Here is a 57671-nt window from a genome sequence, read left to right as displayed (position 1 = left end):
TCTAAAAAAGACTGTAAATTATGAAAGTTATACGCTTCTTTTAATTCTTCGACTGATTGATAAGGGATTGCAATATTGTTGCGTTGGGCAATTGCAAACATGAGTTCAGGCTCAAATGTCCCTTCAATATGCACATGTAGCTCTGCTTTTGGCAAAGCGCGAATCAGCTCAAGTTGATCCATCTCTTATCCTCATAAAAATAAAAAAGGGTGCAAACTGAGTTTACACCCTTTCGCTATTTGACAGTATTAACCGCCAAATGCAGCAAATTTCAATGCCCAAAGTACAGCAATAATCCAAACCATATACGGTACAGTTTTCGCTTTACCTGTCAGCAATTTAACCAATGCATAGCTAATGAAGCCCATTGCAATACCGTCTGCAATTGAATACGTAAACGGCATAAATACAATTGTTAAGAATGCTGGGACTGCTTCCGTAATATCATCCCACTCAATATGAACGATACCTTGAATCATCAACACACCAACAAACAATAATGCTGGCGCAGTTGCAAAACCTGGTACAGACTGAGCAAGTGGTGCTAAGAACAATGCCAAAATAAACAATACAGCAACTACAACTGCAGTTAACCCTGTACGACCACCGGCAGCAACACCTGCTGATGATTCAATATAAGGCGTAGTCGAAGACGTACCCAATGCCGCACCCGCAACAATTGCAGATGAGTCAGCAAATAATGCTTTCTTCAAACGTGGTAATTTACCGTCTTTTAATAAGCCTGCACGGTGTGATACACCGACCAATGTACCTGTAGAGTCAAATAAATCAACCAAGAAGAATACAAAGATTACGCCAATCAAACTTGCTGTGAATAGACCTTCGAAGTTCATTTGCATGAATGTTGGAGCGATTGAAGGAATAGCACCTACAACACCTTTAAATTCGTTGAAGCCCAGTAGGGTTGAAATTGCAGTAATCACCAAAATACTGATGATGATTGCACCACGTACTTTGAAGTGATGCATAACCACAACCATCAAGAAGCCAAGTAAAGCCAACAAGACAGACGGCTGTTTTAAATCACCCAGACTAACCAATGTTGCAGGGTTATCAACAATAATGCCGGCATTTTTCAAAGAAACCAGTGCAAGGAATAAACCAATACCGCCGCCGATCGCCAGTTTAAGCGACATTGGAATCGCATTGACAATCGCTTCACGGATTTTGAACATGCTGATAGCGATAAAAACAAGGCCAGAGACAAAAACAGCTGCTAAAGCAGTTTGCCATTCCACGCCCATACCCAAACATACAGAATAGGTAAAGTAAGCGTTTAAGCCCATACCGGGTGCTAAGGCAATTGGATAGTTAGCAACAAGCCCCATCACCAAACAGCCAATGGCTGCTGCTAGACAGGTTGCGACAAAAACAGCGCCATGATCCATACCCGTTTCGGACAAAATCATTGGATTGACAATAATGATGTAACACATTGTCAAGAAAGTAGTTACACCTGCAATGACTTCTGTTTTGAAACTGGTTTTGTTTTCGCTCAGTTTAAACAGACGTTCAAGCATGTTCTCGGAAGATGGATTAGGAGTCGTCATGACCTAGCCCCTATGAAGTAAACTTTATGCATATAAGCATTCCACAAAATTAATCATGTCATGTATTCATCATTAATTTTGTGTATGCCTAAGCAACGAATATGCCAATTCGGCAGATTGTAGGCTTTAAAAAATCCTATTTTCAACAACATACAACACGGTACAAATGTTGAAATTTGCAAACAAAAAAGCTGCATAAACCTATGCAGCTCCTCTATTTATGTCATTTAATTCGTATTTAATATCAATAAATACTGATCAAATTAATTTCGGCAAATTATAACACATTGATTTTTTAATGTTTCCACATTTTCATCGCTTTTCAATTTAGTAAATTTAAGACATTGTTTTCTTTATAAAGTTTCAAATTATTATATATAAAAATAAAATATCAATATTTAAACGAACACTTCAAGACCATGCTTGAGCTCAATGCAAAAGCAGCAAGATTGATTTTTTTTAGCGCATATAAGGTGATGCGCTCAAATCATCATTGAACACCTGATTAATTTCTTGCTGTCGCTTTAACTCTGCATTCTTATAAACACTAAACCCTAAAAACACAATGCTGAGTATAAAAATTGGTATCAGTATTTTTTTCATAACAAAATTTTATTCATGTTTAAATATTTAGCTATAATAACAAAAAACTTAAACAAAAAAGTGATGTATTTCACAATTTTATATCTTATTAAGTCATTTAATAAGCTATTTGTTCGATCAATGTTAACTTTGTAATATATTTTAGACTGATAGACAAGATAATAACTGAATGTTTTTTCGAAGCCTTTTCCGCAAAAAGCCTCAAATCATAGATCATTTCACCTGCGAAATTTAAAGCACGATCAATTTCACAGACCCACCATTACATCTCGAATGAAGAAGATAAAAAAAGCCGCTGAGTTCTAAGCAGCGGCTATTCATATTCTTTTCGGTCTAAGTTTTTCAATTTCGAAATTAAGCGGCTTGTTGTTCGTCTCGCTTAAAGACCAATTCGCCCTTTAAGCTACTCTCTGCATCGAAATAATAACCATCGGTATTGAACGACTTGATATCTTCAATACGTTCAATTTTATTTTCCAACAAATAACGCGCCATTAGGCCACGTGCTTTTTTGGCATAGAAGCTGATGACTTTATATTTGCCGTTCTTTTGATCCAGAAAAACAGGTTTGATGATTTCGGCTTTAATTTTTGATTCTTTGACCGACTTATAGTATTCATCTGAAGCGATGTTGACCAAAAGTTCAGAGCCGGCTTTTTCCAAATCGTCATTGATGAGATTGGTGATTGTATTATCCCAAAACTCGTACAAGTTATGTCCACGTGGGTTTTGCAACTTGGTCCCCATCTCTAAACGATATGGCATCATTAAATCCAGTGGACGCAATAAACCGTAGAGACCCGAGAGCATACGCAAATGGGTTTGTGCGTATTGAAGGTCAGTATTTGCAAGTTGATAAGCATCTAAACCGGTATACACGTCACCTTTAAAGGCAAAAATTGCTTGACGTGCATTGGCAAAATCAAAATCAGGCTGCCAATCTCGGAAGCGCTCAACATTTAAAGTCGCAATTTTCTCACTGACACTCATCAAGCTTGAAATTTCACTTGCCGACAATTTACGTGCGACTGAGATCAATTCTTCAGAATGATCTAATAGCCGTGGTTGAGTGAATTTTTCAGTCGGTAAAGCGGTTTCGTAATCTAAAGTTTTTGCTGGAGAAATTAAAGCGAGCATAAACATCCTGATTAATTTTTAATTAAACAAACTATAACAGTAGAGTATTTTTAAATCCAATCTGTGTTTTAGATAATATTAATCTGTAAACTATAGACTCTCCCGCTTTCACATTTTAGTCATTATGTCAGAACAAATGTTCATTCAAGGGCCGATGGGTCAACTTGAAATTTTTGTTGATTATCCACAGGGTGAAGTGAAAGGATTCGCGGTAGTTACACACCCTCACCCATTGCAAGGTGGTACACCACAGCACAAAGTCCCTGTGCTTTTAGCGCAAATGTTCTTAGAACGTGGCTATGTTGTTTACCGCCCAAGTTTCCGTGGTTCTGGCCAAAGTGCAGGAATACATGACGAAGGCAATGGTGAAACCAAAGACACTATGCAAGTCATTGAATTTGCTCGCAACCAACATCCGAACCTGCCATTTTATGCAGGCGGTTTTAGTTTTGGTGCAAATGTCATGACTAAATGCTATGCCCTATTGCCAGTAGAATTGCAGCCTGTACAAACTATTTTATGTGGCCTACCAACCACAACAGTTGCAGGTGTGCGTCACTATGTGACTCCGCATATTAAGGGTGATATTTTATTTATTCATGGTGAAGAAGATAATGTCACACTGTTATCTGACTTGATTCAGTGGGCCAAACCACAGCGCCATTTAATCACGGTTTTGCCAGGTGCAAACCACTTCTTTACAGGTTATCTAAAACAGCTTCGTATCGCGATTTCACGCTTTTTAGTATAAAAAATACAAAAAAATGAGTCAGCTTAACTGGCTCATTTTTTTTGCCTAGCGAACGCTCTATTCCCCCAATATTTCAGATAAACTGAACTACTCGCTTGTCGAGTTATCCATTTTTTGCATTAGTAATCACAATTCGTTCAACATGTAATGACTTAAGCCTATGCTCGTTTAATTTTGATTACGCCTCAATTTTTTATCTAAAAACCAATTATTTACTTGTTTAAATAATCAACTACAGAAATAATACCCAGAAAAATTAAGATAAAATTTAGAGGGAAAAATGAAATTTATTGTTGCTGTGATTTTAAGTCTAAGCATTGCAGCTTTGGTCTATTATTTTAATTCAACCCCATCCACAACGACAAATTTGCCAGCGTCTACGGTTGCTGCGAACGATGGTCCCAAAGCCTATTTGACTGCGTCATACAAGATGAATGTCGATGGTCGTGATTTTAGCTTAAAAATGGTCTACGACTTTCCCAACAGCCAAGTGTGTGAAGCCCAACTCAACAGCACTGACACCATGAATATGATTTCAACCTTTAAGCAACGCTGTTCGAGTGACTCGGTGTGTAAAGAAGCTGAAATTTCGTCTTGTTCATCTTTTACCGATCAAAAATATAAAGATATGCTCGATAAAAAATATCATGACACCCATTATATTTATTTAAGCGATAGTAAATTGACTGATCAACGTGGTGTGATCGTGTTTTGGGGACTCAATGAACAAGAGTCAGAAAAAATGTGTGACTATGTGAAAAAGAGCAATCGAACTATTAATCCTATCAATATTGAATGTCTATAACGTTGTAAATACATTCCGTTAAAAAACAAAAAAGCAGCGCTATGCTGCTTTTTTATGGATGATTTTTAATTCAATTTTTCAGATTACTTTGTCATTTGTTTCCATTGAAACTCACTATATGACTCTTCTTCTTTTAAACTGTTTTCAACCGCTTGAGCCAATTGGTTCAATAGACTTTGCTCGGTAATACGATCTAACCAATCTTGGTCTTCATCTGGATAAGAGGTAATTTCACAGACTAGACGACCGGATTCATCCTGCCCCTGACATGTCACTGAAAGTGGCAATTCATGCTGATCGACACTGACTGCAATCTGATCACCACTTTGCGATAATGTTTGAAAGCCATATTTCTCAAGCTTACTTGCTAAAAACTCAGCCACTTGAGTTTGAGTATCAGTACTGCTTTCAACTCGATTTGAATCGCTATGGGCGGTGAATTGTAGTTTTCTCATGTATCTATCCAAAGACATTCTTGTTGTATAGTTTTAGCATAAGCAATTAAAACCAAACAGCCAAGCATTTGCTTGGCTGTTGTTGAATAAATATACAAATTTAGTGAATTATTTATTCACTTACCGCAATCGTTAAACCGGCTTGAGTCGCTAGCTCTGTAAATGTTGGGAAACTTGTTGCAACAGTTTCTGTACCCACGATATTAATTTCACCCGAAGTACGTAAACCTGCCATTGAGAAGCTCATTGCAATACGGTGGTCATGATGTGATTCGATTTCACCACCTGTGAAGATTGCACCCCACTCACCCGCTTTGCCTTGACCTTCAATGATAATGCCGTCCTCGGTTGGCGTACAATCGATACCCATAATTTTTAGGCCATCTGCCATCACTTGAATACGATCCGACTCTTTCACTCGAAGTTCAGCTGCACCAGTCAAAATGGTTTGACCCTCTGCACATGCAGCAGCAATAAATAACGCTGGGAATTCATCAATCGCCAATGGCACTTGATCTTCTGGCATATGAATGCCTTTGAGTGTACGTGAACCACGAATACGAATATCTGCAATCGGCTCACCGCCAGCGATACGTTCATTTTCAACAGTCAGGTCAGCACCCATCTGTTTTAAAATTTCGATTACACCTGTACGTGTTGGATTAATGCCGACCGCTTCAAGTGTGACATCTGAACCTTCAGTAATCGCTGCACCCACCATAAAGAATGCTGCAGATGAAATGTCAGAGGGTACTTGAATGTCCGTACCGACTAACTTGCCGCCACCTTGAAGTGAAATGCGGTTGCCTTCTGTTTTCACGTCATAACCAAATGCGCGAAGCATACGTTCAGAATGGTCACGTGTCGGTTCTGGCTCAGTGACAACAGTTTCACCTTCCGCCCAAAGACCTGCCAACAAAATACCAGATTTTACTTGTGCAGATGCCATTGGTAAGTCGTAGTGAATACCTTTAAGGTTTTGACCTCCAGAAATAGATACGGGCGGCGTACCACGCTCACCTGTGGTTTGAATTTGCGCACCCATTTCACGTAATGGTTTTGCAATACGTTCCATTGGACGTTTTGATAATGACGCATCACCCGTCATCACCGAATCAAACTTCTGTGCCGACAACATGCCTGAAAGCAAGCGCATGGAAGTGCCTGAGTTACCCATATACAAAGCGCCAGCAGGTGCTTTTAAACCATGCATGCCTACACCATGAATGGTGACTTCGCCGTTTTTAGGGCCTTCAATACTCACCCCCATATCGCGGAATGCTTGGAGGGTTGCCAAGGCATCTTCACCTTCAAGGAAACCAGTGACATGCGTTGTGCCTTCTGCAATAGCACCAAACATGATAGAGCGATGTGACACAGATTTATCACCTGGCACAGTAAATTTACCTTGGAATTGCTTTGGACCCGGTAAAATTTTGAATTGCTGTGTCGTCACTTTATTTTTCTCCATCAGTGGTTTCTTTGCGAGCATGTGATTGAAATGTTGACGTGCCGCTTGTGCATGCCCCAACAGTCCCATCAACGCTTGTGAATTTTCATCTTCAATCAGTTTGCGAAGAATAGCCAATTGTTTTTCAAAGCCATCTACCGCATTTAAAATTGCCTTTTTATTGGCAAAAAAGATGTCATGCCACATATGTGGGTCGCTTGCAGCAATGCGTGAGAAATCACGAAAACCGCCAGCGGCATAACGGAAAATATCTAAATTGTCTTCTCGGTTCGCAAGTTGCTCAACCAAGTTAAATGCCATCAAATGCGGAAGATGACTGGTATGGGCCAACACTTCATCGTGTTTTTCCACATCCATGCAAATCACTTCCGCTTTGGCAGCTTGCCACAATTGAATCAGTTTCTCTACAGCCCAATCTGCACTGCTAGGTAATGGTGTCAAAATCACTTTGTGATTAGCAAATAAATCTACCTTACCGGCATGCACACCTGTTAGTTCAGCCCCCGCAATCGGATGCCCCGGTACAAAACCAGCAGGTAATTGCTCACCATAAACCGCTTTAGCTGCATCAACAACATTGCCTTTGGTACTTCCAACATCGGTAATAATCGTCTGTTCGGATAGATAAGGTTTGATCGCTTCAAGGACTTTTTGTGTCGCACGAACAGGTAAAGCCAAAACAACAAGATCTGCACCTTTGACCGCTTCAGCAGGATCGCTATAACCCTGCTGAATAAGCCCTAAAGCTTTTGCATCTTCTAAAGTTTTTTGTGAACGCGTAGACGCCACAATTTCCTTAGCCAAACCTTCAGCAATCATGACGCGAGCTAGGCTTGAGCCAATCAGACCAAGCCCAATAAAAGCAACTTTTTCAAATAGTGGCACAGACATGACTTAAGCTTTAGCCTCTAAGCCCAAAACTTTAGCTAATGCCGCCAAGAATTTAGCATTTTCAGCTTCAGTCCCAATTGATACACGTAAATGCTCAGGGATACCAACTGGACGAACAATCACACCTTCTTTTAATAAAGCATTAAAGGTCTGTGCAGGATCTGCTTTTACATTAACTAAAATGAAGTTCGCACGTGAAGGCACATATGCTAAACCTAGAGCATCAAATCCTGACTCAAGTTGCGCCATACCTGCTTTATTGACTACACGTGATTTTTCAATAAACGCTTCATCTTTGAGTGCAGCAACAGCAGCCACCATTGCAAGATGGTTTACGTTAAAGGGTTGACGAATACGATTAAGGAAATCCGTCACTTCAGCTGAAGCCAAAGCAAAACCTACACGTAGTGCAGCCAAGCCATAGCATTTTGACATGGTACGGCTCACAATTAAGTTTGCGTATTGATCTAAGAATTTCAAGCTGTTGAAGTTTTCTGGGAAATATTCCACATAAGCTTCATCTAAAACCACAATCACATTTGCAGGTACTTTTTGCATGAACGCTTCAAATTCAGCTTCTTCAAACCATGTACCTGTTGGATTATTTGGGTTCGCAATAAAAATCAATTTAGTATTGTCTTTAATTGCCGCAGCCATTGCATCTAGGTCATGTGAAAAACCTTTTGCAGGCACTTCAATCGCTTCAGCATTAATGGCTTGTGTCACCAGACCATACACAGCAAATGCGTGTTGGCTATACACCACAGAGTCTTGCTCTGAAACAAAAGCACGAGCGAAAATTTCTAGAAGATCGTTTGAACCATTACCCAACGTAATGCGGTCATGTGCAATACCAAATTGTTTTTCAACTTGGTCTTTCAAAATAAAACCGCCACCATCAGGATATCGACCAATTTCTGCAAGTTCAGCAGCAACCGCTTCTTTCACTTTGTCAGAACAACCCAATGGGTTTTCATTTGATGCGAGTTTTACGATATCTGTAATACCCAACTCACGCTCAAGTTCACTAATTGGTTTACCTGGTTGGTAAGGCTTTAGCTTTGCAATGCCTTCATTGGCTGGGACAAACGTCATTTTACACTTCCAGTTTTTTCAAATGATGAAGGTGATCAACTCCTGATGGAATTGATCACAGTTGTGATCTTAAAGAACAGCAATCGGATATGAACCCAATACACGAATTTCTTTTACTAACGGACGAATTTCTTCAATTGCCGCTTTCACGTTTTCTTGCTCAACATGACCTTCCAAGTCCACAAAGAATACATAAGCCCATTTTTCTGGTAATGCAGGACGTGTTTCGATACTTGTTAAGCTAATATTATGCTTGGCAAACGGTGCAAGAATTTCAAGTAAGGCCCCCGCACGGTCATGCGCAGAAATCAACAATGAAGTTTTATCATTGCCCGATTGCGGTACTTTCTCACGACCAATCACCAAGAAACGAGTAGTATTTTCAGGATTGTCTTCAATATTGCTATGCAAAATTTCAAGGTTGTAAATGTTCGCAGCGACTTCAGAAGCAATTGCTGCTGAGTGCCATTCATTGCGAATACGGCGTGCAGCTTCTGCATTTGAACTGAGTGCAACACGTTCTACACCTGGATAATGAGCATCTAACCAACCACGGCATTGCGCCAAAGTTTGTTGATGAGCATAAATTTGTTTAATGCTGTCTTTACGTGTGTTTTCAGACACTAGGAACTGGTGATGAATACGCAGCTCCACTTCACCAATAACATTCAGATGTGAAGATTTGAAGCAATCTAGGGTGTGGTTCACTACACCTTCAGATGAGTTCTCTACAGGCACAAGACCATAGTGCGCACTGCCTGCTTCTACTTCGCGGAATACTTCATCAATCGTTGGAAGAGGGCGAACAACAGCGTCTTGACCAAAGTGTTTCAACACCGCCGAATGTGTATATGTCCCAACTGGACCTAAGAACGCAATACTTTGCGGTGCTTCAAGGGCTAAACAAGCCGACATGATCTCACGGAATAAACGTGCCATTGTCACATCAGACAATGGGCCTTCGTTACGATCCATAACTTTACGTAAAACTTGTGCTTCACGTTCAGGACGATAAAACAGTGGATTCTCTTCAGCAGCAAATTTTGCTTTTGCAACTGCCTCAGCTAGTTTCGCACGACGATTGATAAGTTGTTGAATCTGCATATCAACAGAGTCGATATCTTCACGAATTTGAGCTAAGTCCAGAGAAGTCGGAGTGTTTTGATCATCGTTGATCATTGCTATGTCGCCCTTCAAAAAAATTTTGCAAACAGTATAACAATAGTTAGCTTTCAAATGTTGCGCAATACGACTTTGATGGTTTCAGCCTTAAAAACATACAGTTGATTAAAGCTTCATCAGCTTAACTTAAGAGCCAAAACAGCCAAACTGATAGGTAAAGCCATAATTAAGGCAAATCTTACCTTTTGACGGCTTTATTGATCATTCATCTTGAGCAGCACAATAAGTAGCCCTTCTCCTTTCTAGCTAATTTGAATAGATCCATCTCCTTGTATAAGCCCATCAATCAATTTGTTTCATTGGTCATTTCATTTTTAAATTTTGCTCTCAATACCTGCAGCAAAATAAAAAATTCAAAACTTGGCTTTCATGGCATAGAAATAATTTGAAACTTAAAGATGATCTGTATAAACACTTGGTCATTGATCGTTTTTTCAGTGACTTAATAGGCACTTTCATCTAGTGTTTACAGTCATTGACGCATTTATTACAAAAGACACAGGTAATTTTTATCATTGCTTTGTAGTCTAAATATCAGAAAAAAAATAACAGACCCATAGGTACAAGTATGCACAAGAAAATTGCAGTGTTAGTGACCTACGATTTTGAAGATATTGAGTATCTTGAGCCTGTAGAGGCATTTCGAGCCGCTCGGCACAGCATTATCAATATCGAAGATCAGGTTGGAAAAATCGTTCACGGCATTAAACGCCGTTCCCAGATCACCATTGACCAAAGTATCGACGACGCCTCTGTGAATGATTTTGATGCCTTGTTTATTCCCGGCGGTTATTCCCCAGAGAAACTCGCTTTAGATGACCGTTTTATCTATTTTGTACGTAATTTTGCAGATAGCCAAAAGCCGATCTTGAGCAGTTGCCATGGTCCACAGTTGTTATTAGAAGCTGGTGTCATACAAGGTCGCCATTTCGCCCAATCTGAAACGCTGAAATCTGCTTTACTAAACGCAGGTGTGGTGGTGTCGGATCAATCGGTCGTGAATGATAATAACCTGTATATATCGTCTCGCAGTACTTTAGATACCCCTGAATTTATTGAAGTCTGTCTGCAAGTTTTGGGGCAACCGTCATTATCATAGGTCTCAATATATTCACTTACACTCAACCGCACAATCTAATTCAAATAAGCAAATCTATAGAAATACATCGTCTCTATAGAAATACATCCTAAAAAAAATAGCGAAGTCTTCACTTCGCTATTTTAATTTCAGCCTGATAAATTGTTTATCGACCTAAAATACTTCGTGCCACGATTTCTTTCATAATTTCATTGGTGCCACCGTAGATTTGCTGAATACGTGCATCGACAAAAAAGCGTGAAATTGGATATTCGGTCATATAACCATAGCCACCAAATAATTGAAGTAGATTATGGGCCACTTTCATTTGCATATCGGTAGAGAAGGTCTTGAGGGCTGCTGCAGTTTCAACATCAAGTTTGCCTTGCATATAAAGCTCAACATTTTGATTATAAAATGCCGCTGTAGCCAATTCGTCAATCTTAGCCTGTGCCAAGACAAAACGAGTATTTTGGAACTGTCCGATCGCCTGTCCGAAGGCTTGTCGCTCTTTAACATACTGCGTTGCCACATCAATGGAACCACGAATCGCACCAATTGCAGTCGAGGCAATTGCGGTGCGTTCACGCGGTAACTCTTGCATCAAGTAAGCAAAGCCTTGTCCAGCTTGACCCAAAAGTTGCTCTTTTGGCACTTTGACGTTGTCATAAAACAACTCTGAAGTGTCTTGCGCATGCAGACCAATTTTGTCGAGGTTGGTACCTTTCTTAAATCCATCCAAATGTGTATCGACTAAAAGTAGTGACACACCTTTGGCACGTGCTTGCGGATCGGTTTTCGCCGCCAATACTACTAAGTCTGCATGTTGACCATTTGAGATAAAGGTTTTCGAACCATTGAGAAGATAATAATCACCCTGCAAAATTGCACTACTGCGCATAGACTGCAAGTCCGAACCTGCTCCCGGCTCTGTCATACCAATAGCACCGACCACTTCACCTGTGATCATTTTCGGTAACCAATATTGTTTTTGTTCTTCTGAACCAATGTGCAAAATATACGGTGCTGCAATTTCAGAATGGCATGAAATACCTGTCGATAATGCACTAAAACCTGCGCGCGCAGATTCTTCAACTAGCATCAGTGAATAATGCGTTGGGACGCCATAGCCGCCATATTCTTCAGGCACATCGACACATAAAAAGCCATTTTCACCCAAGGCATTCCATACTGAACGCGGCATAATGCCTTCACGTTCCCATTGCTCATAATGTGGTGCGACATGCTCTGCCATAAAACGGCGAAAGTTATCTCGAAATAATTCTAAGTCTGCATCATAAGCCAGCATGTGTTTCTTCCTTGGTTGAGTTTGTTGTTTTGTTGAACTCCATCCTATTGCAGTTTAGAACAGCCGTCATGCCTAAAAACTAAAGCGTTCAAATTTAGCTTTAGTCCTGCATAAAAAAAGGAAGCCGAAGCTTCCTTTTTAATTCACATCTTTTACATCACAGCATCAGCCTTAGGCATGATGTGCATTACCTTCTTCTTGCATCTGACGGTCAATTTCTTCAGGATTTGCCAAAGCAAAATCCAGTTTTTCTTTGTCTAATTGACCCACCCATTTCGCAACCACAATCGTTGCCAATGAGTTACCGACAAGGTTGGTTAATGCACGTGCTTCTGACATGAAACGGTCAATACCAAGAATCAATGCCAAACCAGCAACAGGAATATGCCCCACAGCAGACAATGTTGCAGCCATGACAATAAAGCCTGAACCCGTCACACCCGCAGCACCCTTAGATGAGATGAGTAGGACCAACAACAACGTGATCTGATGCGAAATATCAAGCGGTGTATTGGTCGCTTGTGCAATAAAGATCGCCGCCATAGTCAGGTAAATAGACGTACCATCTAGGTTAAATGAATAACCTGTTGGAATAACCAGACCCACTACAGATTTTTCTGCACCAGCAAGTTCGAGTTTTTTCAACATACGTGGTAGTACAGATTCAGAAGATGACGTACCCAGTACAATCAAGAGTTCTTCGCGAATCATACGAATCATTTTGAGGATACTGAAACCGCAAATACGTGCAATTGAGCCAAGCACAAGAAAAATAAACAGCAAACAGGTAATATAGAAGCAGATGATCAACTGACCCAATTGCGCCAAACTACCGATACCATATTTACCAATGGTATAAGCCATCGCACCGAAGGCACCAATTGGCGCAAGCTTCATGATCATGTTTACAATGTTAAAGAATACATGTGCAATTTGATCAATAAACTTCAATACAGGCTTACCTGCATCACCAAGTTTATGCAATGCAAAACCAAATAATAAGGCAAATAATAGAACTTGAAGAATCTCACCCTCAGCAAACGCACCAACAACGGTGTTTGGGATGATATTCATAAAGAAATCTTGGGTAGATTGTGCTGCACCAGATTCAACATATTTAGAAATACCTGAAGTATCTAAAGATGCTGGATCTACGTTCATGCCTACACCTGGTTTTGCAATATTAATTACTGCAAGACCAATGATGAGTGCGATGGTCGAAACAATTTCGAAGTATAGTAAAGCGACACCACCTGTTTTACCCACAGATTTCATGCTTTCCATACCTGCAATACCACTCACCACGGTACAGAAGATCACAGGTGCAATAATCATTTTAATCAGCTTGATGAAACCTTGTCCTAGTGGATAGAACAATTCACCCCAGCCTTTTACGTATTGCTCGGTACCATTGATAATTTGTGTGCCACTTGGTGAGAAATGCCCCACCAATACACCCGCAATAATGGCAACGATCACTTGAAAATATAGTGACTTATAAATTGGTTTTTTAGCCATGACATTACTTCACGATATATTTCTGCTTCAAAGAAATATTCAGTTTTTGTCTATTTTCAAAAAATAAACAGCCCAAAACCCCTTTGTCTTCGACAAAAGAGCACCAAAGGTATTTGACTTAGCCAAATACAGAAAAACGAAATATGTATGGTGATTAAATAATCACATCAGGACCTGATATAAAATCAGCGCATTGATCAGGAGATGAAACACATACTAAAGTAGGTTAAATTTTACCTGTTTTTTAATGGCTTGTTCTGCCACAAATGTTAATTTCGGTTAAATAATAGACCGAGATCATTAGACGATAGTCTAAAGACATCCTTTTTTAAACCTGTTATCAGGCTGAAAAATACCAACTATAGAAGTAAACTATCCTTAAGTCCTAATTTTAAGCCCAGTATTTGCATGAACAATAAACGAAATATTTACAAAGATTTTGAACATCCTTTTGCGCAATTTGTCCGTATCGTGGGTAAAGGTAAAAATGGCGCACGTTCTCTCACTTATGATGAAGCCTACCAAGCGTTCAGCATGATCTTAAAAGATGAGGTTTTAGACGTTCAATTGGGCGCTTTCTTGATGTTATTGCGTGTAAAAGAAGAATCTGTCGATGAACTGACAGGCTTTGTCCAAGCCACACGTGATCAGCTCAAGTTTAAAAAGCTTGATGTCGATTTAGATTGGTCATCTTATGCAGGTAAACGCAAACATTATCCTTGGTTTTTATTGGCCGCATTAACGCTGGCAAAACACGGCTACAATGTCGTAATGCATGGCGCTTCAGGTCATACCATTAACCGCCTTTATACAGAACAAGTATTAGAGTATTTGGGTTTTCCTATTTGCCAAAATGATACAGATGTGGAACAGCAGCTTATACAACGTCATTTTGCTTATATTCCGCTCGACGTCATTTCGCCAATACTCAGTGATCTAATTTCACTGCGCAATGTGATGGGTTTGCGTTCCCCAATTCACACCCTTGCCCGCCTAATAAATCCGTTTAATGCCAAAGCCACCATGCAAGCGATTTTCCACCCAGCCTATCGTGGATCACACCAACGTGCGGCATTCCAATTGGGTTATCAAAATAGTGCTGTCATTAAGGGTGAAGGTGGTGAATTCGAACGTAACCCCGATGCAAAAACCTTAATTTGTGGCATCAAGGATGGTGAAATGTATGAACATGAATTGCCTAAACTTACGGACAACCGCAGTCCCGTCGAAGAAGAACTCGATTTGGCCGTCTTTAAAGCCGTTTGGGACGGTCAACAGGTACATGAATATGGTGAAATCGCAGTCATCGAAACCATGGGAATTGCACTGTATACCATGGGTGCCGTCGCAAGTTTTGATGAAGCGATGCAAACTGCCAAAACCATGTGGGCAAATCGTCACGCTTAAATAAGCAGATATGAAGCAACAAATTTAGGCATGCATCAGCCAATAAAAAAGCCAGCATTAAGCTGGCTTTTTCAATCAGAAAGAAAACGGATTAAACGAAACGAATCGGCTTGAACTCAGGTTCTTCCACATGCGAGTCGCAATGCTCATCTTCTTCTTTGGTCCCACGGTCGATATAACCGCTACGCTCATCTTCTGGCAAATGTTTAATTTCCCATGCATACACCGCTTGCATACAAATTTGACGTTGTTCTTGAGTCAGCGCTACGCCATTTGGCCATTTACCAATTTCAATTGCCGTTTTTAATCGACCAACAATTTCAGGATCGAGTACGGCAAGCATCTGTTCAATATTCATAATTAATCCTGCTTTAATGAGTCAAAATCTTGGTTCCAGCCTAGCTTGGTACGACATGCCATATAGAAGTCATAACCAGGTGGATGTAATAAGTTGAGCTTAAATGGATGTTTGCGGATATGTAAACTATCGCCTACACCCAATGATACACTGTGTTGACCATCGGCACTGACCATTGGTAAAACACGGTTTTCACGAATCAAAATTTTAATTTCACTTTGTCCGCCCACGACAATCGGCCGTGACGACAAAGTATGTGGATGCATTGGCACTAAGGCAATCGCATCCATACTTGGGTGGACAATCGGCCCACCGCCAGATAATGCATAAGCTGTAGAGCCGGTTGGCGTGGAAACAATTAAACCGTCACTGTGTTGGCGGTACACATATTGGCCATCGATATTCAGTTCAAAGTCGATCATATGTACCGATTTACCTGAATGCAGCACAATATCATTTAAAGCCACGGCATCATAAATCGACTCACCTTTCGAGCGAATTTCCATTTCCAGCAAGAAACGTCGATCCAACTGAAACTCACCTTTGAGCACTTGATCTAACTTGAAAATCACTTCTGTCGGTTTGATATCGGTCAGGAAGCCCAAACGACCACGGTTCACCCCAATCACAGGGGTATTGTATTTCACCAAGGCACGTGCGGCATGAAGCAATGAACCATCACCGCCGACAACGATCACCAAATCGACAACTTCACCCAATAAATTACGGCTGACCGTCTGAGTATTATTGTAGGGAACCAGCTGCGCTGTTTGCGTATCAAATACAGGATGTAATCCCAAACTCAAAATATGATCGTGGATCAAACATAGGGTTTCGATCACTGATGATTTGTCTGGACGACCAATCAACCCAATGTTTCGAAATGATTTATGTGAAATTTGCACCTGCGCTTTTGCTCCGCTTCGCCTCATTGGTATCATATCACTAACAGAAATGATTTAAAAAAACTTTAAAGTTTCGACTTTAGTGAAGTAGCTTCCAATATTTTGCATACATATAACAGTTTAAATATTGCAAAATACTGAAAAGCTTCGCATGATTAGCAAAATTTCTCAGGGTTTTATCACTATTTATGAAGTCTGAACGTGGCATAGGCATAATTGCACTGATTTTTTCGCTGTTGATTATCGGCGGATTTCTCGTGTTCAGCATTTATCTTATTCGTCTAGATAATATTGTACGGGATAAATTCGAAGGTCAACGTTGGGATATTCCAGCCAAGGTATTTGCTCGTCCTTTAGAAATTTACACCAATGCGCCTGTAAGCCAAGCAGACCTCAACCAAGAACTGAAACTTTTGGGCTATAACGCTCAAGACAGCTATGCGAAAACGGGGAGTTACGTTACTTCTGGCAATGTAACCTATATCCATACGCGTGGTTTTGACTTTGGTGATAGTGTCGACCCTGAACAAGTCCTTAAAGTGACCTTTGGTGAAGATCAAATCACTGAAGTGAGTGCAACCAAGCCTTCAAGCAGTGGTATTGCCCGCTTAGAGCCGATGTTAATTGGTGGTATTTATCCTCAGCACAATGAAGACCGTGTGCTGATTAAACTTGATAAAGTGCCTAAGCCTTTAATCCAAGCTTTAATTGCTACCGAAGACCGTAATTTCTATCAGCATCATGGTATTTCGATTCGTGGTACAGCACGTGCCATTGTGAGTAATGTCACAGGTGGTAAACGTCAAGGTGGTTCGACCCTCACTCAGCAATTGGTGAAAAATTTTTATTTATCGCCTGAGAGAACCATTAAGCGTAAGGCCAACGAAGCCTTAATGGCCATGCTGATTGAACTTCACTATGACAAAGATGAAATTCTTGAAGCTTATTTAAACGAAGTGAACTTAGGTCAAAACGGTAACTATTCCATCAATGGTTATGGTTTAGCCTCACAATTCTATTTTGGTTTACCCCTACGTGAACTAAATATTGCTCAGCAGGCTTATTTAGTCGGTTTGGTACAAGGCCCGACCCTATTTAATCCGTGGAAAAACCCTGAAGGTGCGATTAAACGCCGTAATATTGTGTTAAACAATATGGTAGTGATGGGCTATTTAACTCAGGAACAATATGAAACTGAGTCAGCGCGTCCATTAAATGTCATTACTAAACCAACATTGGGCCCTTCTCGCTTCCCTGACTATATGGATATCGTGCGTCGTCAATTGCGTACCGAATACCAAGAAAGCGATTTGACCAATCAAGGTCTGCGTATTTTCACCGCGATGGACCCGATTGCTCAAACTCGTGTACAAACTGCATTTAAAGAATCTGTGGCACGTTTAAGTAATGCCAATCCAGCACGCTTGAAAGAATTACAAGGCGCGGTACTGGTGTCTCATCCTGAAAATGGTGAATTGGTTTCAGCAGTCGGTTCAACGCAGGACTTTACTGGCTTTAACCGTACAATGGATGCTAAACGTCAAGTCGGTTCATTGCTAAAACCTGTGATTTACCTCAGTGCGATAGAATCAAACCGTTATAACTGGGCGAGTCAAATCGAAGACAGTCCTATCAGCATTCAAAGTGATGGCAAAGCTTGGACACCGAAAAACTATAGTGGTGGTGCACATGGTGTCGTACCAATGGTCGATGCCCTATCAAACTCTTATAACCTCTCTGCGGTACGCTTAGGTCAAGAGTTCGGTATGTCGACTTTTATTAACCATCTGAAAAAGTTTGGTGTGACTTCTAATATTCCAAGCTACCCTTCGATTTACCTTGGTGCTATCGATATGTCACCGATGGAAGTGATGAGTGTGTATGGCAACTTTGCAACCGGTGGCTTCAAATATCCAGTGAAAGCTATTCGTTCAGTGGTCGATGCCAATGGTCGTTTATTAGATCGTTATAGCTTAACGGTACAACCGACTATTGCACCTGATGCAGCCTTTATCTTGAACTATGGTTTACAACAAGTCATGAGTTCAGGGACAGGCCGTTCTGCTTATGCATCATTACCAGCTTCACTCAAACTTGCAGGTAAATCAGGGACAACCAATGATACGCGTGACTCATGGTTTGCAGGTTATTCAGGTAATTATTTAAGTGTGGTTTGGTTAGGTTTAGACAACAACAAAGTTACAGGCTTAACTGGTTCGTCAGGAGCACTTCCGGTTTGGACCAATGTCATGAAGCAGTTACGTCAAAAGCCAGTTAATTTACGTCAACCAGACAGCGTACAGTGGCATTGGTTAGACCGTTATTCAGGTAATTTATCTGCACAGCATTGTACAGGTGCGATGTATATTCCTCTGTCGCGCAACTCTATTCCAAATCAAGCGACGGCATGTGGTTCGACACAATATGAAGTAGAACCTTACACAGTTGATACTGAAGAGACGCAGCCAACTCAGGAACAAAATGATAGTTTAGGTGACTACATTCGTGAAAGTGATGTCGATAATGATCAGGGTTCATCTGATCAACCTCGCATCATCTCAAGTGGAGAGTATACAAATTAAATTGCAAAACATTAAAGTTTTAAAAACGTTCAGTATTCTGAGCGTTTTGACGATCATTTTGGCTGGTTGCCAAACCATAGTCGAACCTGAGCAAAAGCCGCTTGCTCCACCTGAAAAAAAGGCAGATATCCATGACTCTTCTGGGGTCATTATTACGCCATATGACCATCCAGAAATTAAACGTCAACGCATCGTTATTCCTGAGCAGAAAACCCAAATTCAAAAGTTTGATGATGGTCGTGACTTACCTGCATTCAAAAAATTGATGCAAACTACGCAAACCGCTTATGCCAATGGAAAATGGAATGAAGCTGAAAGTGCTGCAACTCAAGCACAGCGTTTGGCACCACAATCTGCGGAAACTTTTTTATATTTGGCAATGATCGCCAATCGAAAAAATCAACCTGCGAATGCAGAATCGTTGGCACTGCGTGGATTAAGCTATGCTCAAACCAAGCCGATGAAACAACAGCTTTGGAATGTTGTTTTAAAAGCTGGTCAAATGCAAAAGAAAAGCAGCACCATTCAAAAAGCACAACAAGCAATTAAAGCTCTTTAAGCACCCCGTAAAAAAGCTTGATCTTAATTGAGATCAGGCTTTTTTATTTAAAACATACTAAAAGTAAGCTTATTTCCAATAGTTACTTTAAGTCTAAAATATCGACTTTAAATACAAATTTAATTCAATACACACTTTAATTTAAAAACTGCGAATACCTGCCACCCCATAAGCATGATGTTGCTGTGAAATAGACAATAATTCAGGACGCATGCCACCTAAAGCAAAAACAGGGATTTCTATGCCTCGTGCAATCTCAGAAAAATGCGCCCATCCCATACCTTGCGCCTCTGGATGACTTTGTGTCGCCAGAACTGGGCTCATAAAAATAGCCTCACAGCCAATTTTTTGCGCATGCAGCGCAGAAACTTGATCATGACAAGCTGCGATATAGCGCTTCCCAAGCTGTAAATCACCTTTATTTTTTTTCAGCAATTGGTGCTGCTTAAGATGTAAAGCCGAAATATGTGCTTGCACCTCTGTAGAGAGTAATGACCATAGATCTTCATTAATTATCAGTTGTTTTAAAATCACGGTAGGTAATTGATTTAATGCCTCTGCATTTTCTGCGCTGGCATCGACTCGCCAATAATACAACAGCGTCTCTTTAAGCGTTTCAAGTGTTGGTAAATCGGCGGTGATTTTGATCTGTTGCTGCCAATATAAACGCTGCAAAATAGCTTGATTGGCCTTTGGAAAATTCAAACTCATGAGTTGTTGACGCGAATACCAGGCCCATGGCTTTTGGATTTCATTCAGCAACGCATGCGGGACGGTGGCATGAAATAAATGTAATTTCACAATGACATCATCATATTCATGTTGAATAAAATCAAAAGCATGCCAGTCATGTAAACCAATTCCAACCTCTTCAAAAATTTCACGACGACAAGCCTGTTCAGGACTTTCACCCTGCTCGACTTTACCGCCCGGAAACTCATGTTTATTGCCCTGATGTTGTTTTGCTTCACGCCAACCCACCAGTACTTTGTCTTGATGCAATAAAATCGCAATGGCGACATCGATTTGCGGTTTAGACATAGTTCCCTGCTCTCTACTCTGTTCCAATTGATATCTAAGTGTAAGCAAATTTATCTTTTTTATAAAATCCTAAAATTACCGTTGACAGGCCTATTCGATAATGATTATCATTTAAACCATTCAGAAATACACCACGGAGTCGACGGAATGAACGCACCATTTAGCCTTTTTACTCGTAGCAATGAAGCACACCACTCACTGCCAATGCTACATTCAAACAACCTTTTTGCTTTAGGACGTGAAATTCGCATTATGCATGCAGGTGAAGAATATCGACTACGTTTAACACGAAATAATCGCCTTATTTTGACCAAATAATTTCTGATAAAAATAATAATTATCAGCGCAATAAAAATAATCGTGGACACAAGCAGTAAGCCATTCGCTTACTGCTTTTTTAAGTTTTGTACTTAGTTAAATTAAGTTTTATAGCTACTCAAACTTAATTTAAATCGCAACACTCATCTTCCTCTCACAACACTCTTTCGCTAAATTCCTTAGAGCAAATCGTGTTTTTAACGGATTGGAAAAGTGAGTTGTACCTTTAAGCCACCAAGTTCAGATGCATCCACATTTAAATGGCCTTGATGTAACTGTACAATTTTTTGGGCAATTGAAATACCTAAACCTGAACCTTGCGTCTTCGTTCCCAATACACGGTAAAATCGCTCGCCAATGCGTTGCAATTCTGCGACTGTCAGTCCCGCACCTTGATTTTCAATCGTCCAAACCGCCTGCTGTGCTGTTACCGTTAAATCAATCTTTACCTGTCCTTGCTCAGGACTATAGCGAATTGCGTTATCGACTAAATTGCGTAGACAGCTAAACATCAACTCTGGGTTCATAGCAAACTGTACAGACTGGGTCTGTAGCTTCAATTCGATCTGTTTTTCTTCAATAAAAGGCTGTAAAGCGTCAAAGACTTGTAAACTCAGCTGTTCTAAGTCTTCTTGTTTTTTATCTAATTGCTCCGATTGCGTCGGGTCGAGCCGTGCCAAAATCAGTAGATTTTCCAACACGCGCGTTCCTCGATTAACATCGTGCTGTATGCTCAATAAATCCTGCTGAATGTCGGGATATTTTCGTTTTAATACCTGAAGTCGCATTTGAATCGCAGACAGCGGTGAGCGTAATTCATGTGAAGCATCGGATGTAAAGCGTTGTTCCGCCTCTAAGGCTTGATCTAATCGACTTAATAAAAAATTCAGCTGTGTTTGGATCGGCTCTAGTTCTTGTAATACAGGTTCAGGTAAGACAATGGCTTGTAAGTCATCTACATTTTTTTCAGCGATTTGTTTTGAAAAAAGCTGTAAAACTTTCAATTGACGTTTAATCAAAATATGCAGTAATAGCCATTGGATCAACCAGACAATCAACAGAATCCCTGCATAGCCTAGTACGCTTTGCAGCGTTTCTCTGAGCCGTGTTTTCATCGGTTGAATGATTTGTACCCTTAATCCATCGTCCTGAAGTGCATAGCTACGCCAAAGCGCGCCTTCTCTCCATTGATAATGCAACCCTTGTTTTAAATTGGGCTGATGTTCAAATGCTGTGTGTTGTTCCGATGTGGTTAAGACTTGCGACCCTTGCATGAGTTGATATTGCATATCAAACTCTTCACTCAGCTCATCTATTTGTTCGTCTTGCTTCAGCGTGAGATCAGTAGCAGTGAGCATGTCAGCCACTTCGTCCATCAGGGCATCATGTACACTCATGATGTGATAAAGACCAAATCCCAACATCAGACACAGGGAGATTGCTCCCGCCCAAATTGCACTGAGCAGTGAGGTTTTAATCAGTTGCGACTGTAAGGAAATGCTTTTTTTATCACTCATAGACTTAACTTTGTTGTGGAAGATTCATGCGATAACCCAAACCTCTTAAGGTTTTGATGTAATCACTGCCAATCTTCTTACGCAATTGGTAAATAAAAACTTCGATCGCATTACTTTCAACTTCATCCCCCCAAGCATAGAGTGATTCTTCGAGTTGGCTACGCGTCATAATATGCTCAGGATTTAACATCATCTTATGCAAGATTTGATATTCACGCGATGTCAGCGTAATCAATTCCGCATTTTTACGCAGCGTTTTGGCTTGTACATCTAAACTTAAATCCCCGAAAGTCAGAGAATTATCACGCTGTTGATGATGCAAGCGTAATTGGGCACGTACCCTTGCTGACAACTCTTCCAAGCTAAAGGGTTTTACCAAATAATCATGAGCACCCAGATCTAAACCTTCTACACGATCTGCAATACTGTCCCGAGCAGTAATGAATAAAACTGGTGTAAGCGGATGCAACTGTACGATACGTTTTAAAATTTCATCACCAGTTACTTTTGGTAAGCCACGATCTAAAAGTATGCAATCATATTGATGTTGTTCTAAAGCCAAAATAGCGTGATCGCCGCGATCAACCCAATCGACACTATAGCCATCCATTTCAAGCCATGTTTTTATACTGTCTGCTTGGGATGCATCATCTTCTGCCAATAAAATTCGCATCTTACCTACCCTATTTCTATGGTTCCGACTTCAGTGTATCGAACTTTTGCTCATATCTACTCATATCATAAAAAAACCACAGCAAGCCGTGGTTTTTTATGGAGCAGCACTGAAATGAATAACAGGCTAAATTAAAATTTTACTTGATCGACATCAACTTCAACGCGTTTCGTCGGTTTGTAATCAATGTCGATTTCTCCAATGAGCGTTACCGGTGTTTTAGCTGAAATCGCTTTGCCTTGCCAAAGTTCATCATCAATATCCACTGTAATGCTGCCTGTGCTATCGCGGAACTGATATTTTTCATCGCCCATCGATTTCACAACATAACCTTTCAATTGAACTTTACTATCATCTTTTAAGCCTAAGGCATGTTTCACCGATGTGGTTTTCATCGGTGCAACTGCAGCCTGATTGACTACTGTATTCGCAACTGCCACTGATGCCACACCTGCAAATGCTAAACCACATACCAATTGAGTGAATGTTGTCATCTTCGGTCTCTCTTACTTTGTCTATTTCGATAGCGCTATTTAAACAAAGCAAGATGAGTCGAATCTTAAGCTGCAAAGACGTTTTTATTTATTTGATCGAACCATTAGTTGAGCGGTACGACACGCAGAACTTCCTCTAAAGTCGTCACCCCTGCAAGTACTTTACGCGCACCTGCAATTCGTAATGGCTCGACATGTTCTTTACGTGCCTGTGTACGTAATTGGGTTAGATCTGCATTGGCACCAATCAATTGTTTGGTTTCAATACTGAGTGGCATAAATTCATAAATCCCCACACGGCCTTTATAACCCGTTTGACGACATTCATCACAGCCCACCGCCTCGTAGACAAAATCAGGCATTTGTATCGCATATTCAAAGGTCAAATGTTTCCACTCTTGTTCATTGATAAAAGTCTCACGCTTACAATGTGGACAGAGTTGACGAACCAAACGTTGTGCCAAAACCCCTAAAATGGTCGCTGCCGTTAAAAAAGGCTGAATCCCCAGATCATGTAATCGCGTCAAACTCGATGGTGCATCATTGGTATGTAAAGTTGAAAGCACCAAATGACCTGTTAATGCAGCTTGGATTGCCATATTTGCCGTATCATGATCTCGGATCTCCCCGACCATGATAATGTCAGGGTCTTGACGCATTAAAGCCCGTACACCATCAGCAAAGCCTAAATCAATCCCTGTATTCACCTGCATTTGGTTAAAGCTCGGCTCTAACATCTCAATCGGGTCTTCAATCGTACAGACATTCACTTCTTCAGTTGCCAATTGCTTGAGCGATGAATAAAGCGTGGTGGTTTTACCCGAACCCGTCGGACCGGTCACTAAAATAATACCGTGACTATGACTGGTTAATGCTTTCCAATCATCCAACAGACACCCTTCAAAACCGAGCTGTTGGAAACTACGTACCAAGACTTCAGGGTCAAAAATACGCATGACTAACTTTTCACCAAAGGCTGTTGGCAGCGTCGATAAACGTAGCTCTGTTTCTTGGCCTTTGGGTGTACGGGTTTTTAAACGTCCATCTTGCGGTTTACGTTTTTCAGCCACATTCATCCGACCTAAGATCTTAATTCGCGAGACCACGGCTGTCAGGGTATTTGCGGGCATGTTGTAGATGGTATGCAATACGCCATCGATACGAAAACGCACCTTTCCTGTATCTTTACGCGGCTCGAGGTGAATATCACTTGCACCTTGTTCGAAGGCAAACTGTAAGACCCAATCCACAAGCTTCACAATATGCTGATCATTGGCATCTGGATTTTGTGTATCACCTAATTGTAATAGTGCTTCAACGCCTTTATTTTCACGGTCATAACTCGATGATTTTTGCGAATTACTGACCGCACGACTCACTTGGTAATATTCAACCAAGTAACGCTGTAGTTGGTCTGGACTGAGTAATACACGCTGAATCTTACGTGGTAATACCGTTCTCTCTAAATTGGCAATCCATTCATTTTTATAAGGTTGATCCGTTGCAATCAGCACATGCTCATTTTGTAATTCAACCGCTAAAATGCGATTTCGTACTGCAAATTCCTGAGACATAATGGCGGTCAAAGCAGGCACATCAGCTTTTAGAGGATCGATAATATAAAACGGTACTCCAGACTTTTCTGCCAACCATTGGCAAAGTCTATTCAATGTTAAGGTAGACTGCGGATGACTCTGATCGACTAAATTAAAATTGGCAATCCATTGTAGAGGATGCCATTTCAACTGCTCACGCTGACGGTGCGTGGTTTGAATCAGTATTTTGTCCCGTTCAGTAATACGTCCATCTTTTTGTAATTGGTCTAAACACCAAGAAGTGTCAATTTCAAAATTAAAAGTCATTGTTCTATGTTCCCCAAACATAGGTTCACTATAACAAAACCAGCTGATTAAAACGCAATATTTTTTACTTAAATTATTAAGAAAAATTTAACTTAAATCATTAATTTTAATTAGTTAATTTTTAACATTCCCTTTTTTATGTTTTTCTATACTATATGCAACAGTCACAAATAATAGTGACGTAATTCATAATTTATTAAAGAGGGTAACATGAAATTTAAAATTTTAAGCCTAGCCATTTTTAGTTCCTTAATTCTAAGCGCTTGCGGCGGCGGCTCTTCAGACAATAGTTCTACTTCATCTGAAACTGGATCAGGAAATGGAGCTGAAACTAGTTCCGAAAATAATAAATGGTCAATCTACTCATCATCATATTGGGATGGAAGCGACAATTTATTCGAAAAAACACATTTCAATATTCAAAATAATACTATTTATTTCAATGTTGATTATTTAAGCAATAACAATGAAAATTATGACTTGAAATGGATAATTTCTGATTATTTAACAGACGAAGGCCTTTATACACCAGTGCTGAACAAAACCGAATATGGTTATAAATTTGCCAATTTAATTTCTAAAAATGATAGCCAATGGATTTTCACACCAGCATCTAGTCAAAACTTCAATGGTCTGAAACTGACTCAAAATTTCGAAGTGGTAAATTTAACAGGTAAAGAAATTGGCTATTACGTAGACACATTTAATTATCTTTCAGGTGCAGATACTACGTTAGCAACGAAGTTGGGCACATTCCCTAGTTTCTATTATTCAAAATTAAAAGGAAAAACTTTTCCTCAAGGTTCAACTTGCTTAAGACTGAAAACATCATCAAGTTCAAAAAATTATGTTGAACTCCTTGGTGACAACATTAATGGTTTTGATCCTACTGAATATTTAGATGACGGTTATACCATCCAAAACATAGCTTCTTATCCAGTTTATATTTCGAAAAATCAACCTGTAAATTATGATTTTGATGCTTATGTGCAGTTTAATCAAAATTATCGTTATGGCTCATACTATAAATCAGGGACCACTTACACATTGGCTAATGATATTAAAGACTATCAAGCTGACTTAGATGAGGCGATTCAAAATTATGGAAAGGATAGCCTGGAAGCAAAAGTTGAAACTAACTATGTAGAAGCAATCAAAAATGAATGCTCGCTATTTAACAATATCGCTAGTACTGAAATTGATAAATACTCTAAATTAAAGTAATTCGATTTCAAAAAAGATCAGGTTTAAAACCTGATCTTTTTAACTACTTAGAATTTCGTGTACGACTATTTTATTAGTGTCTACGCAAAAACGCACATTACAACCGCCAAACAACATGCCATATATACGTTCAACATCATGCTGATAAGCAGGACGTGGATCTAAACTCAATACTTGTTCCAGTTCTGCTGTTAATTGTTCGGTTAAATTGCCATTATTCAAAAATACCTGTTTTTGTTGCTCAGCGTGCTCTGACCAAATCACAGATTTTCTTTCTGGCTCATCCTGCGCATAACCGCTTTGCGCATCCATAACTGCATCTGAATATTGAATATAGGGTTTGATATCTAAAATTGGTGTTCCATCCAACAAATCACTACCGACAACATAGACACGTACCGATTTTCCGACTTTTTTCACCCCTTTGAGCTGCACAACCGACAAGCCCATAGGTGACGGTCGGTACATACTTCGTGTCGCAAATACCCCGATTTTTTGATTACCACCTAAACGCGGAGGACGAACTTGCGGACGAAATTTTGTCGAATCTGCATTTTTATTTTCATGAAACTGCCAAATCAGCCAAAGATGACTAAAATCATCAATCCCTTCGAAAGCCAATAAATCGTTATAAGGTTCCACCATTTCAATATAAGATTCGACTTGCACCAAATTCGGCTGACGTGGAATACCAAATTTTTCTCGGTAGGGAGATTTCATATACCCGATAATTGGCATTTTAAGCTCAGACATAATCACTTTTTCTGATAAGTTCAATTAAATATATTCAGTTTATCGAGAATGATTTTAGATTAGAATAGTAAGCTGTTCTAATTTGATAATTTTATTGAGACCTTTAATGGCTGCTTTTAACGTCGAAAAGATTACTCACGTCCACCATTGGAATGACACTTTATTCTCTTTTAAAACCACTCGCGATACTGCGTTACGTTTTAAAAACGGTCAATTTGTGATGATCGGCCTTGAAGTAAATGGTAAGCCTTTAATGCGCGCTTATTCTATTGCAAGCGCAAACTATGAAGAAGAATTAGAGTTTTTCTCTATTAAAGTTCCAGATGGTCCTTTAACGTCTATTTTACAAAAAGTAAAAGTTGGCGATGAAATTTTAGTATCTAAAAAACCTACAGGTACGTTGGTTCTAGATGACTTAAACCCTGGTAAAAACTTATACCTACTTTCTTCAGGTACAGGTCTTGCACCGTTCCTTTCTGTAATTCGTGACCCTGAAACTTACGAACGTTTTGAAAAAATCATCGTTGTACATGGTACACGTTTCATTTCGGAATTGGCTTATCAAGATTTAATCTTAGATGAAATTCCTAACCACGAATTCTTTGGTGAATTAGGCGCGAAAGAAAAATTGGTTTACTACCCTACGGTAACTCGTGAAGAATTCCATACTCAGGGCCGTGTAACTACTGCCATTGAATCTGGTCAACTTTTCGAAAAAATTGGTCTTCCACGTTTCAACCCTGAAACTGACCGCGCAATGCTTTGCGGTTCACCTGCATTCCTAGACGACGTTGCTGCCCTGCTTGACCAGCACGGCCTGAAAGAATCTCCTAAGATGGGCGTTCTAGGCGACTACGTGATCGAACGTGCATTCGTTGAAAAATAATTAGCTGTAAATTAAAAAGCGCATCTCATCATGCGCTTTTTTTTTATCTATATGCCACTAATGACTGATACAGCTATTTTTCTTCTTTTACCTTCAATTCATCAATAATTTTTGCTCTCCACTCTAAACCTTTCTCAGTAGCATCAGGTAATTCATTCGATAAATTAATTTCCACACTGTCATCTGGATATATATGTACAGCTAAATATTTTTTATCTTTTAAATTTTCATTCGTCAATGTGGGGACATTGGTTGCAATATGCTTTTTAGAGCTATTACCTTCTCCCCATTTAATATATTGAGCTCCTGTTATCACTGCTGATCTTTTCGTTCCACTACCTAGCCCTCCACCTAGCTCCTCTCCATTTAATTCAACAATATAAGGAATATAACTTGCATCATAACCATAAGATGTTGTCGTCAACACATAAGTTTTTGTTGAATGAGTATTACACCCTATTAAACTCATTGCTGAAAGCATAATAAACATTAAATTCGTTTTTAAAACTTTCATCATTATCCTTTAAAAAATATTGGGTTTTAATTTATTTAATTAAAAATAATAATCAAAGAAAATTAAAAATATTATCCATTAGAAACGAATAACCAAAAGGAAATTTTATCCTATTTATCACCATCAAGCTGCCAGTACACATACCCATCCATTCCAACATACCTCGAATGGCATCTACTTATTCAGTCAGATACCAAATCGTAAGACCCCAAGGGTTATCTTTAATCTCAGGCATATCTTCTCCTTGATTAAAATGGCGTTTTTCCATGTTATTCGCAGGACTATACCATTCACCTGTTTTAGGGCAAATTTAACCAAATCTTTTGGATAAATCATATGTGTTATTTCGCTATCATTTATCAACACACATCAGACAACACAAATCATTTCAGCTTCGATCAGTAAACTTGCCCCCTTCATTTGCGACTCTTTCAATCAAGTACCAATCTGTTTTCTCATAATATGTTTCATAAGTTTCTGGATCTATTGTAGTGGGAATTACACTACCAAAACCTCTATCATCTTCATTACTATGAGCCATAAATTCTATTCGGTTCGGCACAAATTCGGAAATATATAAATCTGTTATCGCAACTTTTTCATTCGATTTTACTTTAATACTTTGATTTATACGATAAATGGGATATGACACAGGAATATTAATTTTTGAAATATCAAATATTTCATCAACAATACTTTCTTGATTCCAATACGTTGGATAGGTATTTTCAATAATGAATGCCTCGGCCTTAGCCTTTGTATAAAAATCCCAACATTCTTTCACATTTTCATGAGGTAGTTCATCCATCCATTTTTTTGAAAACTCACTCATACCTTTGTCATTCGATCGAATCTCTGATGCGCAATCTAAATATGTTAGATCGCCTTCTTTTATTCTTATATAAGCAAAATCTAAAGTATCCATGGTTTTTCTTAAAAGCGGTAAAACCGTCCCTCCCCAATTGATGTCAACTTGCTCTGGCATTGGAAAATCCAGATAATTATAGGGTAGATTTCTCATATAAACGACAAACAGCAATTCCAAACGATCTAAAAAAGATTGATAGTTATTTCTCATGCTATAAAAAAATTCTTTAGAACTAAAATGTTCTAATAAATATAAAAATTTAGGATCGATTTTAAAATTCATATTCAGCCTAAAATTAATGCCCCGAAGGGCATGTTTTATTTATTCCTCACCATTAAAATACCAGTACACTTCACCCCAATCTGTTTCAGAAAGTGTTGGTAACATTTCACCTCTTAACACATGAACGCGTGAATCTTCTTGTGCAGGGGTTGTCCAATAGCCCGTTTTTGGGGATTTTTCGCCAGCTTTGACTTTTATTACAGTTAGATTCTCTTGGGTTACTTCAGATTAAGTATTATTTTTACGAGCCCATGCAACTATATCTTTAGGATAAAACAAATGTTTATGTAAAGAACTTTCATCCAAATCTAGTAAATAAACAAGAGCTGCTGCTTCAAAAGCCCAGTAACCAACATATGAATAATTATCTAAATTTAAATGACTATTGTACCAAAGTGTATTTTTATGCATTTGATACCAATCAGCCAAATATTCATCCAACAGTTCAATCGCATGATTTTTGTTATTTTTAATTATTACATTATCAATCACATCGCATAATATTGAAAAATTATAACTATATATCCCATCTCTTTCAGTATCTGGATGATTAGAATCCGTTAGTTTTAAAAACTTATTAATCACTTCATCTTCACTAAAAGTTCCTCCATCCTCGCCATTGATTAATTGTTTAATTGTTTAATTGTTTAATTGTAGATAATAAATTATTTTTATTTAGCAATACTGCTAAGCTAATTGTACTTAATGTAATAAAACCACCTTCACCACCAATAACAACTGGCTTTTTACTTGCTTTAAAAACTCCTAATGCTTCTGCTTGTTTTTCATAACCTTCTATTACTTTTTCAAATAATGGAGATATTTCTTCTATTGGCTTTCCTGCAGTATAATGAAGATATAATAAAGAATGATAGATCCATGTAATAGATTGCCATCTTGAAGCTTCTCCACAATTATATTGATCATCTTCAAATGCATCACTTTCTAAATATAAGGGTATTCCTTCTTCATTGTATTCTTTAGTCTTTAAATAATAATCTTCAGTTAAAAAAATCTGTCTTTTATATTTATCGAAATTCATATTAATCCTAAAATTAATGCCCCGAAGGGCATGTTTTATTTATTCCTCACCATTAAAATACCAGTACACTTCACCCCAATCTGTTCCAGAAAGTGTTGGTAAGATTTCACCTCTTAACACATGAACGCGTGAATCCACTTGTACTGGGGTTGTCCAATAGCCCGTTTTTGGGGATTTTTCGCCAGCTTTGACTTTTATTACAGTTAGATTCTCTTGGGTTACTTCAGATTGAGTATTATTTTTACGAGCCCATGCAACTATATCTTTAGGATAGAATAAATGCTTGTGTAGAGGAGTGTCATCCAAATCTAGTAAATAAACAAGAGCTGCTGCTTCAAAAGACCAATAACCACAATATTTTAGTTCTTCTGCAGGCTCTAGATGACTATTAAACCAAAGTGCATTTTTATTCATTTGATACCAATCAGCTAAGTATTCATCTAAATATTTAACAGCAGTTTCTTTATTATTTTTAACTAGCACATTATCAATCACATCACATAATTTTGAATAACCTAATGCAAATAAATTTCCTTCGTTAAATGTTGGATGTGAAGGATCATTAAGTTTAAAAAATTTATTAATAACCTCATCTTCACACGTATGACTTTCACCCTCACCATTGACTAATGAATGTATACGATCAAACAAATCATTTCGATTAAATAAAAAAGCCAGACCAAGTATATTTAACGTTTCATTTTGAGTTGGAATGACAGAAGGTTTTTTTGACTTATGGAAGATAGCTAAGGCTTCAGATTGTTTTTCAAAGCCTTCTATAAATTTTTCAAATAAGGGTATAACTTCCCCTATAGATTTTCCTGCTGTGTATACAAGGTAAAGTAGAAAAGAATAATCATGTGTTATTAAATTCCATCTTCTTTTTTCGCCGCAATTATACTCATCATCCTCAAATGCATCACTTTCTTTCTAAAAATCAACGTCTTCTATATAAAAATCATAGGCACTTTTATAATAGTCTTCAGTTAGAAAAATCTGTCTTTTATATTTATCGAAACTCATATTAATCCTAAAATTAATGCCACGAAGGGTATGTTTTATTTATTCTTCACAATCAAACTGCCAGTACACATCCCCACCCATTCCAAAATGCCCCGAATGGCATCTATTTATTCAGTTAGATACCAAATCGTTAATCCCCAAGGGTTATCTTTAATCTCAGGCATATCTTCTCCTTGATTAAAATGACGTTTTTCCATGTTATTCGCAGGACTATACCATTCACCTGTTTTAAGGCAAATTTGACCTGCTTCGCATTTTAATGTTTTTGTACTTGGATTACTTATATCCTTCTCGCAAGGTACAAATTCTCGGGCAAATTTAACCAAATCTTTTGGATAAATCATATGTGTTATTTCACTATCATCTAAATCTAGCAAATAAACGTAAGCAGCAGCTTCTATAGCCCAATAGCCAAAATAACCTCCATTTTCCATTTTATGTAAGTCATACCATGGAGCACTTTCAAATGCGGGATACCATAATTTCAAATATTCCTGTATATCCCGAATACTCTCTTGTTTAGTATCTCTATATTTACTAAAAATTAATGGGCGATATGGATTATCAAAAAACCATTGATCCACATCATATCTATCTGCCAACTCAAATGATAAAAAGTCCTCATACAGTGTATCTAATTGGTCTGTTTGCTCATGGTAAATTTTGTCCTGCATCGCTGCAATACGAGGTAATAAGTCCCTTCTGTGTAATAGATAACACAGTCCTATCAACTGCATACATCTTTCGTACTCATCTATAGCTGTAAAATAAAATGGTGCCCAATCTTCATCCTCCTCGTCTTTGCGCAAGGCTATTGTATATTCTTCATATTTCGTAATTACATCTTCTAATTGAATTCTAAGTGTAGAAATATCAAACCCAGCAGTAAAATTTAGACTTAATAAATCATAAGAATGTAGTGATAAGTAATAATCTAATCTTCTTATATCAGATGGACTGTCTTCATATATTTTTTTACTTTCTAAAATTTCAATGGGTAATTCTTTTAAAAATATATTTACTCTATTGTAAACTTCATCTGTTAAAAATAATTGTCTTTTCTTTTTATCAAAAATCATTCTTATTCCAAAAATAATGCCCCGAAGGGCATAAATCATTCTTCACCATCAAACTGCCAGTACACATCACCCCAATCACTTTCAAAATCAGGGAATATATCACCTTGTTTAAAATATTGACGTGAGTTTTCTTTAGCAAAAGTATACCAATATCCTGCGTGAGGACATGGGCTACCGGCAATAACAATATCTATTCTTTCTGGTTCTTGAACTTCAACTTTCACTCGTTTTAATTCAGGCCAAGTGCTGTCTTCATCAAATCGTGCAATCCATTGCTTTGAACTTACGGCATCAAAACGTGGATTTGGATCATCTGACCACGCATCTAAAGTGGTCAGTTTTAAGTTATCACAACGTATCGGTTTAATTAGTTCATTTGCCATCACCAATAAATCAGGAACACCTTCTTCAACTGGATAAAGTGAAAGCTCTCCCAAACGTATCCATAAGCTGTATTTTGTTGAATCTTCTAGGTCTATAATTTTAGTAATTTCAATTCGTGGATCATCCAGTTTTTCACGAATTTGTTCTTCACTCAAGCCTAGTTTCTCTAGCCAGTAGGGAGAAAGTAAAAAGCACCATGTTGGGGTACGAATACCGCCACCTAAACCATCCCGATCTTCTGCAATAAACATATTTTCATGAGAAAACTCCATACCAGGATGATCAATATCGAGCCCGTAAAAATAATCCGTGAAAGTCCGTTCAACTGTTTCAAATTCAGGAGAAACAAATGCAAATTGACTTGTGTTTCCAATTTCATATCCACTATATGCTTGAATTGGGTTAAGCATTTCTAGACATTTTTGAACAAATGAGTACCAAATATCTTTATTGGATCTATACCATTGATCACCAAAAGTTAATTTTAGACTAGAATAGCGCTCACTAGAGTCTCTAATCTTTGCACTTAAAGCCCAACGTGGACTTTGATCTTGAGATTGTGCAGATGTTGCACCTAAATAGTAAATGAAATATTTTTTATAAATTTTTGCCATTTCAGCTGATATTTCTTCACGACTTCTAATCCATGAAATTGCCTTTTTCCAAACTTCAGTATCACATCGAAATCTTAAATGAAATGGCTTATCAATTATTTCGAATTCAAATTTCTCATAAATATCAATTACTTTTATCAAAAATTCTTGCGCATTTGTTTTTTTTTGATCAATATAAAATGTAATATAAGGGCAAACTCCGAACTCTTTTTTTTCTTCCCCATAAATTATTGATGTATCAAGAGGAATATCTCGAACTAATTCTTCTATTTCCTCATCATTTAAATAAACTTGTGCTGTGCTCATAAAATATTCTTTTAATTAATACTTCTTTTTTTAGAGATCCAATATTATCAAGTCCCGAAGGCATAAATTACTCTTCACCATCAAACTGCCAATACACATCGCCCCAATCACTTTCAAAATCAGGAAAAACATCTCCCAAGTTAAAGTATTGACGTGAGTTCACTTTAGCAACTGTAAACCAATAACCCTGTTGAGGACATTTTTCCCCAGCTTTAATTGAAAATTTATTATGATTTTCAAGAAAATTTATTACTGAAGTTTTGAGCTTGAATTTGTGATAAAATTCAACCAAATCTTTAGGGTAATATAAGTATTCATGTAAGACAGTATCATTCTCTATCTCTAACAGAATAACAGCGCACGCTGCTTCAAAAGCCCAGTATCCATAATAGCCACCTTCTGATTTATGAGTATCATGCCAAGGCGCACCTGATAAATCTTTGTACCAATTCTTTAAAAACTTACGGACAAAAGCTAAAGAAATTTCATTATCTTGATTTGAAAAGGCTTCACATAATAATAAGTAAGGTTTTGGTACTAATACTGTTGAACAATCATATCTATTTTCATCTGAAAAAGATAAATACTCTTCAATTAGCCAATCTTGAGCAACATTTTCTCTCATTTCTCCGTCAATTAATTTCGCAACTCTAGGTAGCAAATCCTTTCGGTGGAGTAAATAACACAAACTGATTAACCAAATACATGGACAATAGCCATCAATAGTAAATAATTCAAAAACTGGTAAGTTTATATTTTTATGATAACTTTTTAATTTACTTCCATATTGCTCATAATAGTCAATAACTATTTCAATTTGGCTTCTAATAAAAGGTAAACTATTGCCAGCTGTATATTCCAATATAAGCAGATTTAAATAGTCCTCTGCTACGATAGCATAAGAGTATACCCATCTTTCTTCTATTGAATCACCAACACCTGTAGGATTTACTTTAAAAGTTTCAATAGTGTTCAGAGTTTCCGCCTTTAATGTTTCATACATTTGAGGTGTAAGAAATTGTTGTCTTTTTATATTAACTAAATCCATTTTATGCCCAAAAACTGCCCCGAAGGGCATATTTTCACTTATTCTTCACCGTCAAACTGCCAATATACATCCCCCCAATCACTTTCAAAATCAGGGAATATTTCCCCTTGTTTAAAGTATTTACGAGTGTTTTCCTTGGCTACACTGAACCAATAACCTGATTGAGGACATTTTTTACCTGCTTGAATTGATACTTTTTGATATTTAGTTAGGAGGTCAATTTCAGCACTACTAGGTTTAAATGTACGATAGAACTCTATTAAGTCTTTAGGATAATAGAGGTATTCATGAAATTCTTTATCATTTTCTATTTCTAATAGAATAACAGCACAAGCTGCTTCAAAAGCCCAATATCCATAATATCCACCCTCTGATTTATGGGTATCATGCCATGGAGCTCCAGATAAATCTTTATACCATTTTTTTAAAAATTTGTTTAAATGCTTGAATGAAACTTTATTATCTTGGGTCACAAATGCATTGGATAACTCAAAATAAGGATTTGAAAAAAGGACATCTGAACAATCAAAACGGTTATCGTCATTAAAAGCCAAAAATTCCTCTACAATCCAATCTTTCCCTCCATTTTCTTGATCCTCTCCATCAACAAGGTTAGCTACCAACGGTAGTAAATCAGTTCTTTTTAATAAATAACAAAGGCTGATAATCCATATATATACACAATAGTCATCTAAAATTTCGATGTCAAAAACACTAAAATTATTATTTTTATAATAGGCTCTTTGTTTTAAAGAGAGTTCCTTGAATAATTCAATTACTTTATCAAATTCTAAGCGTAAATACTCAATCGGTTTACCAGCAGTATAGTCCAAAATAAGCAAATCAAACTGATATCTAGACGCTATCGAATAAGAGTCTATCCATCCTGCTTCGATATCATCATCATCATTTGATTCACTTAAAAAACTTTCTATGGCGCTGACAAGCTCACTCCTTGTAGATTGATAGTAACTTTCATCTAAAAATTGTTGTCTACGATTAAACTTAAATTCCATCATAAATAAATTTCCAATTATTTATTATTAACAACGATACTAATGTCTTTATCAGTCCAAACCTTTGTAGCTGTATGAATAGAATGTTCTTTATCAGTTACTGTTTGTTTAGATAAGAATTTAATTAATGCAACAGCATGTTCTACTACCTGCAATCCACTAAAAAAAATAACATATCTTTCATATCTTCTTTTTTTCAATATTATTGGAGCTAGCTTAATTCCTACTGATTTAACAAGACGATTTGTTATCCAATGATGGCTCATTTGAACTACTTTTCCACTAGAATCTCTATATTTTTCGCCACCTAAAGTTAGATTACGATTAGTTGAACTAGTGTTAGTACGGTTTCTAGAAGTTCTGCCAGATCTTTGTTGTTGTTGAGGTATTGATTTATCAATACCATTTTTATCATTAGCATCACCTAATAAATCTCTAAGTGAAGCAGCAGGATTTTGGCTACATTTAGCCTCAATAATTGCATATGGTTTTGCGTCATTATTATTTTTCTTCCAAACTCCATCTATACCACGCCCTCTACTTTTAATAGAAAATAGATTTACCATTTCCCCATTATCATTCAATTTATGAGAGTTTTTCGTTCCTATCTTATCATGTGTTGAAGTTCCCCAGCCTTTAATTTCTTGGCAATAGTAATCTGCCATATGCTCACCTAGAATACCTTTAAATTTATTAGATAAATTAGTTATAGCTGTTTGGCCTATTGACGAATTATTGGTACTGTTAGATTTGCCCTGATTTGTATTGTTTGCTTTTTGTCCACCATTTGCTGGAGAATTTGGCTTATTTGTTTGGTTCTTAGAATTTTTATTTGCATCTGCTGAAGTTTTTCTACTTTTTATTAGCCAGCCATCAACTTCCTTTTTAAATTCTTGTAATTGTTTACCTAAATTTTTTCGAATCTGATCAACATTTTTACGAGCTTCAGGGCTTAGCTGATTTAATACTTTAGGGTTTGTCAGTATCTTATCCAAATTTTTTTGTAATGCATTTAGATCTAGACACTTACGTATCAATTGCTCAGGATCACCTTTCCCTAGTTTTCGGATACCATCTAAAATACTATCCATTGGTAAAGCGCCTTTTTTGACACTTTTTAATGACATTTTGACAGCATCCCCACCACCTGGAACTAAGCCAATTAATGCTGTAATAAGATCAAACCATCCAGCAGGGCTAGCTGGATTTGCAGATAAAATGATAATCGCTTTAATAATATCTCTCGCGTCTACCAATTGACCTAAAACAGGTACACACCCAATTACCGTCTCCGCTAAAATTGCCCAACCACCAGTACTTTCACCTTTAAAGAAAGTCATAGTGTCTTTTTTTAAACTTTGTAGCCATCCACCGGGAACAGAATCTACAGAACGTTTATATTTAGCGACAGAGCCCATTATTTCGCTCCATTCTGTAAGTTATTTGTAAGTTTTTGATATGCTTCTTCATCTAATAGTGACCAAATATCATCGTCAATAGTGTCTGTATCTTCAATTTCTGCATCTAGGTCATCGGGAATGTCTTTTTTAAACTCTGACGGATCTTCCCCATAATAAATTTCAGATTTTCCTTTAGGTACATTTTCTAATTTAGCGTACCCTTTATCATCTAAAGTACCTTCTCTGTAACTTCCATCTTCAAAAAAGACTTTAAAAGGAGCCCCTTTAACTGGTGATAAATCATCATAATGGTAGTTCAATTCCATCCAATTTTGCATTTCACCTAATAATGGTAAAGTAATATTTTTTGGTTGAGCCGTACTTCCACCTGTAAATAAATGCTGCCCGGCCTTAACCTCAAACTTTCCACCCGTGGTAGGGAATATGCCAGAACCATTAATCTTGAGCTGTGATCCGCCTCCAGTCAGGATTATTTCTTTAGGACTGGTGATATAAACTACATCTTCCGTGGAAATAATTTGAATACCTTTTCGGGCAATCAGATCTGCCCCATCTCCTTGGGCTTGGATTTCAACTTTGCCTTTGCCTGCATAAGCTCGTAAGCCTTCTTGTGCTGCAAATAGACTGATCTTGCTTTGTGCATGGGCAATTAAGGATTTTTGACTGCTGAGGTTGATGCTATCCCCTGCACTTTGGCTGATCTGTCCATCTGCTGAAAGATGAACATCTTCCTGACTACTTACAGCAATTGAGTTTGGTGCAGATAAAATCATTAAGGCTTGTTTAAAGGCATCCGCCTTTTCTTTACTGCCTTTTTCGATTTGCCGAAGGAAGTTTTTTAAATTATCCAAGACTTCAAGTGGGTCAGTTTGTTGATTTTTCGCCACTTCACTTAAGGCTTTACTGCTGTTTAAGTTGGCTTCGATTTGTTCTTTCGCCGCTTGTGCGTCGAGGTGCATTGCCGCTGCTTGTTGTTGTGGGTGTGTGCTGACAAGTAGCCCCTGTCCTGCACGTACTGCGCCCCATTGGTCGGTTCTCAGTTCAAAGCCTTCACCTCGCCCTGCACTTTCTGCGGTTTCTTTGGGATGACTAAGGTTACCGAGGTTAAGCTGAGTGGCACCATGGGTACTTTGTAATTGTGTTGATATTTGTCCAGTCGTGTCATCAAAGCGCAGTTGTCCAAAGCCTTCCCCTTGGACTTCCTTACTTTTTATTCCAGCTAGTTTTTTGGTGTCTGGCAGTTTACCTTTACTATCAAATTGGGTCGGACTGCGCTGTGCTTCATGTATGCGCCCCACCACAAATGGTCGGTCGATATTGCCGTCAAAGAAATCGATGACCACGATTTCATTAATACGTGGTAAGAAACGTGCACCATAGCCTTCGCCTGCCCATGGGGTAAGCACATCTACCCATGCAGAATCCGTATCATTGTCATTACTGCCTGCACCGCCATCATGGCTGTGGTCATCTCCACGGGTAAATAAGAAACGAACTTTGATTCGTCCCCATTCATCGACATGTATTTCTTCACCACTTGGCCCGACAACTTTAGCCCGTTGCGGATGGGTGCTTGGACGGTGTTCGAGTGGGTTATATTCAGGAACCGTCGCAATATTGCGGCGTTGTAATGTGAGCTGATTAGCCTGACGCTCGGCCTGTTCATGGATGGGTTTAATGTTCCACTGACTTTGTTCAATCAGTTGATTGACTTGTTCAGAGAGGTCTTTAGGTAAGTTATTTTGGTTATAGAATTTTTTTTCTGTGATTAAAAATTGTTTGTCTGCACCACTGTGTTGATCGATTTCTGGGTGTTCATTCAATTCAAACCAATAACCCACTTGGGTATCACGCACGGTCGATTGTGCATTGAATTTTTTCGATTGTAGCTCGTGATAGCGCGTTAGGTTTTGATTCAATTTTTCAATCTGGCTGTTAGATGAAGCCGTAGCTTGGTCTTCGCCTTTTAAGTCTTGCATCCATGCAGGGCTGACATGCCATGCTTGCTCTAGACTTAAGCTGGCATTGTCTTGGCTTTGGCTATGCTGATGTTTGCTTTGAACTGAACCTGCGCCTTCTTCTTGGCTCAGTCCATCGGCTTGCCAGCGCTGCACATGGACCGCAGTCGGTTGAATGCTACGTTCACCGATCAAGCTGGTGATGCTGTCTTGTTTTTCTGTGGCACTAGAGCGATGAAAGCGGATACTACGACGGCTGAGTGCTTGATATTGGCTATTGTCATCAATCAGGCGGAGTTTTTGTTTTTCAATTGGCGCTGAGGAATGCGGCACTTTCAGCTGCGCTTCATCGATGAGCCAGTTGATGCCTTCATTGCGCCAAAGTCGCGTTAAAAAGTCATAATCGCTTTCATTCGACTGCATGATGAAAGGTCGTACATCATAGTTTTGGCTTAAACCGCTTAGATCAAGCATTAGACTGGATGCAAAGAGCGGACTTTTGCTTTGCCATTCTTTAAAGAGAGTTTCACTGACATCACGCACCGATTTGTTCATAAACACACGGCTGTTGCGGCGCTTATGCCACAGCGATGTTGCATCTTCTAAAGTGAGTTTATACAGCGTGAGTGAACCGTCACTCTGCCCTTGAGCCGCCTCTGTAATAATACCCGTAGTACGGAAGAGTTCGCCCTGATCAGTCACTTGATCAACGGCAACTTGTGCGCCAATAAATTGTTTTAGTGGAATAAGTGCATTAGTAGATAGGCAAATCAAAGTCGCTTGCACGCCTTGGTTTAAGACATGCTCCCCATCAATACGTTGAATAAAAAGCTCATCATTCAACGCAGGGTTGGAAAATTGCACATGAATGGCACGTTTTTGGGCGGATAGACCCAATTGTTCTAATACAGCAAATATTTTGCCTAACATAATAAAAATTCTAAATTGTAATCATGGAAATAATTTTGCTGCTAGTTTAGTCAAATTCATCAATAAACTTAATGCTTAAAACCATAGAAGATGTTTCGTTATGTAAAATCCACGATTCAAAAATTCACTTAAAACTAAAAAGCTGAGAACCCACTCACTAAATACTTCTTGCATATAAAATATTCACCAAATGGTCTTAGACCATGCACTTGCATCCAACAAGCAACGTCATTCACACAAGTGTAAAAATAGTTTATCGTCTAATTAGCACCGAGCTTAATGATTAATTTTTTAATATTATCTTTAAAAATAGTAGATTAATTTAAACTCAAGTCAGATTAAAAAACACACAACCCTTTCTTTCCTGTCTTGTAATTCACCTAAGATCCCCTATAATTCAAAAAAACAGACAAGTCTGTCTATTTTGCTGCAAAAACCGAATGAATTTAGCATTCAGAGGGTAAAAATATAAATGAGAGAAAACGTATAAAACGTTCGAAAATCAAATCATTGACTTAAGCTAACAAAGTGAATGATTTGAACGCACAATTGTCAGCAAAGCGCGATTACCCCAAATAATCGCGCTTTTTATTTTCTTAGAATCTTAAAGTATTTGAAAAAAATTGATGGTTAATCAATACAAATAAGTCGTCGCTAGATTTAAAACCTAGATGCCTACAAACAAATTTAAGCGGTCAATTCCAAACGAATTAAGGTTTCAACTCGCTTCCAATAATCTGCTAAATGCACTTGGTTGGAGTCAATTTGGGCTTGGATGGTCATGCCATCCAAAATACTACTCAGAAATGCAGCTAGTTGTTCAGTTTGCTGAATGCCCAGATTTTGTAAGGCAGTACTTAGTTTTGATTTAAGCCACTCTTTATAGTCAATCGCAGGTTGCAATGAAGACGGATAAACTTTAGATATTTCTTCTACTGCTTTTTGAAACATACAACCATTGAAATCTGCAGTACGAAACCAAGCATCGTACCAAGCAAAAATGGTTTTAATATGCGAAAGATGGTCTTCTGGATCACATTTTGCAATAGTAGCTTCAAGTGATTCCTGTAAATTAAGATTTCGAATCACGAGACATTCTTCAATTAATTTGGCTTTAGAGGGGAAATATTTATAAAACGTCATTTTAGCAACGCCCGATTCCCCAATAATTCGATCTATACCAATCGAGTTATAGCTATAAGAATTGAAGAGTTGGAGCGCAACGTTAATGATGTCTTGCTTTTTCGACATTTAATTTACCTGATGCACCAATGGGGCCTAAACATAAAGCTTTCAAGGTAGAAAACCTAATTTTTAAACATGATTTTCGCGCGCTATTGTAAAGCATAACTTAATTGGAGTCTGTAGATAAAACCTCAGCACCCTATTAAATACAGTCTGATTTCAGATGATTTATCGAATTAGCAGTCAGGAAAATTTCGTATAAAACTGACTGCTATTTTAATTTCAACTAGCGATTTAACGACTATTCATCTGCGTTAAAAACATGGATAAAATGAATGCCATTAACGGTGGATTTAAGAGTAAGTATTTTAAGAGCAAGGGGTACTCAGAATATCTTTTTGCTTACGCTCTTGCAGTGCTTTTCGAATCACCTGATAACCACCCGTTAAACCTAAGATCGCCATGATTGCGGCCACGATCAAATCTGGCCATAGACTGCCTGTACCAAACACCCCGACGGCCGCCAAGATCACTGCGACATTACCAATCGCATCATTACGGCTACATAGCCAAACGGATTGCATATTGGAGTCACCTTCACGGAAGGCATATAAGACGTATGCACAGATGACATTAGCGACTAAGGCCAGAATACCAATCACACCCATGGTGATTGGTTCAGGAGCGATCCCATTGGCATAGGCATAGAGCACTTTGGCAATCACCACGATCCCAAACGCTGCCATGACAAAACCTTTCACCAAGGCAACTGTTGCACGCCAATATAAACTGGCGCCAAGCACGGCTAATGAAACCCCATAATTTACAGCATCACCAAAGAAATCCAGCGAGTCCGCCCAAAGCGCAGAAGAATGTGCATAAGCCCCACCAATCAGCTCCACCAAAAACATCATGGCGTTAATGATTAAGGCAATCCAAAGTGCGATACGAAATTTACTGTTGGGTTTGTTTGGTGCTGGCTCATGACTACATGTACATGCCATAAATGTGCTCCAATTTTAAAATCAATGGATTTGTATTACTCTTATTCAAAACTATGGACTCACTCCAAGGTCAAGCATGAACGTACAAAAACATTATTTGATTAAAGAATTGTCCACCAAATCTGGGGTAAGCATTGACAGTATTCGCTTTTATGAAAAGAAAAAACTGCTGAAACCTAGCTTCCGCGCAGACAACAATTATCGCTATTATGATGAAGAAATGTACAAACGTTTGGTTTTTATTAAGCGCTGTCGAAACCTCGATATTTCTCTCACCGAGATTCAAACCCTGCTTGAACTTGAGCAATCCCCTACGCAAAGCTGTCATGCTGTGAATGAATTAATTGACAATCACATTCGTCAAGTTTCTGAAAAAATTAAAGAATTAGAAAATTTTAAAATACAGTTAAGTAAGCTCCGTGCCAGTTGTAATGAAACCAGTCAAATTAATGATTGCCAAATTTTAAAACATTTGGAAAACGGAATATCTTGAAAACCCAACTAAAATACTTGGTTGAATCCTTTTTTTAGATCACTACAATAAAGCCATAAATTTTTTATGCCTTTATTGACATGACGATTCAACACGTAACCGAACTCCTCTCACCTGCTGGCTCATTAAAAAATATGCGCTACGCTTTTGCTTATGGCGCAGATGCCGTGTATGCAGGTCAGCCGCGATATAGCTTACGTGTGCGCAATAATGCTTTCGACCATGACAATTTAAAAATTGGCATTGAAGAAGCCCATGCTTTAGGTAAAAAGTTTTATGTGGTGGTAAACATCCAACCGCATAACTCAAAACTGAAAAATTTCATCCGTGACCTTGAACCTGTGGTTGCCATGAATCCTGATGCGCTAATCATGTCTGACCCCGGTCTGATCATGATGGTGCGTGAACATTTTCCAGAAGTGTCCATTCATTTGTCTGTCCAAGCCAATGCGGTGAACTGGGCAACGGTTAAATTTTGGAAAAATATGGGACTGACACGTGTCATTTTGTCACGTGAATTATCAATCGAAGAAATTGAAGAAATTAAACACAATGTACCTGATATGGAAATTGAAGTTTTCGTACATGGTGCATTATGTATGGCTTACTCCGGTCGTTGCTTACTTTCTGGCTATATGAATAAACGTGATGCAAACCAAGGTGCATGTACCAATGCATGCCGATGGGATTATAAAATTCACGATGCAGTTGAAGATGAAACTGGTGATGTTATTCCAGTCACACAAATTAAAGAATCATCATGCTGCAATAATAAAAATGCCGATGAGCAACACGCCCTAGAACAACACCAATTCGGCGAGCCGGTTTTATTACAACGCAATGAAGAAGACATGTTTGCTGCCGAAGAAGATGAGCATGGCACTTATTTCATGAACTCGAAAGACTTGCGTGCTGTACAGCATGTTGACCGTTTAACCAAAATGGGCATTCATTCTTTAAAAATTGAAGGCCGTACCAAGTCTTACTTCTACTGTGCACGTACTGCTCAAATTTATCGTAAAGCCATCGATGATGCCCTTTCTGGTAAACCGTTTGACCCTGCTCTCATGTCTCAGCTTGAAGGCCTTGCGAATCGTGGTTATACCGAAGGTTTTCTACGCCGCCATGTACATAGTGAATATCAAAACTATGAAACCGGCTCTTCACGTTTTGATCATCAACAGTTTGTAGCTGAAGTCTTAGAACGCAATGGTGACTCTCTTAAAATCGAAGTGAAAAACCGTTTTGTTGTAGGTGATTCTTTAGAACTGATGACCACTTCAGGCAACATCACCTTCGTTTTAACTGAAATGAAAGATAAAAAAGGTAATCTAATCGACGATGCCAAAGGTTCAGGTCATATCGTGGATATTCCTGTACCTGCCGATGTGGATATGCGATACGCCTTACTGATTCGTAACTTACCCAATTCGACAGTGGATATTTCGGCTTCAACTTTAGCTTATCAGGCTTGAGTTTACTTTATGGCTTTGTTGATTACAGACAAATGCATCAATTGTGACATGTGTCTACCTGAATGTCCCAATGATGCCATTTATGAAGGCTCAAAGATTTATGAAATCGATGTCGCACGTTGTACTGAATGCGTCGGTTTCTATGCGCACCAAACTTGTGTTTCAGTTTGTCCGATTGAGTGCATTGTGCCTCATCCTGAACATGTGGAGACAGATGAGCAGTTAATGGAGAAGTTTAAAGGCTTGAATTTATTTAAATCTTAAATTCGTGATGTGATTGGTATATTAATTGCTTACTCCGCTTTATATTTTATAGAGAAACAACCTTGGGGAAAGTATAAAAATAAGGTTGTAAAACAAAAATAGCTGGGCAACGAATAGGATTCAAAATGTGTGGGGACATTTTTGAATCCTAATTTTGCAGACAAAAAAGGAACTCCGGTGTTAGCATCCAAAGTTCCTGTAAAACGAGAATATTAAGAAAAATAATATTCAAATGACAACATTCAGCGCGGCCAGCGTGTTTCTCGAAACACACTGGCCTTTCTTTTATTGACCCGAACGGATGATGTAATCAAAAGCAGACAATGAAGCTTTCGCGCCTTCACCTGTTGCAATGATGATTTGTTTGTACGGTACTGTTGTACAGTCACCTGCAGCAAATACACCTTTCACATTGGTTTCGTTACGCTCGTTAATTACGATCTCACCACGGTTTGAAAGTTCAACCGCTGTTTCTTTTAAGAAATCAGTATTTGGTAACAAACCGATTTGTACAAAGATACCTGCCAATTCAATCGTTTTGATTTCATCTGTTGCACGGTCTTTGTAGTTCAGTGCAGTCACTTGTGAACCATCACCAACTACTTCTGTAGACAATGCATTCATGATCACAGTCGTATTCGGCAAGCTGTTTAACTTGTCTTGAAGCACTTGGTCAGCACGAAGCTTGGTATCAAACTCAACAAGCGTTACATGTTCAACAATACCTGCAAGGTCGATCGCTGCTTCAACGCCAGAGTTACCACCACCGATCACTGCAACACGTTTGCCTTTGAACAATGGACCGTCACAGTGTGGGCAGTAAGCTACACCACGAGTACGGTATTCTTGCTCACCTGGAACATTCATCTCTCTCCAGCGTGCACCTGTTGAAAGAATCACTGTTTTAGATTCAAGTTTTGCACCATTCTCTAAAGTCACTTCAACTAAGCCATTAGCTGTTTGGTCAGCACCTTTGATGTCAGATACACGTTGCAAGTTCATAATGTCCACACCGTACTCACGTACATGTGCTTCCATTTCAGCAGCAAACTTAGGACCTTGAGTCTTTTGAATCGACGTGAAGTTTTCAATGTCCATCGTATCCATGACCTGACCGCCCATGCGTTCAGCCACGATACCTGTTTTAATGCCTTTACGTGCTGCATAGATTGCAGAAGTATTCCCCGCAGGGCCGCCACCAATCACAAGAACATCAAAGGCTTCTTTGGCATTTAACTTTTCAGCATCTTTTGCGGCAGAGTTGGTGTCTAATTTAGCAATGATTTCTTCCAAGGTCATACGACCTTGACCAATGTGCTCACCGTCTTGGAATACCATTGGTACAGCCATGATTTTGCGTTCTTCGACTTCGTCTTGGAAGAATGCACCATCAATCATGGTTGCAGTTGTACCTGGGTTATAGATCGCAATTAGGTTCAAGGCTTGAACCACGTCAGGACAGTTATGGCAGCTGAGTGATACGAACACATCAAAGTCAGTTTTAAGACCTAAACCTTTAATGGTATTCAGTACTTCGTCAGAAACTTTCGGTGCATAACCAGAGGTTTGTAACAATGCCAAAATCAAAGAAGTGAATTCGTGGCCCATCGGTAGACCTGCGAAGAATACACGTGGTGTTTCACCTGCTTTTGCAATACCAAAGCTTGGCGCACGGCTGTTGTTACCGTCAAAACGTGCAGTCACTAAATCAGATAAGGCAGCAACTTCGGTCACCAATTCTTTAATTTTGTCTGATTTGTCAGTGCCGTTTAAAGTCGCGACGATTTCAATCGGGCCTTCAAGGCGTTCAAGTAAGGTTTTTAATTGAGCAGAAGTATTTTGATCTAACATTGCTAACGTCTCCAGAGGAGTAAATTTATTTGATGAGAGAATGATAGAACAAACCATTAAATAGGTGAAACGGTTTGTTTTTATAAAATTAATCGGTTTTACAAATCAAATGATTAAATTTCTTTCTAAATCATAAATATATGGGCCTATATTAACATTAAAATGATTTATTTCGTACATATATATCGTGATAAATCCCTCATTTTTTTCTTTTTTATTGAAATCACACCAAGCCTGCGCAAGACCCACTTACGTCCTGATTAATTACAAAATCTTTATAAAGCTTTAAGTTTCATTTCAGCAAGACGGCATTAAATCAAATGAAATATCAGGTGATTTGACTGCTTTTGAGTTCCATCAATAAAGCCACAATCAATCCCTTGCATCAATCAGCCATCGATCTACAAGTATAAAATCAACAGTGAGCAGAATAATGAAAATTGAATTTGTCTTTGATATTGTTTATCCCATGAGTTATGTCGCATTTCAAAAGTTAAAACAAAACTGGAATGAACATACCGCAACCCGTGTAGAGCTATTGCCGATTCAACGCGTTCCTGAAATTCCTGAACAAGGCTTAGATGTGCTGTAGTATTTAACCAATAAGTATGGCGCAAGTGCAGCAAATCGAAAACTCGAAATGACAAAGTTTGCCGCTTATAGCGAAGATGTGATTGTCAATATTGAGCACATGAAACGTATGCCAAACAGTCAACTGGCTCATCAAGGTATTTTGGCCTTGGACAATATTCTGGATCAATATGCCCTGACTCAAGCCTTATTATTCCATGCATTATTTGCACACGGTCAAAATATTGCTGATATTCAGGTTTTAAAAAGCATCATTGAAGGCATTGGTTTAGATGGCTCAAAAGTACTGCGCTCAATTCAACATAAAGATATTGCAGACCGTCAGCATGAAATTACACAATATGTAAAATCAAAGGGACAGCACCCCATTCCTTTTTACCTTGTGGATGGCGAAGTGAATGATCAGACTTTTTCTACACAGGAACTTCGACAACTGTTTCATCGCGCAAGTTAATCTACCCAAGATCAAAAATCCCCATACAATGTGATGGGGATTTTTATTCTGAGCAATGCAATGATCTAAAAAGAAAATAGGCCTGTTAATGAAGTCCCTGCTCAATTCGATTAATCCGTGATTTGAAATGCTGAGATAGTAGATACAAAATTAAGCTCAAAACCAGCGTGAGTACCATCACGGCGATCAACACCCAACGTACAACAACTTCTACTACATTGGCTTGCTGAACTTGTTTTTCCACGCTTTGCGCCATCGGTGTCATGGTTTTATCAAATAGCTGATTTTGCATTGCCCAGAGCTGTTCAGGCTGAAAACCGTATTCACGGAATTTTGCTGGATTTTGTTGCTCGGCATTGATTAAGGATTGCACCAAAGGAATTGCTGTCGCACGATCTACAGGCTTATGCATCAAAGCAGCTTGTGCAAGTAAATAGGCTTGCACGGGTTTTGCCAATTGTGCATCTTCCATCTCGAAAGCCAGCTGGCTTTCTTGAATATTTTTTTCATAATGTACCAATTTTTGATCTGCTGCACGGTCATCATGATTAAGGTCATATTGCACATAAGTTAAGCCTGACCAAAGCACGATAAACGATAAAATCCAGCCGACAAATTTCAATACAAAAGATTGGAATCGAATTCTAAAAAATTGAAATTTCTTTAGAAATCCAACCAAGAAAAATGCGCCAATAAATGAAACGATAAGTTTGAGAAATAACCAACCAATAAAGGATAAAAAATTTGAAAAATAGTCGGAGGACTCACCGAGTTGATATGCCAAATCACCTGCACTAACAGGGATATGCAGTTGCTGTACGCTAGAACTTAGGCCAAAAAAGCTATAGACCATATCATGCTGAATAAACAGCATCACAGCCGAAACGATCAGCACAGAAACACTGGTTAAAGTCAATAACGTCAAATTGCGTTGACGCTTCTTAATGGTTTGAAGCCCTGTTTCCAGTTGCTGCGGATTTAGCGCATATTCATCAATGGGAGGCAAAGACATACTCCTTCAGATTATATTTTCACCTCCCTCACCGTTTATGAAGAAGGGTTTGAACCACTCGATTCAATTACTAAATGATTCAAATTATTTTGTAAGGCACGAATACGTGTCGTCGCTTCTTCACGCTTTTGTACACCTTCTTTCTGAATTTGAATCACATCATTAACGGTTTTAATGAGGGTATTTTGCACATGTTCAAGTGTGTCAATATCAATCACTGAACGCTGATTGGCTTTCGCTGTATCGACAGAGTTTTGATGCAACAAATCTGCATTGCGTTTTAACAGGTCATTGGTCGCATCATCAATGCTATTTGCCAATTGCACGCTGTTCTTTTGTTCTTGCAATGAAATCGCCAAGCTAATTTGGTTTTTCCAAGCCGGTAAGGTGATATTTTTAATAGCATAAAATTTATCAACCAACATCAAATTGTTGGATTGAATAATACGAATCATCGGCAAGGTCTGCATCGCAGACTGTTGCAAGATCTGTAAATCACTCACACGTTTTTCAAGATTATTTGCCAAATGATTGAGGTCATAGATTTTTTGCGTAGTGGTTTGATCTTGAACTTGAGTGGTTAAGCTTGCAATTTCCTGTTGAATTTCTTGCTCTTTCAACTTACCTGCGGCGATATACACACCTAATTGTTTATATTCGTCTTGTACGCCTTCAAACATTTTATCTAAGGTATTTACACGCGCTTTTAAGCCATTTTGCGAAGTTTCAATTTCTTTAACTAAAGCATCAATTTGCTCTTTAGTGGTATTAAAGTGCTGATCAAAACTTTGCTTGGCACCTTTAAATTTACTCAGTAAACCACCAAAAAATCCTGAGCTTTTCGATTTATTTAAAATGCTCGTGGTATTCAATTGCTGTGCGACTTGTACCACCTGATTGAGCTTTTGACCTGTCGCATCCAGATCTTTATTTTGCACCAAATTTAATAATTCATCGGTATAGGTCGACGTCTTGGTGGCAATGTTTTTACCATATTCGGCAACACTATTATGACTTAAATCTGCCAATTCCTTACGTGCAGCTTCGACTTCGTGAAAATCGGAAGTTTGTAAGCCAATTTCCTGTAAATTGAGTTGCTGAAACTTTTCTTCAGTCAATTCTTTACTTACTTCAACGGGTAAATTTTTGGCATCTAAATCGGTCATAACTCACCTTATATTTCTAAGACTTAGAGGAATTCTCTAATGATTTTTTTAAAGTTTTAATCAAATTTTCACGGCTATTATCAAGCTTTTCCAATGAACTTGTCGAGTTACTTTGACGACTTTGTTTCACATGATATTGCCATGCCGGAATCAACACTTGCTGAGCTTCCTTATATCGATCTAATAAACCAAAAGAAAGCTGCTGAGAAAGCTGCATTTGTGTAATTGCAATATCATTACTGGCTTGTAAGGTTTGCAACGTATTCACCTTTTTCGATAAGCGTTCTGCAAAGTTATCAAGCGGATGCTGATTTTTAACAAACTGTGGGTATTCCAGCAAAAATTCTTCAGCCGCGACGATATAGCGCGCCATTTGCTCACGTAAACCCTGTAATTGATTAAAACGTGCTTGGGACTTTTGAATTTCTAACTGTAATTTTTGGCTCAGATGATTTGCCCGATCAAGCAATTGATCCAAATTTTTATAATATTCAACTTGTCCTGAACCGTACTCCAAATCAATGCCTAACCATTTTTGCAAGGCATTAAATTTGCGTGTTTTTAAATATTTTTTTGAATTGGCTAAGGCTTGAATCAACTGCTCAATGGTTTGACTAAGTTGTTTCGTCAACTGAGGGTCAACACCGTCTAGCAGCACCGACTGTGCTTGAATTAATTGATCGGCATAATGATTAAGACGATATTGATCGGTCAGTAATGGCACAAGGTCATTCCGCTTAATCGAAAGCACTTCCGCCCGATCTACCGTAATATCCTTTAACGGCACCAATACATCAATTTGTGACATAGCCAATTAAACTCAATAAAATCATTTTTATACTACAAGTTTTGCCATAAAAGTCTTGTAGTATTTTGCAAAAAATACATCTATTTCATCAGTCAAATTTCGCCATCAAATTCAACCGTTGCATATAGATCCGCCAAAGCAGCCATACAGCATCATTTGAATGGATATGATGACCTACACAGATGAATTCAAGCTTAAGACACCCAAAGATTCAATCTAGATTTAAATTAAACAACTGACTCTACATGAATTATTATCAAAATTATCGTAAAATTTAATTCATATACCTTAGAACCAAATATTAGATCAATAATTTTAGAGGCTTAAATGGAACGTTTTTTCCATAACACAATGTATGCAGCACGTTGGATTCTGGCTCCCGTGTACTTTGGTTTATCCTTTGCACTATTACTGCTCGCGATTAAATTTTTCCAAGAAGTCATTCATGTCCTTCCGCATATTTTAGAATATTCAGAAGCTGACCTGATTTTAGTCATCCTCTCTTTGGTAGATATGACTATGGTGGGCGGACTGATTGTAATGGTGATGTTTTCAGGCTATGAAAACTTTGTTTCCCAACTGAAAATAAATGAATCGACCAATCGCTTGAACTGGCTCGGCACCATGGATGCCAATTCATTAAAACTCAAAGTTGCAGCATCAATCGTGGCAATTTCTTCGATTCATTTATTGCGTATTTTTATGGATGCGAAAAACATCCCCAATGACAAAATCATGTGGTACATCATCATGCATTTAACCTTTGTTTTTTCTGCTTTTATGATGGGTTATTTGGATAAAATCAGTAAGCACTAATCTAAGTAAGGCCAATGAAGCCATTTGCGATCATGGCTTCTCGTCAAATTTTAAATCTAGTTATTCATCAAGTTCACTCATTTGCCTTAAACGCTCAAGATCCAAGATCGCGATTTGTCCATAATTCCACGCGATCACTTGTGTTTGGACAAATTGCTGTAAATGTTTATTCAACGTTTGCCGTGAAATATTAAATGACTCTGCAAATTCCTGCTGACTGAGTTTCAGGGGAATTTCCTGCCGACATCCATATTGTTCATAGAGTCGAATCAAATGTCTTGCGATACGCTGCTCTAACGTTGCTGTTCTCAAATAACGATTATGCTCAAACATCAAATACATGCGTCGACTGAGAGATTGCACGACATTCCAAAGTGCCTGCGGATCACGCTGTAAAACCGCTAAAAACGTTGTTCCAGAAATGATTGCCACCTCGACGTGTGTCGCAGCAAAATAATCATAATTCAAAGGCTTTTGTTGTAAGAGTACGACAAAATTAAATACCGACTGGCGACGAATATAATCATTGACAATCAATTCACCATTATTTTGCAACCAACCAATTTGTAGCGTACCTGAAAGCAAAATATAAATATCTTGCACGATTTGTTGTTGTTTTAAGATGTGCTGCTGCGCATGAAACCGTGAATATTTCACCTGTTGCACAAGCTGTTCTAAAGTCTGATCGCTAAAGCCCTGAAAGATGTCTTCATTACGTAAAATTTGCAACAAATGCTGTTGGGCGGTGTTCTTTTGATCGCTCACGTCTATAAAAAAATGCCTAAGATCTCATTGATCTTAGGCAAGTGCTTAAAAATGTAAAACCATTGTTTTTCGCATTATTTATCTGTTTTTATGCTGTTTTAAATGACGCTCTCATACTTAAGATGCTTTCTCATAAATACGGCCTGCTTCTGAACGCAAGTTTGAAATATCGGTGTTTTGAATATTTTTCAGTACAGTACTCGGCTGACCATTTACATCGACAGGTACATCACCCTCAATGGTGACACGTGAGGCGATACGTAACTCATCACCATAGTCATTGATGGCACGATGCTGCGTTGCACGATTGTCCCAAATGGCAACATCACCAACCGCCCAGCGCCAACGCACAATATTTTCCCATTGCACGATTTGCTCTTGAAACAGTTTAAATAAACGACGTGACTGTGCCGGACTATATCCACTGAAGCGTTTAAAGAAGTGACCTAAAACCAAACTTTTTTCACCTGTTTCAGGATGTACACGCACCAATGGATGCTCGGTTTCCACTTCTACCGCGGTACGGAATAAATGGCGACCTTCTTCATTGTACTGACCTTTGGGAGTCGCATAGTCATAACTATTACTATGCACCGCGCGTAATTGTTCCGCCAGTTTTTGCAGCTCCGGACTTAAATCTTCATAAGCCGTCACGGTATTGGCCCAAACTGTATCGCCACCATGTTCAGGTGCAACTACATTTCTTAAAATTGTGGCTTTGGGATAATTGGGTAAAAATGTAATATCGGTATGCCATGAATCTGCGCGCCCACCACGTGAGTCAATTGACAACGTATGTGCTGTACCATCTTTGAGTGGCACACTTGGGTGATTCAACGGATTTCCTAAAAGTCGTGCAAAGGCTTCTTGTTCTAAATCGGTGAGATCTTGCTGCCCACGCACAAATACAACTTTATATTTTAATAGTGCATGATTAAATTCATCGACCACGCTTTTGTCTAAACTTCCAGACAACTGAATGCCAGAAATTTCGGCACCAATACGACCGGTTACAGGTTTTACTTCAATATGCTGATATTGATAGTCTGGATTGTAATGATTCGATTCTAATTGTGTCATAGGGCTCTACCTTATTCTTCAAATTATTAAGCAACGATGGTGTTGTTGAAATAAAGTGTGCCGACTTCGTGCCCATGACTCTGTCAATTATTTGACAGTTTTCCCAAGTTAAACTGCTATGGTTGTAATGAAATCTGCTTAACAACATTTACACATTTCATATCTAAAAATGCAATAAAGAAAAAATAAAAAAGCCATCGGTATCGATGGCTTTGTGTGCGGATTTTATCTGTATATCACAGCGGAATTATAGATAATTCCCTTCACGCTCAGGTTGATAGAGCACTTTAATGATTTTGACTTTCATGGTATGACCATCAGGCTGCGGCCATTCTATTTCCTGCCCTTCAGCCAAACCTAAAATGGCAGCGCCCACTGGAGCCAAAACATTGACTTGACCTTTATCGCCACGAAAATCATGTGGATAGACCAGTGTAATTTCGGTTGCTTCTGTCGCAGGTGCAATGTTAATGAGAACTTTGGCATTCATACTCACCACATTGGCAGGGACATCTTGTGGAGCAACCACTTCAGCGCGCGCCATCTCATCTTCCAAATGCTCCATCGTCGGCGTCAACTTAGACTGATGCTCCAACATGGTTTCTAAGCGATGTAAATCTTGTTCTGAAAGAATAATATTGGGTTTTTTCATATAAAGTTCCTTTGCGACCTTGCCAACAGATCTATAGCGATGGGCAAATTTTTTGTTATCTCTTATTCCGTTATATCAGAAATATAAATGTTTAGATAACTTTTGAATTTTTCTGATGACATAAAAAAAGCCCCCTTGAGGGGGCTTTTCTCAAGTCTGTTTTATTTTGCGTAAACTGGGAATTTAGCGCAAACAGCAGCAACTTTTTCTTTCACTGCAGCAATCACAGCTTCGTCACCTTTGCTGTCTAGAACGTCAGCGATCCAGCCTGCAAGGTCACGTACTTCAGCTTCGCCAAAACCACGTGTTGTTACAGCAGGAGTACCGATCCGGATACCAGAAGTCACGAATGGAGAACGTGGATCGTTTGGTACTGAGTTTTTGTTCACAGTAATGTGAGCAGCACCTAACCAAGCATCGGCATCTTTACCAGTAATGTCTTGTTTAATTAAAGATAATAAGAACAAATGGTTCTTAGTACCGCCAGAAACAACATCATAACCACGTTCGATTAGAACTTCAGCCATTGCTTGCGCATTCTTAACAACTTGTTGTTGGTAAGCTTTATATTCAGGCGCCATTGCTTCTTTGAAGCAGATCGCTTTAGCCGCTACAGCGTGAACTAAAGGACCACCTTGGTTACCTGGGAATACAGCTGATTGTAATTTTTTCTCGATTTCTTCGTTTGCTTTCGCAAGGATTAAACCAGAACGTGGACCACGAAGTGTTTTATGAGTAGTCGTTGTTGTTACGTCAGCAATTTGTACTGGGCTTGGGTAAACACCAGCAGCAACAAGACCAGCTACGTGAGCCATATCTACGAATAAGTAAGCACCAACTTTGTCCGCGATATCTCGGAAACGTTGCCAATCAACAACTTGGCTATACGCAGAGAAACCAGCCACGATCATTTTTGGCTTGTGTTCTTCAGCTAAACGTTCAACTTCTTCATAGTCGATTTCGCCAGTTTCTGGGTTCAAACCGTATTGAATTGCGTTGTAAGTTTTACCAGAGAAGCTAACTTTAGCACCGTGAGTCAAGTGACCACCGTGAGCCAAGCTCATACCTAAAACTGTATCGCCTGGGTTAAGTAGCGCAAGGTAAACTGCAGAGTTTGCTTGTGAACCAGCGTGTGGTTGAACGTTTGCATAATCTGCACCAAACAATTCTTTAGCACGGTCAATGGCCAATTGTTCGATCACGTCTACATACTCGCAACCGCCATAGTAGCGTTTACCAGGGTAGCCTTCTGCATATTTGTTAGTAAGTTTTGAACCTTGAGCTTCCATTACTGCAGGTGAACAGTAGTTTTCTGAAGCGATTAACTCAATGTGCGCTTCTTGGCGAGCATCTTCATTCGAGATCGCTTGAGCTAATTCAGGGTCAAATTGAGCAATAGAGGTGTTGGCAAACATTAGCGAGGTCCTATTAAATTAGGGCTTTTAAGCCGTGCTAAGATTGGCGCGTATTGTAGCATGAAGTTTTAGAAATGAGAGAGGGAAGTTTGTGCTGTTTTTAAATAAATAATGCCCGTGTTGAATCTGCACGAGCACTATTTAAGTCAAATCAACTTATTGATTTGACATGAGAGTCTCTACATCTTGCACAAAATTTGCCAGATTATCGGTATAAATAGTAAGATGATCCGCTGTCGCTTGCTCACGATAGTCAATTGATGTTCCCAGCTTAGCAAGGCTAATCATAAATTTAGTCGCATCTGCTGGAATGGTCTGATCGGCTTTACCTTGATAAATGATGATCGGCGTTTTCACCGCTGTCGTTAAAGGCTGTGAACCTTCACTCATAAAGTTTTGGATTGGCTTTAAAGTTAAGAAATCAGACTGCGTGCGGCCATAGTTATCCAAAGTCGTGTTCTGACTCGCATAACTGAGCATGTCATCTTGAATTAACTTGGTTAACTCGCCTGAACACACTGTTTCAGCCTGAGGTGCAATCGCAGCCAGATGTCCACTAAATACTTTTGAATAATCCACACTGTTTTTATGCCCTTGCATACCCGCAATGATCTGCGCAGTAAAACTGTCTAAAGGTGCATAAATCATACTTTGCACGGTTGCAGGTTTACCTACAGCTAACTTCTCGCCTGCGTCAAGAATGAGCGCAAGATTATTTGCAGGTGCTATGGCAATCGTTCCCTTATAATTTAAGTCAGCACGCGATGCGAATTCAGCTGCACCTAATACGGCTTGACCACCTTGAGAATGCCCGATTGACACCCAATCCTTCGACACCGTTTTACCTTGGCTGGTTAAATAACTTCGAGCAGCGACAACGGCATCGGTAATCGAAAAGGCTTCACTTTTTAGATTCAGATAAGGATGGTTTTCACGTCCACTAGGTTCCCCTAATCCTTCATAATCGGGTGCCACAACGACATAACCCTTTGCCAATAACATTTGCAATAAATATTCAGTGCCTTGCAAACCTTGTCGGCTCGGAGCGCATTTATCAGCCACACCGGTCGTTCCATGTGCCCAAGCCACAATTTTCCAACCACCTGCCGGAGCAACTGTTTTTGGGGTAAAGACTAAGGCTGTGGCTTGAACAACTTTGCCATCTACTCCTAGCATTTTATAGGTCATCAATCGGCTGTCTGCACTCACAGCAGGCATATTGTCTTGACTATAGGCTGTTGTAGTTACCACCGGATTTTTGATCTGATTGAGATCAGCGTTTGTTTCAGGATTACTAAATTGTTGGTCATTACTATCATTACCGCAGGCTGCTAAAAATAGCGCACTGCTGACTAAAACCGTTAAACGCAGCATTTTCATTCCATGATCCTTTTGTTTGTTGTTTTAAAGTCAATTTTTCATTGAATATGAATCATTAAATACATGGAACAAACTTTTGTTCAAGCCTAATTTTTAAGCAACTACTCTTATTTTAATTTATCAAATTAGGGTGTGTTGACATTTACAGCCGATAAATTGAGCTAAAGAGGCAACCATATAAATATACAAGCTAAAGCAACAGCGCTTTGATAGTTACGTTTTAGCTTATCGTATCTTGTGGCAATTCCTCTAAATTGTTTTAATCTACAAAATGCATTTTCAACTAAATGTCTGATTTTATACATATACCAGTCCATATCATCATTGCTA

The 57671-nt window shown here is 38.7% G+C and carries 54 protein-coding genes and 2 pseudogenes (1 of these 56 running past the window's edge); 15 read left to right on the top strand and 41 right to left on the bottom strand.

Annotated elements, in window-relative coordinates:
- From FTT76_RS05360 to yaaA, 3 genes are all read right to left on the bottom strand, one after another.
- Window positions 1-182: the beginning of an adenosine deaminase gene (locus FTT76_RS05360; RefSeq protein ID WP_180190135.1), read on the bottom strand. 820 nt of this gene lie to the left of the window's left edge; the window shows 182 of its 1002 coding nt (coding positions 1-182); its start codon is at window positions 180-182; the stop codon falls past the left edge of the window.
- Window positions 183-248: 66 nt separating this feature from the next.
- Window positions 249-1571 carry an NCS2 family permease gene (locus tag FTT76_RS05355; protein WP_078189086.1) on the bottom strand — a complete coding sequence of 441 codons (1323 nt, stop codon included), beginning with the start codon at window positions 1569-1571 and terminating at the stop codon, window positions 249-251.
- A gap of 957 nt (window positions 1572-2528) precedes the next feature.
- On the bottom strand, window positions 2529-3311 hold the full coding sequence (gene yaaA / locus FTT76_RS05350; RefSeq protein WP_078189087.1) for a peroxide stress protein YaaA: 783 nt from the start codon (window positions 3309-3311) through the stop codon (window positions 2529-2531).
- A gap of 124 nt (window positions 3312-3435) precedes the next feature.
- Between yaaA and FTT76_RS05345 the strand changes: the two genes are divergently transcribed.
- Complete coding sequence (locus tag FTT76_RS05345; RefSeq protein WP_078189088.1) at window positions 3436-4062, top strand: alpha/beta hydrolase; 627 nt, start codon at window positions 3436-3438, stop codon at window positions 4060-4062.
- 280 nt (window positions 4063-4342) lie between these two features.
- Window positions 4343-4867: a hypothetical protein gene (locus FTT76_RS05340; protein WP_078194408.1), complete on the top strand. Its 525-nt coding sequence runs from the start codon at window positions 4343-4345 to the stop codon at window positions 4865-4867.
- 83 nt (window positions 4868-4950) lie between these two features.
- Here the strand turns inward: FTT76_RS05340 and FTT76_RS05335 are convergent, their stop codons facing one another.
- From FTT76_RS05335 to pheA, 4 genes are all read right to left on the bottom strand, one after another.
- Window positions 4951-5322, bottom strand: coding sequence for a hypothetical protein (locus FTT76_RS05335; RefSeq protein ID WP_180009482.1), 372 nt, complete (start codon window positions 5320-5322; stop codon window positions 4951-4953).
- Between the two features lie 112 nt (window positions 5323-5434).
- Window positions 5435-7684 (bottom strand): bifunctional prephenate dehydrogenase/3-phosphoshikimate 1-carboxyvinyltransferase, encoded by a 2250-nt coding sequence (locus FTT76_RS05330; RefSeq protein WP_180009483.1) that lies wholly within the window; start codon window positions 7682-7684, stop codon window positions 5435-5437.
- A gap of 3 nt (window positions 7685-7687) precedes the next feature.
- Window positions 7688-8779 (bottom strand): histidinol-phosphate transaminase, encoded by a 1092-nt coding sequence (hisC, locus tag FTT76_RS05325; protein WP_180009484.1) that lies wholly within the window; start codon window positions 8777-8779, stop codon window positions 7688-7690.
- Window positions 8780-8848: 69 nt separating this feature from the next.
- Window positions 8849-9958, bottom strand: a complete 1110-nt coding sequence (gene pheA, locus FTT76_RS05320) for a prephenate dehydratase (RefSeq protein WP_078194414.1) — start codon at window positions 9956-9958, stop codon at window positions 8849-8851.
- Window positions 9959-10529: 571 nt separating this feature from the next.
- Between pheA and FTT76_RS05315 the strand changes: the two genes are divergently transcribed.
- Window positions 10530-11060: a DJ-1/PfpI family protein gene (locus FTT76_RS05315; protein ID WP_180009485.1), complete on the top strand. Its 531-nt coding sequence runs from the start codon at window positions 10530-10532 to the stop codon at window positions 11058-11060.
- A 145-nt stretch (window positions 11061-11205) separates the two neighbouring features.
- Here FTT76_RS05315 and FTT76_RS05310 read toward each other — a convergent pair whose 3' ends face one another.
- Window positions 11206-12348, bottom strand: a complete 1143-nt coding sequence (locus FTT76_RS05310) for an acyl-CoA dehydrogenase family protein (protein ID WP_180009486.1) — start codon at window positions 12346-12348, stop codon at window positions 11206-11208.
- Between the two features lie 171 nt (window positions 12349-12519).
- Complete coding sequence (locus FTT76_RS05305; protein WP_180009487.1) at window positions 12520-13866, bottom strand: dicarboxylate/amino acid:cation symporter; 1347 nt, start codon at window positions 13864-13866, stop codon at window positions 12520-12522.
- 408 nt (window positions 13867-14274) lie between these two features.
- On the opposite strand from FTT76_RS05305, the gene FTT76_RS05300 reads away from it, so the two are divergent.
- Complete coding sequence (locus FTT76_RS05300) at window positions 14275-15273, top strand: glycosyl transferase family protein (protein ID WP_180009488.1); 999 nt, start codon at window positions 14275-14277, stop codon at window positions 15271-15273.
- A gap of 91 nt (window positions 15274-15364) precedes the next feature.
- Here the strand turns inward: FTT76_RS05300 and FTT76_RS05295 are convergent, their stop codons facing one another.
- Together FTT76_RS05295 and FTT76_RS05290 are read right to left on the bottom strand one after the other, a co-directional pair.
- Window positions 15365-15631, bottom strand: coding sequence for a YeaC family protein (locus FTT76_RS05295; RefSeq protein WP_078189099.1), 267 nt, complete (start codon window positions 15629-15631; stop codon window positions 15365-15367).
- Window positions 15632-15633: 2 nt separating this feature from the next.
- Window positions 15634-16572 carry an NAD(+) kinase gene (locus FTT76_RS05290; RefSeq protein WP_078189100.1) on the bottom strand — a complete coding sequence of 313 codons (939 nt, stop codon included), beginning with the start codon at window positions 16570-16572 and terminating at the stop codon, window positions 15634-15636.
- A 152-nt stretch (window positions 16573-16724) separates the two neighbouring features.
- On the opposite strand from FTT76_RS05290, the gene mrcB reads away from it, so the two are divergent.
- Together mrcB and FTT76_RS05280 are read left to right on the top strand one after the other, a co-directional pair.
- Entirely contained in the window at window positions 16725-19118 is a 2394-nt protein-coding gene (gene mrcB, locus FTT76_RS05285; protein ID WP_168379334.1) for a penicillin-binding protein 1B, read from the top strand.
- Entirely contained in the window at window positions 19060-19677 is a 618-nt protein-coding gene (locus FTT76_RS05280; RefSeq protein WP_257235043.1) for a tetratricopeptide repeat protein, read from the top strand. The genes mrcB and FTT76_RS05280 overlap by 59 nt, the downstream gene beginning before the upstream one ends.
- 141 nt (window positions 19678-19818) lie before the next feature.
- Here the strand turns inward: FTT76_RS05280 and FTT76_RS05275 are convergent, their stop codons facing one another.
- On the bottom strand, window positions 19819-20718 hold the full coding sequence (locus tag FTT76_RS05275) for an NUDIX domain-containing protein (RefSeq protein ID WP_180009489.1): 900 nt from the start codon (window positions 20716-20718) through the stop codon (window positions 19819-19821).
- Window positions 20719-20865: 147 nt separating this feature from the next.
- Here FTT76_RS05275 and hemP point away from each other — a divergent pair, with 147 nt between their 5' ends.
- Window positions 20866-21036 (top strand): hemin uptake protein HemP, encoded by a 171-nt coding sequence (gene hemP, locus FTT76_RS05270; RefSeq protein WP_078189103.1) that lies wholly within the window; start codon window positions 20866-20868, stop codon window positions 21034-21036.
- A 197-nt stretch (window positions 21037-21233) separates the two neighbouring features.
- On the opposite strand, the gene FTT76_RS05265 is transcribed toward hemP, so the two are convergent.
- The 4 genes from FTT76_RS05265 to FTT76_RS05250 form a co-directional block, all read right to left on the bottom strand.
- A complete protein-coding gene (locus FTT76_RS05265; RefSeq protein WP_180190134.1) occupies window positions 21234-22553 on the bottom strand; it encodes a HAMP domain-containing sensor histidine kinase in 1320 nt (439 codons plus the stop codon).
- A gap of 4 nt (window positions 22554-22557) precedes the next feature.
- A complete protein-coding gene (locus FTT76_RS05260; protein ID WP_180009491.1) occupies window positions 22558-23226 on the bottom strand; it encodes a response regulator transcription factor in 669 nt (222 codons plus the stop codon).
- Window positions 23227-23357: 131 nt separating this feature from the next.
- Window positions 23358-23720, bottom strand: a complete 363-nt coding sequence (locus FTT76_RS05255) for a NirD/YgiW/YdeI family stress tolerance protein (protein WP_180009492.1) — start codon at window positions 23718-23720, stop codon at window positions 23358-23360.
- A 104-nt stretch (window positions 23721-23824) separates the two neighbouring features.
- The gene (locus FTT76_RS05250; protein ID WP_180009493.1) at window positions 23825-25582 is read right to left on the bottom strand and encodes a GspE/PulE family protein; all 1758 of its coding nucleotides are present in this window, start codon (window positions 25580-25582) and stop codon (window positions 23825-23827) included.
- Between the two features lie 210 nt (window positions 25583-25792).
- On the opposite strand from FTT76_RS05250, the gene FTT76_RS05245 reads away from it, so the two are divergent.
- Window positions 25793-26806 carry a hypothetical protein gene (locus FTT76_RS05245; RefSeq protein WP_168379329.1) on the top strand — a complete coding sequence of 338 codons (1014 nt, stop codon included), beginning with the start codon at window positions 25793-25795 and terminating at the stop codon, window positions 26804-26806.
- A 39-nt stretch (window positions 26807-26845) separates the two neighbouring features.
- On the opposite strand, the gene tsaA is transcribed toward FTT76_RS05245, so the two are convergent.
- Window positions 26846-27559 carry a tRNA (N6-threonylcarbamoyladenosine(37)-N6)-methyltransferase TrmO gene (tsaA, locus tag FTT76_RS05240; protein WP_180005251.1) on the bottom strand — a complete coding sequence of 238 codons (714 nt, stop codon included), beginning with the start codon at window positions 27557-27559 and terminating at the stop codon, window positions 26846-26848.
- 106 nt (window positions 27560-27665) lie between these two features.
- Here tsaA and FTT76_RS05235 point away from each other — a divergent pair, with 106 nt between their 5' ends.
- A complete protein-coding gene (locus tag FTT76_RS05235) occupies window positions 27666-28445 on the top strand; it encodes a ferredoxin--NADP reductase (RefSeq protein WP_078189109.1) in 780 nt (259 codons plus the stop codon).
- 73 nt (window positions 28446-28518) lie between these two features.
- Here the strand turns inward: FTT76_RS05235 and FTT76_RS05230 are convergent, their stop codons facing one another.
- From FTT76_RS05230 to FTT76_RS05175, 14 genes and pseudogenes are all read right to left on the bottom strand, one after another.
- Window positions 28519-28959 (bottom strand): hypothetical protein, encoded by a 441-nt coding sequence (locus FTT76_RS05230; protein ID WP_180027310.1) that lies wholly within the window; start codon window positions 28957-28959, stop codon window positions 28519-28521.
- A gap of 178 nt (window positions 28960-29137) precedes the next feature.
- Window positions 29138-29269: pseudogene (locus FTT76_RS17635) on the bottom strand (hypothetical protein); the annotation flags it as partial.
- A gap of 78 nt (window positions 29270-29347) precedes the next feature.
- Window positions 29348-30109, bottom strand: a complete 762-nt coding sequence (locus tag FTT76_RS05225; RefSeq protein ID WP_257223244.1) for a hypothetical protein — start codon at window positions 30107-30109, stop codon at window positions 29348-29350.
- Between the two features lie 228 nt (window positions 30110-30337).
- Window positions 30338-30694, bottom strand: coding sequence for a DUF1911 domain-containing protein (locus FTT76_RS17630; RefSeq protein ID WP_257235042.1), 357 nt, complete (start codon window positions 30692-30694; stop codon window positions 30338-30340).
- Window positions 30695-30740: 46 nt separating this feature from the next.
- Window positions 30741-31151: a DUF1910 domain-containing protein gene (locus FTT76_RS17625; RefSeq protein WP_257235041.1), complete on the bottom strand. Its 411-nt coding sequence runs from the start codon at window positions 31149-31151 to the stop codon at window positions 30741-30743.
- Window positions 31152-31190: 39 nt separating this feature from the next.
- Window positions 31191-31802, bottom strand: coding sequence for a DUF1911 domain-containing protein (locus FTT76_RS17620; protein WP_257223246.1), 612 nt, complete (start codon window positions 31800-31802; stop codon window positions 31191-31193).
- 479 nt (window positions 31803-32281) lie between these two features.
- Window positions 32282-33253, bottom strand: coding sequence for a PoNe immunity protein domain-containing protein (locus FTT76_RS05210; protein WP_180074081.1), 972 nt, complete (start codon window positions 33251-33253; stop codon window positions 32282-32284).
- 35 nt (window positions 33254-33288) lie between these two features.
- Entirely contained in the window at window positions 33289-34557 is a 1269-nt protein-coding gene (locus FTT76_RS05205) for a type VI immunity family protein (RefSeq protein WP_180009468.1), read from the bottom strand.
- Between the two features lie 67 nt (window positions 34558-34624).
- Window positions 34625-35605, bottom strand: coding sequence for a PoNe immunity protein domain-containing protein (locus FTT76_RS05200; RefSeq protein ID WP_180009469.1), 981 nt, complete (start codon window positions 35603-35605; stop codon window positions 34625-34627).
- A 38-nt stretch (window positions 35606-35643) separates the two neighbouring features.
- A complete protein-coding gene (locus FTT76_RS05195; protein ID WP_180009470.1) occupies window positions 35644-36624 on the bottom strand; it encodes a PoNe immunity protein domain-containing protein in 981 nt (326 codons plus the stop codon).
- 14 nt (window positions 36625-36638) lie between these two features.
- Window positions 36639-38039: a hypothetical protein gene (locus tag FTT76_RS05190; RefSeq protein ID WP_180009471.1), complete on the bottom strand. Its 1401-nt coding sequence runs from the start codon at window positions 38037-38039 to the stop codon at window positions 36639-36641.
- Complete coding sequence (locus FTT76_RS05185; RefSeq protein WP_180190133.1) at window positions 38039-40930, bottom strand: type VI secretion system Vgr family protein; 2892 nt, start codon at window positions 40928-40930, stop codon at window positions 38039-38041. The genes FTT76_RS05190 and FTT76_RS05185 overlap by 1 nt, the downstream gene beginning before the upstream one ends.
- A 687-nt stretch (window positions 40931-41617) precedes the next feature.
- Window positions 41618-42181, bottom strand: a complete 564-nt coding sequence (locus FTT76_RS05180; protein WP_180004218.1) for a TetR/AcrR family transcriptional regulator — start codon at window positions 42179-42181, stop codon at window positions 41618-41620.
- A 302-nt stretch (window positions 42182-42483) separates the two neighbouring features.
- Window positions 42484-43119, bottom strand: coding sequence for a cation transporter (locus tag FTT76_RS05175; protein ID WP_180009473.1), 636 nt, complete (start codon window positions 43117-43119; stop codon window positions 42484-42486).
- A gap of 76 nt (window positions 43120-43195) precedes the next feature.
- Here FTT76_RS05175 and FTT76_RS05170 point away from each other — a divergent pair, with 76 nt between their 5' ends.
- The 3 genes from FTT76_RS05170 to FTT76_RS05160 all read left to right on the top strand — a co-directional run bounded on the left by FTT76_RS05170 (window position 43196) and on the right by FTT76_RS05160 (window position 45351).
- Window positions 43196-43612: a Cd(II)/Pb(II)-responsive transcriptional regulator gene (locus FTT76_RS05170; RefSeq protein WP_168379319.1), complete on the top strand. Its 417-nt coding sequence runs from the start codon at window positions 43196-43198 to the stop codon at window positions 43610-43612.
- A gap of 80 nt (window positions 43613-43692) precedes the next feature.
- Window positions 43693-45087, top strand: coding sequence for a tRNA 5-hydroxyuridine modification protein YegQ (gene yegQ / locus FTT76_RS05165; RefSeq protein ID WP_180009474.1), 1395 nt, complete (start codon window positions 43693-43695; stop codon window positions 45085-45087).
- A 9-nt stretch (window positions 45088-45096) separates the two neighbouring features.
- A complete protein-coding gene (locus tag FTT76_RS05160; RefSeq protein ID WP_180009475.1) occupies window positions 45097-45351 on the top strand; it encodes a YfhL family 4Fe-4S dicluster ferredoxin in 255 nt (84 codons plus the stop codon).
- Window positions 45352-45636: 285 nt separating this feature from the next.
- Here the strand turns inward: FTT76_RS05160 and ahpF are convergent, their stop codons facing one another.
- The gene (gene ahpF / locus FTT76_RS05155; protein WP_180009476.1) at window positions 45637-47202 is read right to left on the bottom strand and encodes an alkyl hydroperoxide reductase subunit F; all 1566 of its coding nucleotides are present in this window, start codon (window positions 47200-47202) and stop codon (window positions 45637-45639) included.
- A 433-nt stretch (window positions 47203-47635) separates the two neighbouring features.
- Here ahpF and FTT76_RS17615 point away from each other — a divergent pair, with 433 nt between their 5' ends.
- Window positions 47636-47794 (top strand): hypothetical protein, encoded by a 159-nt coding sequence (locus FTT76_RS17615; protein WP_257222656.1) that lies wholly within the window; start codon window positions 47636-47638, stop codon window positions 47792-47794.
- A 48-nt stretch (window positions 47795-47842) separates the two neighbouring features.
- On the top strand, window positions 47843-48247 hold the full coding sequence (locus tag FTT76_RS05150) for a DsbA family protein (protein WP_257222706.1): 405 nt from the start codon (window positions 47843-47845) through the stop codon (window positions 48245-48247).
- A gap of 85 nt (window positions 48248-48332) precedes the next feature.
- On the opposite strand, the gene FTT76_RS05145 is transcribed toward FTT76_RS05150, so the two are convergent.
- From FTT76_RS05145 to FTT76_RS05135, 3 genes are read right to left on the bottom strand one after another with little or no spacing between them, the layout of a single operon-like run.
- Window positions 48333-49253 (bottom strand): hypothetical protein, encoded by a 921-nt coding sequence (locus FTT76_RS05145; protein WP_180009481.1) that lies wholly within the window; start codon window positions 49251-49253, stop codon window positions 48333-48335.
- A gap of 41 nt (window positions 49254-49294) precedes the next feature.
- Window positions 49295-50425, bottom strand: a complete 1131-nt coding sequence (locus FTT76_RS05140) for a toxic anion resistance protein (RefSeq protein ID WP_180009477.1) — start codon at window positions 50423-50425, stop codon at window positions 49295-49297.
- Between the two features lie 16 nt (window positions 50426-50441).
- Window positions 50442-51233: a tellurium resistance protein gene (locus tag FTT76_RS05135; protein WP_078189121.1), complete on the bottom strand. Its 792-nt coding sequence runs from the start codon at window positions 51231-51233 to the stop codon at window positions 50442-50444.
- Window positions 51234-51560: 327 nt separating this feature from the next.
- On the opposite strand from FTT76_RS05135, the gene FTT76_RS05130 reads away from it, so the two are divergent.
- Complete coding sequence (locus tag FTT76_RS05130) at window positions 51561-52049, top strand: TIGR00645 family protein (RefSeq protein ID WP_078189122.1); 489 nt, start codon at window positions 51561-51563, stop codon at window positions 52047-52049.
- Between the two features lie 60 nt (window positions 52050-52109).
- Here FTT76_RS05130 and FTT76_RS05125 read toward each other — a convergent pair whose 3' ends face one another.
- The 6 genes and pseudogenes from FTT76_RS05125 to FTT76_RS05100 all read right to left on the bottom strand — a co-directional run.
- A complete protein-coding gene (locus FTT76_RS05125) occupies window positions 52110-52814 on the bottom strand; it encodes a Crp/Fnr family transcriptional regulator (protein WP_180009478.1) in 705 nt (234 codons plus the stop codon).
- Window positions 52815-52931: 117 nt separating this feature from the next.
- A complete protein-coding gene (locus FTT76_RS05120) occupies window positions 52932-53894 on the bottom strand; it encodes a TauD/TfdA family dioxygenase (RefSeq protein WP_180009479.1) in 963 nt (320 codons plus the stop codon).
- Between the two features lie 247 nt (window positions 53895-54141).
- Window positions 54142-54546: a nucleoside diphosphate kinase regulator gene (gene rnk, locus FTT76_RS05115; protein WP_078192900.1), complete on the bottom strand. Its 405-nt coding sequence runs from the start codon at window positions 54544-54546 to the stop codon at window positions 54142-54144.
- 161 nt (window positions 54547-54707) lie between these two features.
- Window positions 54708-55961 carry a serine hydroxymethyltransferase gene (gene glyA, locus FTT76_RS05110; RefSeq protein WP_111885761.1) on the bottom strand — a complete coding sequence of 418 codons (1254 nt, stop codon included), beginning with the start codon at window positions 55959-55961 and terminating at the stop codon, window positions 54708-54710.
- Between the two features lie 156 nt (window positions 55962-56117).
- A complete protein-coding gene (locus FTT76_RS05105) occupies window positions 56118-57341 on the bottom strand; it encodes an alpha/beta fold hydrolase (RefSeq protein WP_180009480.1) in 1224 nt (407 codons plus the stop codon).
- Window positions 57342-57502: 161 nt separating this feature from the next.
- Window positions 57503-57671, bottom strand: a pseudogene (locus tag FTT76_RS05100) (IS5/IS1182 family transposase); the annotation flags it as partial.

It is taken from the genome of Acinetobacter sp. YH01009 (genome assembly GCF_013420765.1).
In the GTDB taxonomy this organism is placed as follows: Bacteria; Pseudomonadota; Gammaproteobacteria; order Pseudomonadales; family Moraxellaceae; genus Acinetobacter; species Acinetobacter amyesii.
The sequence above is the reverse complement of the archived record's forward strand: the minus strand, read 5'-3'. Positions and strand labels throughout refer to the sequence as shown.

Coding starts and splice junctions, on each gene's coding strand:
- hisC (WP_180009484.1), bottom strand. CDS start 8,779: ATGACGTTTGTCCCAGCCAATGAAGGCATTGCAAAGCTAAAGCCTTAC.
- FTT76_RS17615 (WP_257222656.1), top strand. CDS start 47,636: ATGAAAATTGAATTTGTCTTTGATATTGTTTATCCCATGAGTTATGTC.
- FTT76_RS05210 (WP_180074081.1), bottom strand. CDS start 33,253: ATGATTTTTGATAAAAAGAAAAGACAATTATTTTTAACAGATGAAGTT.
- FTT76_RS05160 (WP_180009475.1), top strand. CDS start 45,097: ATGGCTTTGTTGATTACAGACAAATGCATCAATTGTGACATGTGTCTA.
- glyA (WP_111885761.1), bottom strand. CDS start 55,961: ATGTTTGCCAACACCTCTATTGCTCAATTTGACCCTGAATTAGCTCAA.
- FTT76_RS05175 (WP_180009473.1), bottom strand. CDS start 43,119: ATGGCATGTACATGTAGTCATGAGCCAGCACCAAACAAACCCAACAGT.
- pheA (WP_078194414.1), bottom strand. CDS start 9,958: ATGATCAACGATGATCAAAACACTCCGACTTCTCTGGACTTAGCTCAA.
- FTT76_RS05345 (WP_078189088.1), top strand. CDS start 3,436: ATGTCAGAACAAATGTTCATTCAAGGGCCGATGGGTCAACTTGAAATT.
- FTT76_RS05140 (WP_180009477.1), bottom strand. CDS start 50,425: ATGACCGATTTAGATGCCAAAAATTTACCCGTTGAAGTAAGTAAAGAA.
- FTT76_RS05355 (WP_078189086.1), bottom strand. CDS start 1,571: ATGACGACTCCTAATCCATCTTCCGAGAACATGCTTGAACGTCTGTTT.
- FTT76_RS05185 (WP_180190133.1), bottom strand. CDS start 40,930: ATGTTAGGCAAAATATTTGCTGTATTAGAACAATTGGGTCTATCCGCC.
- FTT76_RS05225 (WP_257223244.1), bottom strand. CDS start 30,109: ATGAATTTTAAAATCGATCCTAAATTTTTATATTTATTAGAACATTTT.
- FTT76_RS05230 (WP_180027310.1), bottom strand. CDS start 28,959: ATGAAAGTTTTAAAAACGAATTTAATGTTTATTATGCTTTCAGCAATG.
- FTT76_RS05340 (WP_078194408.1), top strand. CDS start 4,343: ATGAAATTTATTGTTGCTGTGATTTTAAGTCTAAGCATTGCAGCTTTG.
- FTT76_RS05310 (WP_180009486.1), bottom strand. CDS start 12,348: ATGCTGGCTTATGATGCAGACTTAGAATTATTTCGAGATAACTTTCGC.
- FTT76_RS05170 (WP_168379319.1), top strand. CDS start 43,196: ATGAACGTACAAAAACATTATTTGATTAAAGAATTGTCCACCAAATCT.
- FTT76_RS05280 (WP_257235043.1), top strand. CDS start 19,060: ATGATCAGGGTTCATCTGATCAACCTCGCATCATCTCAAGTGGAGAGT.
- FTT76_RS05195 (WP_180009470.1), bottom strand. CDS start 36,624: ATGATGGAATTTAAGTTTAATCGTAGACAACAATTTTTAGATGAAAGT.
- tsaA (WP_180005251.1), bottom strand. CDS start 27,559: ATGTCTGAGCTTAAAATGCCAATTATCGGGTATATGAAATCTCCCTAC.
- mrcB (WP_168379334.1), top strand. CDS start 16,725: ATGAAGTCTGAACGTGGCATAGGCATAATTGCACTGATTTTTTCGCTG.
- rnk (WP_078192900.1), bottom strand. CDS start 54,546: ATGAAAAAACCCAATATTATTCTTTCAGAACAAGATTTACATCGCTTA.
- FTT76_RS05135 (WP_078189121.1), bottom strand. CDS start 51,233: ATGTCACAAATTGATGTATTGGTGCCGTTAAAGGATATTACGGTAGAT.
- FTT76_RS05290 (WP_078189100.1), bottom strand. CDS start 16,572: ATGATACCAATGAGGCGAAGCGGAGCAAAAGCGCAGGTGCAAATTTCA.
- FTT76_RS17625 (WP_257235041.1), bottom strand. CDS start 31,151: ATGAATTTCGATAAATATAAAAGACAGATTTTTTTAACTGAAGATTAT.
- FTT76_RS05235 (WP_078189109.1), top strand. CDS start 27,666: ATGGCTGCTTTTAACGTCGAAAAGATTACTCACGTCCACCATTGGAAT.
- FTT76_RS05245 (WP_168379329.1), top strand. CDS start 25,793: ATGAAATTTAAAATTTTAAGCCTAGCCATTTTTAGTTCCTTAATTCTA.
- yaaA (WP_078189087.1), bottom strand. CDS start 3,311: ATGCTCGCTTTAATTTCTCCAGCAAAAACTTTAGATTACGAAACCGCT.
- FTT76_RS05205 (WP_180009468.1), bottom strand. CDS start 34,557: ATGAGCACAGCACAAGTTTATTTAAATGATGAGGAAATAGAAGAATTA.
- FTT76_RS05250 (WP_180009493.1), bottom strand. CDS start 25,582: ATGACTTTTAATTTTGAAATTGACACTTCTTGGTGTTTAGACCAATTA.
- FTT76_RS05190 (WP_180009471.1), bottom strand. CDS start 38,039: ATGGGCTCTGTCGCTAAATATAAACGTTCTGTAGATTCTGTTCCCGGT.
- ahpF (WP_180009476.1), bottom strand. CDS start 47,202: ATGTTAGATCAAAATACTTCTGCTCAATTAAAAACCTTACTTGAACGC.
- FTT76_RS05305 (WP_180009487.1), bottom strand. CDS start 13,866: ATGGCTAAAAAACCAATTTATAAGTCACTATATTTTCAAGTGATCGTT.
- yegQ (WP_180009474.1), top strand. CDS start 43,693: ATGACGATTCAACACGTAACCGAACTCCTCTCACCTGCTGGCTCATTA.
- FTT76_RS05120 (WP_180009479.1), bottom strand. CDS start 53,894: ATGACACAATTAGAATCGAATCATTACAATCCAGACTATCAATATCAG.
- FTT76_RS05300 (WP_180009488.1), top strand. CDS start 14,275: ATGAACAATAAACGAAATATTTACAAAGATTTTGAACATCCTTTTGCG.
- FTT76_RS05265 (WP_180190134.1), bottom strand. CDS start 22,553: ATGAGTGATAAAAAAAGCATTTCCTTACAGTCGCAACTGATTAAAACC.
- FTT76_RS05180 (WP_180004218.1), bottom strand. CDS start 42,181: ATGTCGAAAAAGCAAGACATCATTAACGTTGCGCTCCAACTCTTCAAT.
- FTT76_RS05130 (WP_078189122.1), top strand. CDS start 51,561: ATGGAACGTTTTTTCCATAACACAATGTATGCAGCACGTTGGATTCTG.
- FTT76_RS05335 (WP_180009482.1), bottom strand. CDS start 5,322: ATGAGAAAACTACAATTCACCGCCCATAGCGATTCAAATCGAGTTGAA.
- FTT76_RS05330 (WP_180009483.1), bottom strand. CDS start 7,684: ATGTCTGTGCCACTATTTGAAAAAGTTGCTTTTATTGGGCTTGGTCTG.
- FTT76_RS05315 (WP_180009485.1), top strand. CDS start 10,530: ATGCACAAGAAAATTGCAGTGTTAGTGACCTACGATTTTGAAGATATT.
- FTT76_RS05105 (WP_180009480.1), bottom strand. CDS start 57,341: ATGAAAATGCTGCGTTTAACGGTTTTAGTCAGCAGTGCGCTATTTTTA.
- hemP (WP_078189103.1), top strand. CDS start 20,866: ATGAACGCACCATTTAGCCTTTTTACTCGTAGCAATGAAGCACACCAC.
- FTT76_RS05260 (WP_180009491.1), bottom strand. CDS start 23,226: ATGCGAATTTTATTGGCAGAAGATGATGCATCCCAAGCAGACAGTATA.
- FTT76_RS05200 (WP_180009469.1), bottom strand. CDS start 35,605: ATGGATTTAGTTAATATAAAAAGACAACAATTTCTTACACCTCAAATG.
- FTT76_RS05150 (WP_257222706.1), top strand. CDS start 47,843: ATGACAAAGTTTGCCGCTTATAGCGAAGATGTGATTGTCAATATTGAG.
- FTT76_RS05275 (WP_180009489.1), bottom strand. CDS start 20,718: ATGTCTAAACCGCAAATCGATGTCGCCATTGCGATTTTATTGCATCAA.
- FTT76_RS05295 (WP_078189099.1), bottom strand. CDS start 15,631: ATGAATATTGAACAGATGCTTGCCGTACTCGATCCTGAAATTGTTGGT.
- FTT76_RS05255 (WP_180009492.1), bottom strand. CDS start 23,720: ATGACAACATTCACTCAATTGGTATGTGGTTTAGCATTTGCAGGTGTG.